The organism is Streptomyces sp. NPDC053750 (assembly GCF_044544295.1).
Lineage (GTDB): Bacteria > Actinomycetota > Actinomycetes > Streptomycetales > Streptomycetaceae > Streptomyces.
This window is the reverse complement of sequence record NZ_JBITXB010000028.1, coordinates 1-57,671: the sequence shown is the minus strand read 5'-3', so window position 1 is coordinate 57,671 and position 57,671 is coordinate 1. Positions and strand designations below refer to the sequence as shown.

The window sequence follows — 57,671 nt, the reverse complement described above, 5'->3', positions numbered from 1 at the left end:
CGAGCCGTGCATCGTGATGCAGGACGTCGAGGGCAACGAGTTCTGCCTCGACTGAGCGTTCCTCGGGGCGGCGAGGTGGGCGAGCGCCTCCGCTGAGCCTCGCGCGGCTCGCCGTCCGGTGCCCCTTCAGTCCCGCAGCAGGGCGAGCTGGTGCCCGACCGCCGCGGTGAGCCGCTGCTCGTCGTCCGTGGCGAGGAGGTCCAGCAGGGCGCCCCGCAGCACGGCCAGGGCCAGTGACCGGCGGGCGGCACCCTCCTCGCCGTGCCGTTCGGCCGGCGGCTGGCAGTCGGCCAGGACGCCGAGCCAGTCCTCCACCGTCGCACGGGCGAACCCGGCCCAGGCCCCGTCGGGCTGGACGAGGCTTCGTGTGTAAGCCTCGGCCCACAGGCGCAGCAGCGGACGGTGCTCCTTCGCGGCGAGCCACTCCCAGACGCGTTCCACGGCCGGCACGAGCCCGGCGGGCTGATCCGGCTGCCTGACCCGGCCCAGAAGTGCCAGTTCGTCGGTGCGGGCGCGCGACAGCAGCTCCCGCACGAGGCCGTCCTTGCTGCCGAAGAGGAAGAGCAGGACCCGTGGACTGGACCCGACGGCCTCGGCCAGCGGTCGCAGCGAGAGATCCGTCAGGCCGTGGGCTAGCGCGTACCGGTACGCGGCCTCGAGCAATTCGTTCCGCCGGGCGGACGGGGGTGGCGTTCCCTGGGGCATACCGCTAGTCTACTGAAACGAGTGTTTCAGTGAAAGAGCGATCAGGGTCAGGAGAACAGCGCATGTCGCGGCAGGATCACGAGCGCGTCGTCGTGCGCCGCGCCGACCGTCCCGGGGACCTGGGATGGGTGGTGATGGCCCACGGCGAGAACTACCACCGGCAGTTCGGCTGGGACACCGACTTCGAGGCCCTGGTCGCCAAGATCGTCGCCGATTACGGCGTCAAGCACGACCCGGCCCGCGAGGCGGCCTGGATCGCCGAACTCGACGGCCGGCGCGTGGGCTGCGTCTTCCTCGTCGGGGGCGACCAGCCGCGGGTGGCCAAGCTGCGGATCCTCCTCGTCACCCCGGAAGGCCGAGGTCTCCGGCTCGGGACGCGCCTGGTCGCGGAGTGCCTGGCCTTCGCCCGCGAGGCGGGGTACGGCCAGGTGACACTGTGGACCAACGACGTGCTGGAGTCGGCGCGCAGGATCTACCAGAGCTTCGGCTTCGTGCTCGTCGACGAGGAACGCCACCACAGTTTCGGCCACGATCTCGTCGGCCAGAACTGGACTCTCGACATGCACGTCGACAGCGAGCGGGCCTGACGTCACGTCATCGAGCCGGAGGGCTCGAGCCCCGGTTCAGGGACTCTGCCCCGATCAACGTCCGGAGTCTCCCGACCGTTTCCGCGGCACCGCGGCACGTCCGGCGACCGGTCGCCGGACGTGCGGCCGTGCATGGCTCAGATGAGGTCCTTCTTGTAGAAGATGCTGGAGCGTCGGTCGCCCTCCACTCCGGTGGCGAAGCCGATGAAGAGGCGGGACTCGCCGGCGTCGGTACGGTAGATCGCCAGGCCCTCGGGCTCGCGGTGGTGGAGGGTGGAGCCGGCCTTGGTGAGGACGGGGCCCTGTTTCACGGCACCCGTGTTGATGTCGACGCTGGTGACGTAGGAGTTGCCGTCACCGGTGGGGGAGCCGTCGCCGGGGTAGGCGTCGCCCGTCAGGTAGTACATGTAGGAGCCGTACAGGGTGTATCCCTGCGGAGTGCCGGGGATCGACGGCTGCTTGAAGTCGACCAGCGGCGTGCCGAAGCTGCGCGACTCGAAGGCGGACAGGGGGTACACGGCGATCCGCTTGCCGGCGCTGGTGTGGTAGCGCACGATCATGCGCCGGTAGACCGGGTCGACCGAGCAGGTGTACTCGGTGGCCCCGGAGATCGGACGGTAGGCGGCCGAGGCGGCCGGGGAGTTCCAACTGGCGTTGGCGGTGTAGCGGATGGGGGCGAGCGCGGTGCCGTACCCGTTCGTGTTCGCGGCGCACTCGATCCACAGCTCGGTCCCGGAACCGCTCGGCAGTGCGGCGAAGGCGACGCCGTGGCCGAAGCCGTTGAGGTGCATGTACGAGATGTAGTTCCCGTCGAAGTCCATCTTGTTGATGCACAGGTCACCGGCGGACTCGGGGCTTCCGCTGCGCTTGGTGGCCACGAACAGGAACTTGTTCACCCAGTCGAAGGCGAAGCTCTGCTGCACCCGCGGACCGTGCGTGTTCTTGGACCGGAACAGGTCGTACGACGGCTGCGTCAGATCGAACCGCTTGGTGGCGGTCACCGCGGCGGACGCGGTCTGCGCACCGGCACCGAGCCCGAGCGCGGCGAGCGAGGCGCCGGCGCCGACGCGTATGAGGTTGCGCCGGGACACGCGGGAGGCAGGGGTGTGTTGCATGGGGGGAACTCCAGTGCCATGGGCGGAAATCAGGAACACGTGATGCTACCCGTCCGCAGCGGCGCACGCCGTCCCGGAGGCGCGCGCCGTGGGCCGACGTCACGTCAGGTGGGGCACCGCACGGTGGGCCGCGTCGAATGCGTTCGGCCTCGCGGACAGGGAGACGGGGGTGGGCAGTTCGGGACGGCGCGGCATCCTGTAGTCACCGGAGACGCCCGAGTGCTTCCCGCAGGCGCCGTGCGTCGCGCAGTCGCTGTTCGTAGGTGGCGCCCAGGGCGAGCAGTACAAGACCGGCGAGTGCGGGAGGTGCCCAGCGGGGGAGGACGCCGACGACCTGGGCGATGTACGGGGCGAGTTCGTGCAGTGCCACCAGTGCGAGGACGCTCCCGCCCAGGACCAGCGGCGCCTGGAGCCGGAACCGCGCGCCCACCAACGTCACGGTGAGCGCGGCGGTGCCGAGCAGCAGGGGCCGCAGCCAGTGCGGTTCGCCCCACACCGCCAGCAGACTCGGCACCAGGGTGACGGACAGCCCCGCGGCGTACGCCGTCCAGGAGGAGGCCGACGGGTCGCGGCGCCGGTGCAGGTACCCGACGGCCAGCGCGGCGACGGTCACCGGCAGCGTGTAGGCCTCCGGCGTGGTGACGTCCCACGCCGCCAGACGCACCCAGGTGGCCGACAGGAACAGGGCGGCCGCCACATGGCCGGCCCAGCGTCGCTCCGGCCGGAGCGCGGTCCCGGCCGCGACGACCCCGCAGAGCGAGAGCACCGAGGCCAGTACCGGCAGATCCGTCACCGCGAGAGCGAGCGAGAGCAGCGCCGCGGCCGTACCCGCCCCCTCGACCGGGACGGTCGCGGCCGCGCCGCCCATGCGTGCTGCGACCAGGGCCGCGACGGCGGGCACCGCGAGGACCAGCAGCGCGGTGTGCTCCGGCTGCCAGTCGGCGGAGGCCCCGGTCGCGCAGGCCAGAGCCGTGGCGTAGCCGAGGGCGGCGGGCGCGGCGAACACGACGAGCCCCGAACGGGTGCCTGCAGCGCCGAACAGCACCGTCAGCGCCAGGAGTACAGCGATCGTCCCGGGCTCGGTGGCCAGCGAGAGGAAGGCGAGGACGGCGGACGTGACGAGGGCCAGCAGAACGGCCGTGAGGGCCGGCGCGGACGGCCCGCCCGCCACCCGACGGGCCCGCTCGGCGAAGGCCAGTGAGGCCGGGACCACGACACCCAGCACCACCAGCCCTGCCACGTGAGGCAGTTCGAGCACCACCGGGATCACGATGATGGCCGCCCACCTCAGGACGACCGCGCCCGTCCCGGCCGTCGGGCGCCACACCGCGCGGCGCTCGGCCACGGCCAGCACACCGGCCACGACAGCGAGGACGAGCGGCGCGGCAGCGGCGTAGGAAGGCCAGGCGGCGTTCGCGAACACGGCGTCCCGGGTGTCGAGCGGCATCCCCGACCAGGGTCGCTCGATCCACGCCACCGGACCGAGGAGCGTCCCGGCGACCAAGGGGAGCGCCCACAGCACCGCGAGGCCCTGGACGACCAGCGAAGCCCCGACCAAGCCCTGCCGCAGCGGCCGGGGGAGCGGCGTCTTCACAGCCGTCAGCAGGGTGATTCCGAGGGCCAGGCACCCGGGCACCGTCCACTCGCCGGGCAACGACGCGCGCAGCACCCCGCCGGCGCCCGCGACCAGGCACAGCCCTGCGGACAGGGCCGCGCACAGGGCGGCCTCCGGCTTCGGGGAGAACCGGGCGGCGGTCAGGGCGATCGCCGCGGCGAGGACCAGGAGCGCGGCAGCCCGTGCGGCCGCGCCCGGGCCGGGGGCGCTCCAGCAGAGCCACCCGGCCGACAGCACACCGACGGCCCCCGTGCCGCACGCACCGACGACGCCGATGACCCGCACCGGCGGGTGGGCCGACCGGAGCGACACGGCGGTGTCGGCCGCCGCGGTCACCAGAAGCACGGCAGTGAGCGCGTGCGGGCCCGCGTCGACGGCGAGCGCCCACAGCAGCAGCGGCAGGTGCGCGGTCACCACCGCGAGGGGGAGGGGGAGCCGGAGGACGACGCGCGCACCCGCACGTGCCCGGCTCCGCTCCGCCGCGAGACCGGTGGCCGACGGCGGCACCAGCAGGCCCGTCCCCGCACCGTAGGCGGCCCACGCGGCGGACAGGACGGCCGACGCGGCAGCCGCGTACCCGAGACCGCCGATGCCGCTGAACGCCACCTCGTGCAGGGCGTAGGCATCGAGCACGGTCAGGGCCATTCCCAGCGCCGCCACCGACTCGGCGGTCGAGCTCAAGCCTCGCCGCAGCAGCCCCACGGGCGCGGCCAGCGCACCCAGGGTCACCGCGCCCAGCACCAGCGCCCGTCCGGTGATGCCGAGGTGACCCCAGCCGACCAGGGTGAAGGCGATGGCGGCGATCGTCAGCAGCATGCCGCCGAGGAGCAGCAGCACGTTCTGCACGCCGGGCGCCGTGGCCTCCGGCCGGTCGGCCACCGTACCGGGAGCCCCGGGCCACACCGGGCGCGCCGGACCGGCGCCCGGCGCCGGCTGCGGTGCGGAAGCCGTACGAAGCGTATGGATCAGCCACTCGCGGCGCCGCAGCAGGACGGCACGGCGGGCGTCGAGCTGCCGCAACTCGGCGTCCAGGAAGCGCAGCTCCTCGGCCGGAGGCGGAATGTTCGTCATGACGGCGAGTGTGGCCCCCGCCACTTCGCGGCACATGGGCGCTCGTACTCAGTTCCTACTCATGTCCCGTGCCGTCCGGTCGTCGGGATGCGAACTCGCTCGCCCCGGGGCCGTCCGATGAGCGAGACTGACGCGCGATGAGTGAGCAATCATGCGGTGCTGAGGCCGACTTCCGGACGACGAGCGGCCGTGTGCGGGGCACCGGAGCCGGTGACGGTGTCACCGCGGTCCTGGGCATTCCGTACGCGGCGGCGCCTTTCGGCGCCCGCCGGTTCCGGGAACCGCAAGCGGCGCCGGCCTGGAGCGGAGTCCGCACCTGCACAGCCTTCGGCCCCATCGCGCCGCAGTCGGCCGAGCTGCCCGGAGCACCGGTCTGGCGCGCGGGCGACGAGGACATCCTCACGGTCAACGTATGGGTCCCCGACGGGGCGGAGGAGAGCGGGCTGCCGGTGTTCTTCTGGATCCACGGTGGGGCCTACACCTTCGGCTCGTCCGCCCAGCCCGACTTCGACGGGGCGGCCCTGGCCCGCGCCGGTCTGGTCGTGGTCAGCTGCAACTACCGGGTGGGCTTCGAGGGCTTCGGCCATGTGCCCGGGTTTCCCGACAACCGCGGACTGCTCGACCAGGCCGCGGCGCTGGGCTGGGTCCGGGAGAACATCGCGGCCTTCGGGGGCGACCCCGAGAACGTCACCGTCGCCGGGCACTCCTCGGGAGGAGGTTCGGTCGCCTGCCTGATGGCCATGGAGCAGACGCGGGGCCTGTTCCGGCGGGCCGTCGCCCACAGCGTGCCCAGCGACTTCTTCACGGTCGAGCTCGCCGCGGCGGTCACCGAGCGGATCGCGGCTCGGGCAGGGGTCGACCCGACGGCGGAGGGACTGCTCTCCGTGCCGCCGGCCGATCTGGTGGCTGCCGCCGACAAGGCTGCCGCGGACTGCGGAGCCGACCCCGCCGCGGCGGCCCACGCCTTCGATCCGGTGGTCTTCCAACCCGTCGTCGACGGTGAGGTGCTGCCCGTGGACCCGCTGCGCGCGGTCGCCACCGGAGTGGCGCGGGACGTGGACCTGCTGGTGTGCCACACGCTGGAGGAGTACTGGTTCCTGCACACGGTGGGAGCCGTGCGGGACGTCACCACCGAAGCCGAGCTGGCGGACTTCGCCGAGGCCATGGGCCTTCCGGCCCATCTGATCGACGGCTACCGCGCGCTGATGCCGGACGCCCCGGTGCTAGACCGCTACCTGGCGATCTCCGGCGACGCGCAGTTCGGTGAGTACACCACCCGCCTTGCCGAGCGGCACGCGCGGGCCGGAGGCCGGGCGTACCTGGCCCGCTTCGCCCGCAGGCGCGGAGAGGCCAGGCCCTGGCACACCGCGGACGTCCCCTTCGCCTTCGGCAACTTGGACGCCGTCGGCGCCGACTTCCTCATCGGCGGCTCCCCCGACGAACACGACCGCGCCCTGTCGCGCCGCATGCTCGCCTCCTGGGCCGACTTCGCGACCACCGGTGACCCGGGTTGGCCGGCGGTCACCTCGGACACCACACCGGTCAGGGTCTGGGCCGTCCCCGACGACCACCTGGACGCCGACGACACGTACGAGGCCCGCGTCCTGTGGAGCGACGTCCCGTTCGAGCCGATGCGGCCCGGGCCGGCGGCCGGTCCCCGTTCGCGTGGCCCTTCCGGCCGGTGAGGACGTCGACGCGGTCGTGTCCCGGCTCGGGGACGGGGGTGGCGTCGAACTGGGCCTGGCCGCCGTCGCGGTGAGGTGGGACGACCAGGCGGCGGGCGATTCTGTGGGCATCGGCCGAGCCGTGGTCGAGGCGGACCAGGTGCGGGCAGGCCGCCGGTAGGCTGCGGCGGTGCGCACGGTCGAGCTTCTTCTGGACGAGGCGGCGGAGCCGGCGGTCCTGGATGCCTGGCGGCGGCTGGCGGACGCGGGGCTGCCCAGTCAGGCGCGCCACCGCTCACCGACCAACAGACCGCACCTCACCCTGGCCGCCTGCCCGGAGCTGACTGCACCGATCCGCTGGGAGCTGACAGAGGTGGCCGCCGATCTGCCGCTGCCGGTGCGGTTCACCGGCGTGATCCGCTTCGAGAGGCCCACCTCGGTGCTGGCGTGGTCGCTGGAACTCGACTCCGCGCTGGCGGACTTGCACCGCCGGGTGTGGGAGGCGGTGGCCTCGGACAGCCCGCCGGAGACGCTCAGCCCGTTCCACAGCCCTGAGAGCTGGAACGCGCACATCACCCTCGGCCGTACCCGGCGCGCAGGCCGCCCGCGGAGTGTGCCCGTGCGCTCGCCGACGAGCCGAGGCGACACCTCGACGACACCCTGCGCTCCTGGGCCTTCCCGTACGTGTCCAGCCGGCAGCAGCCGATGACACGGCACACCGAAGCGGTCCGACTCAGGAGTCGGACCGCTTCGGTGCCGGCTGTTCGGATCAGCAGGTCCGGCCGGTGTACCACGCGCCGGAGACGTCGGAACTGGACCCCAGCCAGGTCACGCCCGGTCCCACGCACCGCTCGCTGTTCGGCCCCCAGTCATCGATCTCGATGACAATGCGTGAGCCGTCCGAGGTGCAGTGGTTGTAGTAGGCGTCGGAGGCGGTCGCGAAGTAGCCGCAGGGATCTGCTGCGGCCGTACCGGCACTCATGGTGACGGCGCCGACGGAGGCGAGACAGAGAGCGAGGGAACCAAGGGTCCCAGTCACGATACGACGAACACGCAAGACGAGCTCCAACCAGTAGAGGGACCGGTCGCCCGGACCGCTGGGCACCTGCCGATCCCTTGTCGAGACCCCTAGGTTCACAGCTGGGGACAGCCGTTCTGGGCCCCGGTGGCAGCGTTCACCCGGCGAATCGATTCACTGCTGCCCCGATCAGTTGATTCTCGCCAATTCGACGCGCATCGGGCTTGCGAAGCCCGAACGACCGGGAGACGCCCACCTCTTCGTCGCTCATCACGAGCGCGCCCGAGTCCTCGAAGATGTCGAGGACGGCGGTGTATTCGCGGGTGTGGAAGTAGCGGGACGCGGTGACTGGAGGTCCGACGTGAGGAAGTCGGGGGCCGGTGGCCACGAAGGTGTACGCGTCCTTCGGCCCGCGCGGGACGCTCCGGAGCCGGTCGAGGGCCAGGAGGCAACTCGATTTTGACCGCAAGGTCAAAAATGGTGTTACAGTGGCACCATGGGCAGGCCGAAGCAGTTCGATCCGGACGTGGCGGTGGAGCGCGCGATGGGAGTGTTCTGGCGCAAGGGGTATGCGGCGACGACGCCGCAGGACCTCGTGGACGAGATCGGCATCGGCAAGGGCAGTCTGTACAACACCTTCGGCAGCAAGCATGCCTTGTTCGAGCGGGCGCTCATGCGCTACCGCGATGCACAGGCCGCGTGGCTGGAGGCGCTTCTCGATCACCCCGGTTCGGCGAAGGATCGACTGCGGGGTGCGCTGGAGGCGCTGGTCGAGCTCGACCTGGGTGACCCGGATCGGCGCGGCTGCATGGCGGTCAACACCGCGGCCGAGTTGGCCACCTCGGACGCCGAGACGACGGACACGGTGCGCAAGATGTTCGCGCGTACGGAGAGTGCGTTCCGGGCGACCGTTGAGGAAGGCCAGCGGGCCGGCGAGATCGCCGGTGACCGCGACGCGGCGGCGACGGCCGCCTGGCTGCTCGCGACAGTGATCGGCATGCGGGTGCTGGCGAAGACCGCCGAGGATGCCACGCAGTTGAGGCGGGTCGTGGACGCGGCGATGGAGTCGCTCTAGTCCGACATCACCGGTCGGTGCCGTCCTTTTGTGCGGCCTGATTTTGTACCTATAAGTCAAATATTCTTGAGGAGTCTGACATGGAGCTCGATCTCGCAGGGAAGACCGCGGTCGTCACCGGGGCCAGTCGCGGCGTGGGACTCGCGATCACGCGGCAGCTCGTCGCCGAGGGGGTCCGCGTGGTGGGTGCGGCCCGCACGATCACGGCCGAGCTGAAGGAGGTCTGCGCCCATCCGGTCGCGGTCGACCTGAGCACGCCGGAAGGCGCCGAGGAGTTGGGGGCGCAGGCGCTCGTGGAACTCGGCGGCGTGGACATCCTGGTCAACAATCTGGGCGGTGGTGACACGTTCACCCTGAACGGATTCCTTGCGGCCGACGACGCCGTGTGGGCGCAGAGCTTCGAGGTCAACCTGTTCGGCACCGTCCGGGTCACCCGTCGGCTCCTGCCGAGCATCCTGGAGCGCCGCGGTTCGGTGGTGAACATCTCGTCGATGAGTGCACGCCTGCCGGGCACGGGCCCGATCGAGTACGGCGTCGCGAAGGCGGGTCTCAACGCGTTCGGCAAGGCACTGTCCGAGGAGTTCGGCCCCCAGGGTGTACGTGTGAACACCGTCTCTCCCGGTCCGACGCGTACCGGTATGTGGGAGGACGCCGACGGCTTCGGTGCCCGCCTCGCAGAAGCAAACGGTGTCGGGCACCGCGACTTCGTGGCGGGGGTGCCCGCGGCGATGGGTATGACCACTGGCCGCATGGTCGAGGCCGACGAGGTCGCGGCCGTCGTCGCGTTCCTCGTCTCGGACCGCGCGGCGAGCATTACCGGTGCTGATTACGTCGTCGACGGGGGCGGCATCAAGACCGTATGAGACGGCCGGCGCGCTGGGGCCCGCTGACCGCTGTCCGCCTGGGCTGGGCGGGCCGTGCCGTGTACTCCGGTCAGCAGGTGGCCCGGTAGGACAGCCGGGGCGGGAGATCCCGCCATCGGACGGGGATGAGGTCGCCCCCGGTGCGGTCGCAGACCTGGCGGAGCGCCCGGTCCGTGTCCAGATCCTCGCCGTGAGGTCGTTGCCCGCCGAGGCCAGCGTGTCGCCACCGGGCGCGAAGACGACCGAGGTGACCGTGTCCGGGTGGGCGGCGAGAGCTGCCCCGGCATCCTCCGGTACTTCGACGCGCTGCCGTCGCGGATGGCCGTCACGCCCTCGAACGCGGACGTGCGCGAGGCCTTCGGGCCGGTGGTCGGGTGCTGACCGGACGTCGTGGGTCGCCGCGGTGCGGCGACCGGGGCGATGTCACCCGTGTCACCCGCAGCGCTCCGGTGCTTCGTTCGCCTCGGGCACACGGCCCAGGGCCGGCCCCAGGACCGGTGCATGGCCGGCCAGGAAGTCCCACAGCTGGTCGGCGACCGGTCCGTGCGGCCGGTCGCGCCGGCGAGCTGCCGCGAGTTCCTCGACCACACCGGGGAAGTGCCGTCCGGCGATGGAAAGCAGGGTTCCGTCACGCAACTCGGTCTCGATCATGAAGCGCGGCAGGTGTCCCCACGCCATGCCGTGCACGATCAGTTCCTTCTTCATGAGGTGGTCCGGAACGGAGCTCCGGGGCGCGCCCTCGACGAGGAAGTGGCCTTGCTCGGACGGGTGCTGCGCCGAGTCCCGCACTATGCACTGGGTGAAGGCCTGCATCCGCTGCGGTGTGATGTCGGTGTCCGGAGCGAAGGGCAGGAAACCGGGCGCCACGACGGGCACCAGCGCGACGCGGCCGAGGTCGATCCACTCCATCCGCACGTCGCTCTTGGGGACGCGGTGCACGATGAGGTCGGCATCGTCCTCCAGCAGCCGCTCCCAGGGGCCGGTGACCGTCTCGAACTGCAGGTGCAGTCGTGTCTGCGGGCACTGCGCGAAGAAGCGGCTGAGCAACTCCAACACCGGTGGAAGCGGGCACAGGTCCCCGAGTACCACGCGCAGTTCGGCCTCCTCACCCATCGCCAACTGTGCGGCGTAGGTCTGCAGTTCCTCGGCCTCGTGCAGCAGGAGGCGCACCTTGCGGTGGAAGGCGTGCCCCGCCTCGGTGAGCCGAACCCGGTAGCCCGAGCGATCCAGCAGTTCCAGGCCCAGCTGCCGCTCCAGTTTGGCGACTGCCGCGAACACAGAAGGGTGCGAGCGGTGCAGCCGCCCGGCGGCCGCCTGGAAGCCGCCGTGGAGCACAACGGCGTTGAAGCACTGCAACTCGTGGAGCGTGAAGTTCGACATTGTCCGCACAACCTACAAGGCTGTTCCGGTCTTTGTAATAGAACTCTGCAGGAGGCGTCCATAGGCTGAGCACACACCGCTGGATCACTGGAGTTGACATGACTTCTCAGACCCCTACCGCCACCGTCACCACCGGCGACGGCGTCCGCATCGCCTACCGCTTCGACGGTGACGAGAACAAGCCGGTGCTGTTGCTCTCCAACTCCATCGGTACCGACCTCCACATGTGGGACGGCCAGGTGCCGGCTCTGACCGAGCACTTCCGGCTGCTGCGCTACGACGCTCGCGGCCACGGCGCATCCGATGTCCCGAGCGGTCCGTATTCCCTGGAACGGCTGGGGCGCGACGTGGTGGAACTGCTGGACGCCCTGGGCCTGCAGCGGGTGCACGTGCTCGGTTTGTCCCTGGGGGGAATCGTCGCGCAGTGGTTGGGGATCCACGTTCCGGAGCGCGTCGACCGCCTGGTGCTCTCCAACACCGCCGCGTACCTCGGCCCGGCGAAACAGTGGGACGGACCGATCGCCGAACTGCTGGAAGCCCCCGACATGCAGGTCACCGCGGAGAGGTTCCTGCGCAACTGGTTCCCGGACCGCATGCTGCGCGGCGACGACCAGGTGGTCGAGGGCTTCCGCCGCACCCTGCTCGCCACGCGGCGCGAGGGCGTGGCGGGGAGTTGGGCCGCGGTGCGCGACTACGACCTGCGCCGCACGGCCACACTCATCCCCAACCCGACGCTGGTCATCGCGGGCGAGCACGACACCGTCACGTCCGCCGAGCACGGGAAGGAGCTCGCCGCGACCGTCCCCGGTGCGCGGTTCACCGTTCTGCCCACGGTGCACATGGCGAACGTCGAAGGGCAGGCGGAGTTCCTGGACACCGTGGTGGCCTTCCTCACCGAGCAGCCCTGACGGCTACTGCGTCATGGCCGGCCCGCGTGCTCACGTCACCGCCCGCTCTGCAGTGCCGTCCAGGTTGCCGTGCCCACAATGCCGTCGGCTGTCAGCGCCCGGCTGCTCTGGTAGTCCCGGACCGCCTGGGCGGTGCCGGAGCCGAACATGCCGTCGATGCCCACGGTCCGGCTCAGCGCGGCCGTCAGCGAGCGCTGGAGCCGTCTCACGTCGGCGCCGGAGGAGCCCTCCCGCAGGACGGGTTTCGTGCCGGCCGAGAGCAGCGCCGTCCAGGTCTGTCGGCCGACGACCCCGTCGGCCGACAGACCACGGGCGCTCTGGAAGGCCTTCACGGCGGTCACCGTCCTGGTACCGAACACTCCGTCCGCGGTACCCGCCGAGAATCCCTGCGCGTTGAGCAGCGTCTGGGCCGCGGTGACCTGAGGGCCGGTCGATCCGCTGCGGAGCGTGTCGTAGGACGGGAAGTCGAGGTTGGCGGTCCCGCCGCCACTGCCACCGACGAGCTGCATGTAGTAGGACCAGTTCCAGTTCGGTCCCGGGTCGGTGTGGTCGTTGTTCGGGACCTCGGAGTGCCCGACGATGTGGGCGCGGTCCTTGGGGATGCCGTACTTGTCGGCCAGGTGACGGGTGAGGGCGGCGGACGACCGGTACATCGCGTCGGTGAACCAGGCGGGGTTGTCGACGTACCCTTCGTGCTCGATGCCGACGCTGTAGGGATTGCCCGAGCGCGCGTGGTAGGCGGTGTCCTTGTCGCGCACGGTCTGGGTGACCTGCCCGTCGGACGAGCGGATCACGTAGTGCGCGCTGACGTTCGAGTCCGGGTTCTGGAACCAGCTGATGGACCCGGCGTACGAACCCTGGGTGACATGGACGACGATGGCGGAGATCGCCGAGGTGCGGCCCACGGTGTAGTTTCCGCTGTTCGCCGGTGCCCACAACGCGGGCGGGTAGTCGGTGCTCAGCGTGCCTGCGGCGGCGGAGCCCCCCTCGTCCAGGGCGGGCACGTCCGCGTAACGGCCGCGGTCGGGGCGCACGGCGCGTGGACGCAGGGTGACGGCCTCGCCCGCGGTCGTGGTGGCGCGGACGCCGTGCGCGAGGAAGTCGTAGACGGAGTCCGCGTAGAGGCGGGCCGTGCTCTCGTTCCTGCTGCCGCTGTACTCGGCCACCACCGGATACCAGGCACCGGCGTCGTCGCGGTCGTCCGCGTCGAGCCCGAGCCGGTCGGCGTACGATCGCAGGACGGCGGCCGCGCCGCGGATGTTGGCTGCGGTGTCGTGCCGCAGCGCGGTCGGTGTCTCGCCCGTCAGCTCCGCGGCTCGCTCCAGAGTGTGCGAGCGGGGGTTGCTGACCAGGTGCATCATCCCGTACCCGTTCGCGTGACTGGGCCGGCCCCCGTGGGGGTCGAGCCGGCTCTCGCCGTACCCGATCGCCACGAGCAGGTCGCGGGGGACGTCGAACTCAGCCCCGGCCCGCGCGAAGGAGTGGCTGACGGTGTCGTGTGCCGCGGTTGCCGCGGTTGCGGATGGTCCGGCCGTGCCCGTGGACAGGACAGCGAAGGCAGTACCGAGTACGAGTGCTGTCGTGCGTGTCCGTGATCGCGGGTGTCGGTGCATTCGGTTGTCGTCTCCTCGGGTGCAGTCGTGTCGGACGGGCGTCGCTCGGCGGTACGGCAGGTCTCCGACGGGACGTTCGAGTGCGCTGGTGGAGTACTTCGACCAATCTTTCATGGGCATGCCAATACGGGTAGAGCGCCGCGTGACGGACGTGCGGCGAGCGGCGAACTGTGCGGCCGAGCGCAGCGCTCCCACTCGACCGAGCCTCGGTCAACACAGGCTCGTAGTCTGCAAGTTGTTTCTGAATTTTCTGACAGACCTTGCAGGCCTGTGATCGGGACTGGTTAAGTCTGGTTCGACCCGAGTGAGTCCGACGACGGGAGTGCCGTCCCATGCGTCCCTTGCCCCAACCGTCATCCGACCCCGCAGCCCAGCCTCTCGGCGGCGTCGGTCTGCTGTTGCTGCGCAGGCTCGCCGAGGCCCAGGTCATGGGACGGGTGCCGTCCGTGGTGGGCTGTGCCCTCATCGACGGACGGACGGCGTGGACCGGGGCACGAGGTCGCGTGGGGGACGCACCGCCGACCCTGGACACGCGCTACCGCATCGGTTCCCTGACGAAGTCCTTCACCGCGGTTCTCGTGATGCGGCTGCGGGACCTGGGTGAGCTGCGGACCGACGAGCCGCTCGACCGGTACCTTCCGGGCACGGCCGCCGGGGACCGCACTTTGGAGCAACTGCTCGGCCACACCTCCGGGCTGGCCGCCATGACGCCCGGTTGCGAGTGGCCGTACAGCGGAGTGGGGCCGGCCGACCCACTGCCCTCCGCGGCGGGGGTGCTGTGTGCCGCGGGGGAGCGGTTCCAGTACTCGAACATCGGCTACGCCCTGCTGGGCGCCGCGATCGAGCGGGTGCGTCAGCAGCCCTGGGAGGACGTGCTGGCGAGGGAGGTACTCGCTCCGCTGGGGCTGCGGTGCACCGGCACGGCTGCCGGCGTCGACGCGGCCACGGGCTGGAGTGTGCACCCGTGGGCGCCGACACTCGTCGCCGAGGAGGTCGGGGACGCTCGCGCCATGGCGGCGGCCGGCGCGCTGTGGTCCACCCCCGCGGACCTGGCCCGATGGGCGGAGTTCCTGCTGGGGGACGGTGCCGATGTGCTCCACCCGGACACGCTGGCCGAGATGGCCGAGCCGAGTCGGCTGTCCGGTCGCGACGGCGAACCAGGATCGGGTTTCGGGCTCGGGCTGCAGGCGGTGCGACACCAGGGGCGCACCCTCGTAGGACACCCCGGGGGCATACCGGGATACCTGGCGACGATCTGGGTGGACCGTGGGCGGGGCACGGGAGCCGTGGTCGTCGGCAACGCCAGCACCGGGCTCAGCCCGAGCCGTGCCCTGGATATCCTGGACATCGTGGGGGAGCAGACGGCCCCGCTGCCCGAGGAGTGGACACCGCAGGACCTGCCGGGCGACCTGCTCGGACTGGCCGGCTACTGGTACCAGGGACCACGTCCGCACGCCGTCCAACTGGAGCCGGACGGTGAACTGCTGCTGCAGCCGATGAGCACCCGCACCAAGCCGTCCCGGTTCCGGGCACCGGCCAGCCGGTTCGGCCGGACCCCGCAGGGCGGCCTCACCGGCCTGGACGGCGCCTATGCCGGCGAAGAGCTCAGAGTGCGGCGCGATCCCGAGGGCCGGCCGGTCGCCCTGGAGCTCGCCGGTGCCCGCTTCACCCGTGACCCCGGGCCCGTCCCGGACCCGGCCCCGGAGCTCCGCCGGGATGCGGCTGCGCACACGGCCTCGCGGACGACATCCGGGGCGGCCGGCCGGCCCGGACGGATTCGGTGAACTCGTCCACGAGCTTTCGCGCACCGGCCACGACCCCGTCGGCGGGGGCGATGTCGAGCAGGCCCGGCAGTGACGCACTGGTCAGACAGGCGTTGGCCGGCCGGGAGGCATAGCGGGTCCGTGCCTTGGGCACCGGGACCACCAACCGCCGGGGTGCGCCGAGCACCTCGGCGATCGTCGTCGCCCACTCGGCGCGCGTGACACGGTCGGGCCCCCCGAGGTGGAGGACCGCGGGGAGCGGCGCGTGCGCGGCGAGGACGGCGGCAGTGACCCGAGCGACGTCGTCGACGGCGACCGGAGTCGTCCAGTGGTCGGAGGGCGCCTGCACCGGCTCGCCGCGCCGCAGACGGTGGGCGCACACCGCGAAGAAGTTGAGCCACTTTCCCGCGTCCTCCGGCTCATGGCCGTAGACGAGGCTCACCCGCAGCGCCACCGCGTCCGTCGCCCTGTCCAGCAGGACCTGCTCGGCGCGGAGCTTGGCGCGGCCGTAGGCGTTCGCCGGACGGACCGGTGAGGACTCGGAGTTGAGCGGCGCCGTGCCGTCGAAGACGTTGTCCGTGGAGATGAGCACGATGCGCGCGTCCGGCGCCAGCGACGCGATGTTGTCCGCGACCGCCGTATGAGCTCGCACCGCCTCCGCCGGATGCGCCTCGCACCAGGTCACGTCGGACGGGCCGTGCACCAGGACGATCCGGTCGGGACGCAGCCGGTGCAGAAGCCGCCCGCACGCCCCCCGGTCGGTGGCGTCCAGGGGCGACCAGCCGGCTCCGTACGTCGCGGGCGAGGTGGCCGGCCGGCCGCGTGAGGCCAGCGTGACCCGGCTCCCGGCACGGGCGAGATGCCGGGCGATGCCGGTGCCGACGAAACCGCTGCCGATCACGAGTGCGCCGCTCATCGGACCACCTGCTCGGCAGGGGCGGGCAGGCGGGCGCCGAGCAGACGGCCCACGCCGATCAGGCCGTGGTCGTCGTCCGAGGCACCGAGTGAGACCATCGCGTCGACGGCGTCCGCGTCGAGACCGAAGCAGCCCAGGCGCGTCAACTCGGACACCAGGAGCTGCCGGTAGCGTTCCCCGACGGCCAGTGCGAAGCCGCCCATCAGGATGTAGCGGCAGATGCCGATCGACGTGAAGACCGATGTGATCGCCTGGGCGAGCGGGGTCACCGTCGTGCGCAGCACGGCCGTCGTGAACGGGTCGCCCGCCCGGACGGCCGAGGCGACCGCGTGGTTGTCGACCCGCTCGGGTCGGCCCTGGCCGGCCGCGGCCAGGAGCGAGGCGGCGAATCCGGCCCCGTCGGCCACCGCGGCCCGACGGACGGCGGCCAGGACCCCGCGGCCCGAGGCGATCGCCCCGAGGTGGCCGCGCCCCCCGCAGTCGCACAACGGGGCGCCGGGAGAGGTGTCGTACGTCCAGTGCCCCAGTTCACCGCCGTGACCGTCGGCGTCGAGAAGGACTTCGCCGCCCCGGAAGACCTTGTTGCCGATGCCGGAGCTGATGGTGATGAGGCAGAACGGCTGCTCCTCGGTGTCCGCGTAGCGCCAGGCCGCGGCCGTCAGGTCGTTGACCACCGTCACCGGGACGCCCAGGCGTTCGGTGAGCAGCCCGCCGAGCGGCAGTGGTTCACCCCGGCCGCCCCACACCGTGGGTGCCGCCAGGACCAGGCCCCCCGCGGTGATCGGTCCGGCGAAGGCGACCCCGACGGCCCGCGGCGCGCCCCCGTGCGCCTCCACCTCACGCGCGAGCTGCTCGACGACGCGCTGCTGCAGCACGGGCACGGGGGCGTCGGGGTCGCGGGCCATGCCGTCGACCGGCATGCGCAGTGTCCGGGACAGGGTGCCCGTGGTCGGATCGTAGTCGGCGATCCGCAAGGTGGTGCCCCCTACGTCCAGGACCGTGAACGGGGGGTGCGGTACGGAGGGACTCACGAGCAGGCCTCCTCTGCCTCGTGTTCCTGCGGCTCCTCGAAGACGAGGAGCCGCAGGTCCTCCGAGCCGTCGTTGACGAGCCCGTGCTCACCGAACGGGCGGTTGACGATCACATCGCCCGCAGCGACCCGGAACTCCTGGCCGTCCCGGAACATCACCCCGGCGCCGTCGAGGACGATGTACGTCTCCTGGTCCGCTCCGTGCCGGTGCCGGCCGATCGACGTGCCGGGCGGCAGCACGGCCACATCGACGAACTCGGCCCCCCGGCCGCCGGACCGGCGGGCGAAGACCCGGTGGGCGAGGATCGTGCCGACGCCGCCGTGGTCGTGCTCCTTGGGCGTGAACAGTGCGCTCAGATTGCGCACCGCCTCCCGCTTCGTCGTCTCGGACACCTTCGTCGTCTCGGACCTCTTCGTCGTCTCAGACATCCAGGCGCTCGCCGTCCCGCGCGAGCGCGTCCAGGGCTGTACGCAGCAGCGACTCGGGTACGTCCGCCAGCTCGTCGACGAACGTCGCCTTGCCCGGCGCCGTCGGCACGACCAGGTGCAGCCTGCGCCCGCGTCGCTCCCACGAGGCCCGCAAGGCGTGGCTCATCAGTTCCGGTGTGCAGGTGCGGGCGTCGTGTACGGGCAGGCCGATGCGCCGCAGCAGTCGCACGATCCGCTCACAGGTGTCCGCGTCCGTCAGGCCCAGCAGCCGCGCGATGTGCGCTGACAGGGCCATGTCCACGGCAACGGCCTCACCGTGTTCCAAACGGTGGTCGCCGGCCGTCTCGATGACCGGGCTGAAGGTGTGCCCGAAGTCCACGAGACGGGCCAGCTGGTGCTCACGCAGGTTGGGGCAGAGCTCGTCCATCATCAGACGCATCGAGGTGCGCAGTACGTACCTCTCCAACCGGCCGTCGGCACCGGACGGAGTGAGGAAGACGTCCGGGTGTTCCTCCAGCGTGTGCAGCAGCTGCTCGTCGAGTATCACGGCCATCTTCACGATCTCCGCGAGCCCGCAGCGGATCTCGCGCGGTGGCAGCGTGGCAAGGAGCGCGGGGTCGTTGAGGGAAGCGTGGGCGGGGTGGTAAGCGCCGAACATGTTCTTCGTGCGCAGGGCGTTGACGCCCGTCTTCACCCCGACGCCGACGTCGACCTGCCCCACCAGCGTGGTGTTGACCTTGACATAGCGGATGCCGCGCGCGTACATCGACGCGGCGAAGCCGACGACGTCCGCGACGATCCCGCCGCCGACCGCCAGCATCACACCGTGCCGGTCGATCCCGTCGGCCTTGGCCGTGGCGCAGACCTGTTCGGCGGCCGCGAGCGTCTTGTGGTGCTCGCCGGTGCGCATCGTGTGGAGGCTCCAACTGCCGGACTCCAGACGGCCGGTGAGATAGGCACGCAGCCGGTCGCCGTAGAGCCGGTCGACGGTCGGGCTGACGAAGGCGACGACCCTGCGGCCCGCGAGAGCGCGCGCGAGGAGCGGATTCTCCTGGTCGAACACGCCGTGGGTGAGGTCCACCCGGTAGGCGGTGCCGTCGGGCGCCAGCAGGTCGAAGCCGGCGGCGTCCTCTCGCACACCCGGCTCCACCGGGGCAAGAACCTGGCCTGACATCTTTCTCCTCGCTCAGTGAACTCGTGAAGTACGGGGATTTCGGAAAGGACCGGAAAGGGGTGGAGCGGTGGGGGAGCCCGCGAACAGCCGGGTGACCCTTCGTAGGAGCGGATGGTCCGGCAGGTCCTCGAGTGCCACCGGACGTCCTGCGGCGTCGGCCACCGGGAGCCGCCAGTTGGGGTGCACCGTGGTCGTCCCCGGCAGGTTCTGCGGTCTGCGGTCCCCCGTGGCGTCCGGCAGCCACACGCCCAGCAGTCGTGCCGGGGTGCGGACCAGGAACGCGTGGAGGGCGAGGAGGGCGGCGTCCGGATCGGCTTCGGCGTCATCGCCCTGCAGCAGGCCGAGTCGGACCAGCTCGGCGAGCCACCCGTCGCGCTCGTCCGCGGCCTCGGCCTTCTCCTGCGACTCCGGCCGTGTCAACAGACCGAGCTCTGCTCGCAGTTCGACGTGCTCGCCGCTCAGCCACGCCGCTGTGGTGGGCAGGTCGTGCGTGGTGAGGGTGGCCAGGCAGTCCGTACGCCACTGCTCGGGCGGCAGCGGTCCGTGGCGCCCCTCGGACCCGCCGAGGTACTCGAAGCGCTGGACGGACGTGCCGAGCACGCCGCGCTCCGCCAGGTACTCGCGGACGCCGGACTCCACGGTGCCGAGGTCCTCGCCGATGACGGCGGCCCCGGCGCGGTGCGCCTCCAGCATCAGGGTGCCCACCAGGGCGTCGGCGTCGTAGCGGACGTACGTGCCCTCGCTCGGCGGGCGGCCCTCCGGGACCCACCACAGCCGGAACAGCCCCATGACGTGGTCGACGCGGAGCGCCCCCGCATGCCGCAGCCCCGCGCGCAGCAGCCCCGCGACAGGGCGGTACCCGTCGGCCGCGAGGGCGTCGGGCCGCCACGGCGGCTGCTGCCAGTCCTGACCGTGCGGGTTGAAGTCGTCCGGGGGCGCGCCGACGCTCATGCCGGCCGCCAGGAAGGGCTGGTACGCCCATGCGTCCGCCCCGTGCGGGGAGACGCCGACGGCGAGATCGTGCACGAGCCCGATCGGCATGCCGGCCGTCACCGCCCTGTGCTGCGCGGCGGCGAGCTGCTCGTCCGTCAGCCAGGCGAGCCACCGGTGGAAGGTGACGGCGTCGGCTAGTTCGGCGCGGGCCCGGGACACCGCTCCCGAGCGCGGGTCGCGAAGGTCGGCCGGCCACTGGTGCCACGCGCTGCCGTGCACGTCGGCCAGCGCGCACCAGGTGGCGAAGTCGGTCAGGTCGTCGCCCTCACGGCGGACGAAGGCGGCGAAGGACGCCGCCCGGCCGGGGGCGAGGGGCACCGCCTCGTGGATGCGGCGCAGTGCGGTGAGCTTCAGGGCGCGAACGGTCTCCCGGTCGATCAGGGAGCCCCCCTCGAGCACCATGTCGTTGAGCGCACGGGCTCGCGTCGCACAGACGTCGACCTCGTCCCGCGCCGCGCCGTCCAGATACGCGTACTCGGGGACCGCCTCCACGCGCAGATGCAGCGGATCGGGGAACCGTCGCGAGCTGGGCCGGTACGGCGACGGGTCGATCAGCGGCCCCGGCTCTACGGCGTGCAGCGGTCCCAACTGGACGAATCCCGCATTCAGTTGACGCCCCGACCACTCGGCGAGCTCCGCCAGGTCGGCCAGGTCGCCCATGCCCCACGAGCGGCGCGACAGCGCGGAGTACAGCTGGACGAGAAAGCCCCAGTGCCGGCCCTCGGGCGTGTGCAGCCGTCGGGGCGTGACGAGCAGCGGGGCGTCGGCGTCCTGGCCGCCGGGGGTCCGGACACGGAGGGTGTGCAGCCCCACCGGGAGCGCATCGCCGAGCGCGATCGTGCCGCCACCGTGCTCCAGGTCCACGACGGCGCTGGTGCCGCGCGGCAGTCCGAGCGCGTCGAGCCGTACCCTCTCGGACTGCCGCACCACGACGTACGGGGGTAGCGGCCGAGCCGTGCGCCCGAGGTGGTGCGCGTCTAGGGACGCGCGCACCGCGGCGGGAGTGGAGGCATCCACTCCGCATGCCGCGAGGACGGCCACCAGGGTGTCGGGTGCCACCTCGACGCGGGCGCCGCGGTCCGTCGTGTACGCGCTGGCCACCCCGTGGGCGTGGGCGAGCCGGGCAAGGGCGTCGGGCGCGGACGCCGGCACGGTCGTGGCGGCCGTGGTCTCTCCGCCGCAGGTCATGCCGGCTCCTCTCGGTAGGTGAAGATGCGCTCGAGGACCGCCGCCACTCCGTCCTCCTCGTTGCCGGGGGCGACCTCGTCGGCGACCGCGCGCAGGGCGGGGTGGGCGTTGGCGACGGCCACGCCGTGGGCGGCCCAGTCGAGCAGGGGGATGTCGTTGGGCATGTCACCGAAGGCGACGGTGTCCGCGCCGGTGCACCCGAGCAGGCGTGCGGCACGTTCGATCCCGGCACCCTTGGTGATGCCCGGAGGGAGGACTTCCACCATGCCCTTCACGGAGTGCACGACGGTGGCCTGGTCACCGCACAAGTCCTGCGTGAGGGCGGCCAGCTGGTCCTCCGGCACGTCGGGGTGGTGCAGGATCAGCTTGTCGACGGGGGAGTCCCACAGCAGGGCCCGGTCCGCGGTCACGTCCCAGCCGTGCCGAACCCGTTCTCCGAACCCCTCGGTCACTTTGAACCGGCTCTCCGGCGGCGCCGTCACCACGCCCAGCTCGACGGGGCCCAGCGCCTCCTCCACCCGTGCGACCACCTGGCGCGCGACGGTCCGGCCGAGCGAGGCCGAGGACAGCAGTCGCCTTGACGCGGCGTCGTAGAGCTGAGCGCCCTGCCCGCACACGGCGAGTCCGCGGTAGCCGAGAGCCTCGAGGACGTGCGCGCAGGCGGCGGCGGGGCGGCCGGTGACCACCAGGTGATGGGCCCCGGCGTCGGCGACGGCCGCGAGCGCGGCGCGGGTACGCGGAGAGACGGTCAGATCGTCGCGCAGCAGCGTGCCGTCGAGGTCGGTGGCGACCAGTCGGAACGGTGGCCGGTGCAGCGGCAGCGCGTCCCAGGCGACGCGGTCCGAGTCCAGCGTGAGCATGGCGATCAGCTCCTTCCCCACCGGGCGGGCGTCGAGAACGCCCCGGAACGCCCCTGGAGACTTCCCCTGGTCGCGGCCGAGCGGGTGGAGCACGACGCCGGTGTCACCGGGGACGGGTTCGTCCGACGCGAGGGCTTCTGCGGCGCTCTCACCGGCGACCGACGGCGAGGCGTGACCCCCGCCTCCCTTCACCACGACCTCCACCCGTTCGACCAGGTCGTGCCGGTATGTCACGTCCCACCGGCCGTCCGGCGTCCGCTGCGCCCGCCCCCGGCCGTGCACCCGGTCGGCCAGGTCCGGACGGCAGGCAAGGACCGCGGTGCGCAGAGCGGTGGCGAAGTCCGCTCGCTGCCACGCCGCATCGAAGAGACGCTCGAACGTGGCCTGATCCGCCGGGCGGCCGGCCGCGCGTTCGTACGCGTCGAGGTTTCCCAGGGTGAGGGCGGCCGCCCGGATCTCGTCGGCGTGGTGCTGCCAGGCGGCAGCGGGCAGCGTGTCGAACCAGCCGTTCGTGAGGGCCTCACCTGTCGGGTACGCCGGGGCCCGGTCCCGTATGAGGTCCTCGAAGGCGTCGAGGCGGGTGCGAGCAGCGCGGTCCCATGTGAACTGCCGGGCGGTGCTGCTCGCGGTGGCGGACAGACGCGCATACGTGTCGTCGGTGCCGGCGGTGTACCCGTCGAAGACGTGCGCCGCCGTGCGGAGGGACGTGGCGAGCTGCCGGGCCATGGCGGGGTCGTCGTCGCGGAACGAGCTGCGCACCGCGAACCCCGTCGCCTCGGGGTGACCGGTCGGCAGGCTGTGCCGGAAGTGCCGGGTGACCTCCTGATCGGTGGCGATCGGCACTGCTCCGCACGCCATCGCCTCGGCCTGCGCGATGAGGAAGCCGTCCAGCTCGTACTTCGACGGGTAGACGCAGAAGTCGGCGCAGGCCGCCTCCTCGAACAGGGTGTCCTCGTCGACCAGGTCCCAGGCGAGCCGCAATCGGCCGGGGTGGCGGTCGGCGACCGACTGGAAGTACGCGTTCGCCGGGGCGCCGTCCGTGGTGGCGCACCGGATCAGGAAGCCGGCGTCCAGCCCGCCGTCCAGCACCTCCTCCACTGCTCGCATCAGCTCCAACTGGCCCTTGTGGTGCACCGCGTAGCGCGCCGCGTGGTAGAAGACGGGCCGCGCCGGGTCGAGGCCGAGGGCGCCCAGCACCCGCTCCCGGTCCACGGCGGCGGCGTCCCGGGCCAGCCAGGAATCGGTGACCCCGCAGCCGCCGGCGAGCAGTCGCCCGGCACGGCGCCGCAGCAGCGCGGCCACCGGCAGCGTCTCGAAGAGCGCCTCCAAGGGCGTGTCCCGGAACGTGCTGTAGTACGTCCGCTGCCCCGACGACACGAAATCGACCAGGTCGGCATGGGCGGCGATCAAGGGGAACAGGCCGACATGATCCGGTCCGTACTCGAGGTGCATCCGTGTGCCGGCGAGGGCACGCCCCCACACCGCACGCGCCGAGTCCTCGGCAGGTGGCGGAGCGTCAAGGGCATCCAGGTCCACACCGGCGACATCGACGTCGAACAGCCTCAGCAGGCGCTCCACCTGCGGCCGGTACACCTTCTGCCCGATCGGAGCGTTGGCGGCGACCGTGCTCACCGTGCGCAGCGACGGGTCGTGCGCGAGGACCGGCGGCAGGAGGTAGTGGTAGGCGGGCTCGAAGGCGTGCACCACGGCCGGCTCGCTCCCGGAGCGCAGATGTTCCTGAACGAAGCGCAGCCCCTCGACCTGGAACACCAGCGGCTTGAAGTGGACGGCCAGGTCGCGGCCCTCCGCGCCCGGCGGCGGATACAGCCGGTCGGGCAGCAGATCCAGCGACGCGTTGGACAGGAAGTACACGTCCACGCCGTCAAGCCGCAGCCGGTGCGCCGAGGTCGTCACCTCCACGGATATCTCGGACGGATGGTCCGCCCAGACCTTCGGGTCGAGTACGAGGGGCACGGTGCGCGTGCGGGTGAGGGCGGGCAGGTCCTCCAGGGCATGGGTCGCCCGCAGCCGATCCAGATGTCCGTGGGCGGGCGTGACCACCGAGACCCGGTGGCCCTGCGCGGCGTACCGCCTCGAGAGCTGCCACACCAGCGGGGACAGCCCGCCGCGCATCAGCAGCTGATCGAAGCCACCGCACTCGAAGGAGAAGGAGATGATGTGCACGTCGGTGATGTCCCGTTTCTCGTTCAGTCGCCGACCGTCAGGTGCCGGCCGGCGTGGTGCGCACAGCCCGCCTGCAGCCCGGCCCGGTCGATGAACTCGGTGTGCGTCCCCGGGCTCGTGCACGCGAACGCACCGGACACTGCCCCCGCGAGGACGCACTCGTCGACCGGTCGCCCCCGCCCGAGCGCGTACAGAAAGGCGCTGACGAACGCGTCTCCGGCGCCGTTGCTGTCGACGACGGGACGCTCGGGCCGTACGGCGGGGAAATGCCGCGGCTTCGCGTCGCCGCGTTCCAGGACATGGCACCCGGCCGCTCCGTCGGTGGCGACGACCACGCGCGCGCGGCCCTGCTCGACGATGGAGCGCAGTACGTCCTCGAGGCGGTCGTGGATCGCGGCGGCGCTCAGGAACACGTAGTCGGAGGCGAGCGCGTAGTGCCGGTGGTGCGGATTCAGGCCGTCCCAGTCGTGCAGGTCGGTGGAGCTGGGAATGCCGAGGCGGTGGATGTCGGTGTACATGTCCGCGGTGACACCGGTGATGGACACGTGGACGTGCCGTGACCGTTCGAGAAGCGGCAGGTAGAAGTCGCGCGGCAGTCGCAGGTCGGCCGGGTGCCGGCCGTCGTAGAAGGAGAAGCGGCGGCCCTGCTCGTCGACCAGGTTGACGCCGCGCGGTGTGCCGTGCGGGGAGACGACGTGACTGAAGTCGAGGCCGACGTCGGCGTAGGTGGCCAGGATCTGCTGCCCCTGGATGTCGGCGCCGAGGAAGTCGATGAACTTGGTCGCGAGGCCCAGGGCGTGGGCGCCGCGCGCGACGCCGTTGCCGGTGTGGGCGACATAGTCGTGCACCGGCGGCACGAACACCGAGTCGCCGGCCGGCACCCGGAGCTCCGGCACCCGCACGATCGTGTCCATGCCGGCGCCGCCCGCCACCAGAAGGTCGTACCCGTCGCCGCGCGCGCCGGTGTTCGTGTCGTTCATGTCCTTGCTCATGTCAGTGCTCCTTCGGTCTGTGCCAGTGGCACGTGCTGGACGGCCCCGTTCTCCAGGACCACCGACGAGTCGATGTCGGCGCCAGGGGGAACGACGGCGCCGGGGAGTACGACACTGCGGTTCACCCGCGCCCCCGCCCCGACCCGGACGCCGGGGAAGAGCACGCTGCGCTCCACCCGCCCCTCGTTCACCAGATCCCGCGGCACCCACGAGGAGCGCACACCGAGCGAGTCGGCCACCCAGCCGCGCCGCACCCCGGGCCGCACCGTCCACGGCATCCGGTCCACCGGAAGGCCGCCGCCCGGATCGTCCGCCAGCGCCAGATGCGCCCGGTGATAGCGCTCGACGGTGCCGATGTCGGCCCAGTGGTCGCGCACCTCGTAGCCCCGGACGTCCTCCCCCGCGGCGAGCATCGCCGGGATGACGTCACGGCTGATGTCGTGCTGCCAGTCGGTGCCGTCGAGGCGTTCCAGACAGCGGTGCAGCGCAGCGGCGTCGAAGACGCAGAACGCCGCGAACACCAGGTCGGAGGTGGGCGTGTCGGGCTTCTCCACGAACCGGGTCAGACGTCCGTGCGCATCGAAGTCGACCATCCCGAAGAGGTGCACCCAGCGACGCTCGATGCGCTGGTAGGCGACAGTGAGCGCGGCGCCGGACGCCCGGTGCTTGGCGATCAGCTCCCCGTAGTCGAAGCGGTAGACGTGGTCGGCGTGCAGGACGAGTACCTGCTCGGTCCCCGAGCCGAAGATGTACGGCGCCTTGCGGATGAGCGCGTCGGCCGTGCCCCGCTCCGGCTCACCGGAGCGGGCCGGAAGGCGGACCGGCAGGCGACCGGGGCCCGCGTTGCGGTAGGCGTCGTCGTAGGGACCGAAGTGCACCCGCAGCCCCGGCTGCGCGTGCCACACCCGGTGCAGGTCGTCCATGAGCTGCCGCTCCTCGTACTGGGACAGCAGCAGTACCTCGCCCAGGCCCGACGTCCGCGCGTTGGCGAGGCTGAAGTCGATGAGCCGGCAAGCGCCCCCGTAAGGGATCAGTGGCTTGAGGCGGCCGGTGCCCAGCGGGCCCATGCGCCTGCCCTCGCCGCCCGCGAGCAGGACGGCGCGTACCGTCGTCCGCTCAGCCATGCCGCACCTCGTCCCAGGTCACGCGTCCCGACTCGAGGGTGAGCAGCAGCAGGTCGCCGGGGGCGGGCAGCGGGCCGGAGAAGACGCCGGGCGCGGTTCGTTCCAGCGTGCGCACGTGGGGCAGGGCCCGGACACCGCCGGCTCCGTCGGCCGGCGACACGACCTCGACGCGGGCGGCGTGCGGCAGCCGGTACACCAGGTGGCGGTTGCCGGGGTCGAGCTGGGCGCGTTCACGCAGCCGTGCCAGGTCGTCGGTCGCGACCGCGCCCGGTCTGCGTGCGACGGTGCGCTCGCAGGCGGCGAAGTCGGCGCGGGCCCATGCAGCGGCGAACAGTCGCCGGGCCGCCGCGTCGTCCAGCGGCGCGCAGCGCTCGTACGCGTCCACGTCGCCGAGGGCCACAGCCGCCTCCGCGGTGTGTCCGTCGTCGTCCAGCAGGTCGAACCAGCCCTGCCGCACAGCCAGGTCGGCATCGAGGCGGGCGGGCTCCCCCCGCCACAGTCGGGTGAACGCCGCCAGGTGCAGGTCTGCGCAGTGCCCCCAGGTGAAGCCCCGGGCCACGGCGGACGCCCGCCCGGCCAGCTCCCGGTACCCCTCGGGGTCGTCGCGCCACAGGTCGACTGCCTGCCGGATGCGTTCGGTGAGTGCCGTGACGAGCAGCTCGTCGTCCTCGGCGAAGGAGCGGTTCACGGCGAACCCGGTCGTCGTGTCCGGCCTGTCCGCGTGGCGGAAGTGCTCCATGCCGCGTTGGTCGGTGGCGATCGGCACCGAGCCCACGGCCATGGCCTCGCCCTGCGCGATCAGGAACGTGTCCATCTCGAACTTCGAGGGGAACAGGCAGAAGTCGGACGCCGCCGCGTACCCGAACACCTGCCGCTCGGGAACCCGCTCCCACTCCAGGTGCAGTCGCCCGGCACGGCGTGCGGCGACTTCGTGGAAGAGCGGGTCGTCGATGCCGCTGCCGGAGATGCAGCGCACGATGAAGTTGGCCTCGAGCCCCTGGCCCAGTACCCGGTCGACGGCGCGGATCAGCTCCAACTGGCCCTTGTGGTGGACCGCGTAGCGTGCGTTGTGGAAGAACGTGGGCAGGGAGGGGTCCAGGCCGAGTTCTTTGAGCACCGCTGCCCGGTCGACCTCGGCCGGATCCCAGGCCAGCCACTGGTCGGAGATCGCACAGCCGCCGACGAACATCTTGTGCGCGTTGCGGCGTACCACGTCGGCCATCGGCAGCCGTCGGAACAGTTCCTCGAACGGGGTGTCCCGGAATCCCGCGTAGAAGTCGAGCTGGCCGGGGGAGAGGAAGTCGATCAGGTCGGCGTGCTCGGCGGTCAGTTCGTAGACGGCGATGTTGTCCGGGCCGTACTCGTAGTGCAGATGGGTGCGTTGCTGGTACTGGACCATGGCCGGCGGGGCGTCCGCGACCGACTTCTCGACGGGCCGGGGAGCGGAGCCACCGAGGAGCCCGAGCAGCCGGCGCACCTCGGGCCCGTACACCTTCTTCGCGATGGGCATGTTGCTCTGCACATTGCTGACGACGAGCTTGGTCGGGTCGTCGCGCAGGGCCGCGGGCAGCAGGTAGTGGTAGTACGGTTCGTGCGCGTGCACCAGCGCCTTCTCGTCACCGAACCAGGCGCGCAGGAACCGCACCGCGTCGACCTGGAACACCAAGGGCTTGAAGAAGACGAGGTCACGGCCCTTGCTGTGGTACGGCGGATAGAACGTGTCCGGCAGCCGGTTCAGCCACTCGTTGGCGAGGAAGTACAGGTCCACGCCCTCGAGCCGGATGCGGTGCGCGGTCGTGGTGAGCGCCAGCTCGGCCTCGGCGGGAAACTCCTGCCACACGGTCGGGTCGAGGGGGACGGGCAGCGTGTACGTGTCCTCGTACGGCAGGTCCTCCACGTCGTACCGGGTGCGCAGGTCGTCGAGCCGGCCGTGCGCCGGGGTCACGATGGACACCCGGTGGCCGCGTGCGGCGAACGTCTTCGACAGGTTCCACAGATAGACGGAGGTGCCGCCCTGGATGAAGGTGTGGTCGAAGCCGCAGCATTCGAAGTACGTCTCGATGATGTGCATACGCGGTTCCAAGGTCGGTCACTTCCTCGCGAAGGGGGCGGACGGCACAAGGGCGCGGGCGTGACGCAGGTCGATCGCCGCGTGGTAGGGGCGTGCATGGGCCTGGTTGTAGGCCAGTTCGTGGAGCAGCCTGCGCAGGTAGAGCAGACGCCGCAGAGGGTCGCCCGGCGGGTGATCGGAAGCGGCGCCCAGCAGCAGCCGTAGCACGCGACTGCGCCAGGCGTCGGCGGCTTCGAAGACCCGCCGAACCACCACCCGCCGCTCCTCGGACCAGTGCGGGGCACCGTGCAGGGCGGCGAGCATGGTCTCCAGCGAGTCGACGCCGAGACGTCGCGCGCTTTCGAACGCCGCCTCGTCGGCCGCGAAGTACTGCAGTGCGCGTTCGAGGGCCACGAGGTCCTGCAGCGGGGACTGTTCCGCCCAGCGCGGGTCGTCGGGGGAGAGCGCGGGCGTGGACAGGTCGAGCACCGTCATGCGCCACCCGGCGCCGGGGTGTTCGCCGGTCGCGCAGAGCAGATGGGACAGATGGAGATCGCCGTGACAGGGTCGGGCCTCGGGGGGTGGTGCACCGTCGAACACCTTTTCCAGGTCGTCGAGTTCGGCGCGCAGCACGGCGAAGGCCGCCTCGTGGTCCGTCCTCGGCAGGGCCAGTGCGTCTGCGCGCCCGTCGAGCTCGTCGACTCGCCCCGCCGCGTCGGCCAGCGCTTCCCGCACCGGGTAGCGGGATGCCCCGCCCAGCTGCTGCGCCAGGTCCCGGTGGAAGCCGCGCAGAAACTCCCCGGCCGTGTGCAGCGCTCCTTCCAGCGGCAGCAGGTGTGCGTGAACGACCCCGTCGGGTGACCCGGTGCCTGTCACCCGCGACCACATCGAGCGCAGGTTGGCCCGCAGCGGCACGTCGATGCCCTCGCCCTCCACGTACCTGTAGACGACGCCGAGGGGGTGACGGGCGGTGCCGGACGGGTCGACGTACGCGTAGTCGCCCATCCACTGCGGGGTGCGTCCGGTTCCACTCATCCGGCGCAGCAGTTCCGGCTCGTGGATCGGCTCGTCCAGCCGGCGGTACGTCTTGTGGATGCACGCGGTGTCCGCGACGTCCACCAGCGAGAGAGCGTTGGAGGACCAGCCCTGCTCGAAGGGAAGGCGCCGCACCTCGGCAGGGCCCCGGCCGGGGCCGCGGAACTCGATGGTGCCGCCGCGCGCGGTGGGAAGCCGGCCGCCGGTCAGGGCACGGGTGACGAGGGCGACGTCGAACGTGTCACTTCCGTGCGCTTCCTCGAACCGGCCGGCGTCACCCGGACCGTCCGCGTCGTCCGCGCGAACCGGAACGAAGAACCGCCTGCCGGCCGCGGGGCCGCCGACCGCCGCCACGATCAGCAGCAGTGTCGTCCCGTCCAGCACGGCGTGGTCGACGCGTTCGTAGCGCTCGGCGGCACGTGCGTCCTCCGGCATCCAGGGGGCGGTGCGGAGCAGCACGTCCAGGCGCGCGTCCGCTGTGGCGGGGATCATCTGCTCTCAACTCCCGGTCGGTTCATGGATGTGCAGGCCGCGCCGCCAGACCGCGAGCGCGAGGGCGAGCGCCCCGGCCGTCACCACCGGCAGCCACACCACCAGCCCCGTCTCACCGGTGAGGAGATAGGCGCACGGCACGTACGAGGTGAAGGCGAACGGCAGCACCCAGGTCAGCAGGGCGCGCAGGCTCGGGTGGTAGATGTCGAGGGGGTAGGCCGCGAACTCGGAGACCTGACTGGCCGCGTACATCGCCGGCAGGCTGGTGACCGTCCAGAACGACAGCGAGGCGAACAGCAGCTTCACCGCGGTGTGGATCAGAGCCCCGCACACCACGAGCAGCGGGGACAGCGCCCACTGGAGGGCGGTCAGCTCCAGGTCGAGGTGCGATCCGGACCAGCACACCAGGACGACGCCGACGATCAGCTCGCCGAAACCGTCGGGATGGAAGAAGCGCTCGGACAACAGCGAGAACAGCGGGCTGACCGGCCGCACCAGATGCCGGTAGAACTCACCGCGCTGCACCAGCTTGCGTCCCAGTTCCCACAGCTGGTCGGTGAAGAGGTGGTCGAGGCCGCGCGGCAGCAGGGAGAAACCGAGCAGGAACACCACCTCGTGGTACGACCAGCCGCCCACCACCGGCACGTGCCGGAACACCAGACCGACCACGGCCGTCTGCACTCCGACCCTCACCAGGAACGCCCCCGCGCCCAGCAGGAAGTCCATCCGGTACGCGGTGAGCCGATGCAGGCCGACCCCGCCCAGGAACCAGGACAGACGCGCGTACCGGGCCACGGTGCGCAGGGCACTCATCCGCCCAGCACCTCCAGCCGGCCCAGGGCCGCCCGCCACAGCACGGCCGACGCCGCCCCGAGCCCCACGACCCACCCCGCCTGCTGAGCCAGTACGGTGAGGGCTCCGGCCGCGCCGTCGTACCGTCCGAGCAGCAGCGTCAGCGGGCCGTCGACCATGCCCCGGAACGGCAGCGCGTGGGCGAGCGTGGCCAGTGGCCCGGGCATCAGCGCGATCGGCACCAGCTGTCCGGCGAAGAAGGCGACCACGCTCTGCTTGACCATGCGCACGCCCCAGGTGTTGGTGGTGACGAACCCGGTCATGCCGGTGAGCAGGTTGACGCAGAACGCGATGAGGACGGACAGCACGGTGGACACCGCGAACAGGGCGATGTCGCCGGGGCGCGGCACCGTGAGGGGCACCAGAAACGCGAAGAGGACCAGGACGGGCACCCCCACGAGCACGGCGTTGGCCCCGACCACCGGCAGACAGGCGAAGAAGCGCACCAGGGGATAGCTGACCGGCCGTACGAGCATGACCGCGACGTCACCGCGGTACACCTCGGCGGCGACCTCGTCGTCCACCCGGTTGGTGTGCAGCACCTGAAGCACCTGGGCGACCAGGAGGTACGTGGTGATGCCCGTGAGAGTGAACCCGCCCGGGCCTCCGCTCGCCGGTGCGTCCGCGTACACGGCACGCCACAGGAACACGGTGACGGCGGCGCCGGCCGCCGCGGTCACGCCCGTGATCACGAACATCGAGCGGTACTGCAGCAGCGACTGCAGCCCACCGGTCGCGAACGGGACATAGGCGCGCACGGGCGCCCCTGACGACCGCTTCATACGGCGCCCACCTCGGCGGAGGAAGCCGCGGTCTGCCGCCCGCCGTAGATCTGGCGCAGGACGTCCTCCAGATCCGGCTCGGGCGCGTAACAGTCGGCCAGGTCGAACCGCTCGAGGAGGAACGCCAGCACCTGTTTCGAAGTGAACTCGCCCGTCGGATAGTCCACGTGGATGCGTCCGCCGTCGGCAGGCACGGCCCGCACACCCGGCAGACCACGCTCGACGATCGCGCAGACGGCGTCGACCGCGAGGTGGTCACGGTGGTCGAAGAGGACCGAACGACGGTCGGCCGAGCGCAACAGGTCCTGGATGCTGCCCTGGTGCACCACGCGGCCCCGGTCCACGACCAGGGCCGCGTCGCAGATCGCGGCGATGTCGGCGATGTCATGGCTGGTCAGCACGACGGTGGTGCCCAGTTCACGGTGCGCGCGGTTGACGAGCTCGCGGACTGCCTCCTTGAGCACCATGTCGAGGCCGATGGTGGGCTCGTCCCAGAACACGACGGCCGGATCGTGCAGCAGGCTCGCTGCGATCTCCGCGCGCATCCGCTGCCCGAGGCTGAGCTGTCGGACCGGGGTCGAGCCGAGCGCGTCGATGTCGAGGAGCTCGCGGTACAGGGCGAGGTTGCGCCGGTAGACGTGGTCGGGGACATCGTAGATCCGCCGCAGGATGCGGAACGAGTCCGGCACCGACAGGTCCCACCACAGCTGGCTGCGCTGGCCGAAGACCACCCCGATGTTGCGTGCGTTGCGCTGCCGGTGCCGGTACGGCTCGATGCCCCGCACCCGGCAGTAGCCCGAGGTGGGCGTCATGATCCCGGTCAGCATCTTGATGGTCGTGGACTTCCCGGCGCCGTTGGCGCCGATGTACGCCGTGCGCGAGGCCGCGGGGATCTCGAAGGACACGCCGTCCACGGCGCGCACCAGCCGGTGCTTGCGCGTGAAGAGGGTGGCGAGGGACCCGGCGAGACCGGGTCGCCGCTCGGGGATCTTGAACTCCTTGACCATCTCGTGTGCGACGATCACCCGGCCACCGCCGACTCGATGGCCTTCGCCAGCAGCTCGACGCCCTCGTCGAGCAACGCTTCGTCGATGGTGAAGGGCGGTGCGATCCGCAGCACGTGACCGCCGAGCGCGACCCGGAGGCCCAGATCGAGCGCGGTCGTGTACACGGCGCGGGCGAGGCCGGGCGAGGGGGCCCGGGTGGCACGGTCGGTCACGAACTCCAGGCCCCACAGCAGCCCCAGGCCACGGACCTGTCCGACCTGCTCGAACCGGTCGTGCAGCGCGCCGAGCCGTTCGGCGAGCATCTCCCCGAGTCTGCCCACCTGCTCGACGAGCCGGTCCCGCTCGATGACCTCGAGCGTGGCGCGCGCCGCCGCGATCCCGAGCGGATTGCTCGCGTACGTGGAGGCGTACGCGCCCGGTGTTGCCGCCGCCGGATCGTGCAGCAGGTCGTGGCGTCCGGCGAGCACGGCGAAGGGGAAGCCGTTGGCCATGCCCTTCGACATGGCCACCAGATCGGGTTCCACACCGATGAGCTCACTCGCCAGGAAGGCGCCGGTGCGCCCGCCGCCGGTGAGCACCTCGTCGGCGACGAGCAGCACGCCCTTCGCGCGACAGGCGTCGGCGATCTGCTCCCAGTAACCCGGTGGCGGCACGATGACGCCGGCCGCGCCCAGCACGGGCTCGAAGACGAGGGCCGAGGTGTTCGGCTTGTCGACTATGTGCCGCCGCACCAGTGCGGCGCATCGCACCCCGCACGACGGGTACTCCAGGCCGAGGGGGCAGCGGTAGCAGTAGGGCGCGTAGCCGAGGACGCTGTTGCCCGCGAACGACTGGTGCCCGATGTCCCAGTGGACGAGCATCCGTGCGCCCATGGTCTTGCCGTGGAAGCCGTGTCGCAGGGCGCCGATGCGGTTGCGCCCCGGGGGTGCGGTCGCCTGGACGACGCGCAGCGCGGCCTCGACGACCTCCGCGCCGGTGGAGAACAGGGCGTAGGTGTCGAGGTGTTCAGGCAACAGCCGGGCCAGGGTGTCCAGAAGGCGGGCACGTTCCGGGGTTGCCGTGTCATGCACGTTCCACAGGCGCCCGGCCTGCGCCGTGAGCGCGTCGACGACCTCGGGATGCGAGTGCCCCAGCGACTGCGTGAGGGTGCCGGCGGCGAAGTCCAGGTACTGGTTGCCGTCGAGGTCGGTCAGCACGGGGCCGCGGCCCTCGGCGAAGACGCGCCGACCCGCGGTGGCCTCCTCCGATGCCCCCGGCGCCAGACGCGATTCCTCCCGCTCCAGCTGGTCCAGCTGGTGGTGCTGGTGCCTCACTACTGCTCCTTCCGGCGCGGACTCCGGTAATTGGCAAGGGTGTTGGGCGGTGCGGGAGTCGAGTCAAACACTGCGGCGACAAGCGAAGCAAGCATTTGCTGAAAGTTTCAGACTGAGCTTGCGAAAGGAGTTCGGCCTCTGCTTGAGTCGAGACGGTCCGCTCACCGAGCAGGACCATGGAGGAGACCATGGAGGAGTCCGTGCGACCGCATCCACCACACCCCCCGTTCCGCCGGAGGCCCGCGTGAAGGCCCTGCTCCTGGCGGGCGGGACCGGCAGCAGATTGCGTCCCTTCACCCATACCGGCGCCAAGCAGCTCCTGCCGATCGCCAACCGGCCCGTGCTCTTCTACGCGCTGGAGGCGCTGGCCGCCGCCGGCATCACCGAGACGGGGATCGTCGTCGGCGCGCACGAGCAGGAGATCCGACGCGCGGCGGGCGACGGGTCGGCCTTCGGCCTGCGCCTCACCTACCTCTACCAGGACCGCCCGCTCGGGCTCGCCCACGCGGTGCACATCGCCCGCGACTTCCTGGGCGACGACGACTTCGTGCTCTACCTCGGGGACAACTACCTGTCCGAGGGCGTCACCGCGTTCGTCGACCGCGCGCGACAGCAGACGGCCTCTGCCCGGCTGCTGTTGACCCGGGTGGCCGATCCCTCGGCCTTCGGCGTGGCCGAACTCGACGACGCGGACGGCACGGTGCTGAACCTGGAGGAGAAGCCCGAGCATCCGCGCAGCGACCTTGCCCTCGTCGGCGTCTACGCCTTCACGCCCGACATCCACGAAGCGGTGCGCGCGATCACTCCGTCCGCGAGGGGAGAGCTGGAGATCACCCACGCCGTCCAGTGGATGATCGACCGTGGTCTCACCGTCCGCGCCGAGACCACGACGGCACCCTGGCGTGACACGGGCAGTGTCGACGACATGCTGGAGGCCAATCGGCACGTCCTGGACCGCCTGGCCGGCGGCATCGAGGGCAAGGTCGACGCGGACAGTGTCGTGCGTGGCCGCGTCCTCGTCGCCGAGGGAGCGGTGGTGCGCGGTTCCCGCATCACCGGCCCGGTCATCATCGGCGCGGGCACCGTCGTCACCGATTCGAGCATCGGCCCCTACACGGCGGTCGCCGAGGACTGCAGCATCGAGGACAGCGCCATCGCGCATTCGGTGCTGCTGCCGGGCGCCCGGATCGCTGGTGCCCCCCGCATCGAGGACTCCCTCATCGGCCGCGGCGCGACGGTCGTCTCCGGCCCCCGGCTCTCGCGCTCCCACCGCCTGGTCGTCGGCGACCACAGCAAGGTCCATCTGACCTCGTAGTTTCCCCTTCCCGCAGGACAAGGTGCCACGCGCTCATGACCCGCCACATCCTCGTCACCGGCGGAGCCGGATTCATCGGCTCCGCGTACGTCCGTGCACTGCTGGGTCCGACCGGACCTCCCGGGGTCGCGGTGACCGTGCTCGACGCCCTCACCTACGCCGGGAGCCTCGCCCGGCTGGACTCCGTCACCGGCGACGCCCGGCTGACGTTCGTGCACGGCGACGTGTGCGACGCGCGACTGGTGGAGCGGCTCGCCGCCCACCACGACGACATCGTGCACTTCGCCGCGGAGTCGCACGTCGATCGCTCGATCGAGTCCGGCACCGCCTTCGCCCGCACCAACGTCCTCGGCACGCAGACCCTTCTGGACGCGGCGCTCCGGCACGGCATCCGCACGTTCGTCCAGGTCTCCACCGACGAGGTCTACGGGGACCTGCCGACCGGCGCCGCCACGGAGGAGTCGCCACTGAACCCCAACTCGCCCTATGCGGCGTCGAAAGCGGCCGCCGACCACCTGGCGCTGGCCCATCACCGCACCCACGGTCTCGACGTCCGTGTGACGCGCTGCTCCAACAACTTCGGTCCCTACCAGCACCCCGAGAAGCTGATCCCGCGCTTTCTCGCCACACTGCTCAGCGGCGGCGCCGTACCGGTGTACGGGGACGGTCTGCAGATCCGGGACTGGCTCCACGTCGACGACCACGTGCGCGGTATCGAACTGGTCCGCACGGCAGGGCACCCCGGTCGCGTCTACAACATCGGCGGCGGCACGTCCCTGACCAACCTCGACCTGACCCACAAGCTGCTCGAGCTGTGCGGTGCGGACCGCAGCCGCATCGAGCACGTCGAGGACCGCAAGGGCCACGACCGCCGTTACGCGGTGGACCACACCCGCATCACGCGGGAGCTGGGCTACCGGCCCTCCTACGACTTCGAACAGGCACTCCTCGGCACAGCCGACTGGTACCGAGAGCACACCCGCTGGTGGCAACCGCTCCACCGGGTGGCCCTCTGAAGGCCTGATGCTGCAGGCCCGCCCCGGGCTCTGGCTCTGGCTCCGGCCCGGGGCCGGGCGCGTGGGGCCCGGCGCTGCCAGGCCCCCGGCCCCGGGCCGGAAGCGTGGTTGAACGTAACACTGACGGAACACTTGCGTAAGTACTTGCAACGAGAAAACTCCTGCTTCGCCGGCAAGTTGAGAGGAACGTGACTCAAGGGTTGACCGCGGACGGCGTGCCTCGTACGGTCGGCCCGCAACAACTTGCAGCAAGATTCACCCGGGATTCATCGAGTCAGTCCCCCTCACCAGCCTCACGGGCATGGCGCGTTGCCCTTCGACCCAGGAGGAACCCATGGCCAGAAAGTCCGTGCCTGCTGCGCTCGCCGTCCTGGCGGGAGTTGCCGCCGCCGTCACCGTCCCGGCCCCGGCGCAGGCGGCGCCGCCCGGTACGAAGGACGTCACCGCGGTGATGTTCGAATGGAACTTCGCGTCGGTGGCCAGGGAGTGCACCGACACGCTCGGCCCGGCCGGCTACGGCTACGTTCAGGTGTCCCCGCCCAACGAGCGTGTGCAGGGGAGCCAGTGGTGGACCGCCTACCAGCCCGTCAGCTACAAGATCGCCACCAGGCTCGGCGACCGTGCCGCGTTCAAGAGCATGATCGAGACCTGTCACGCAGCCGGCGTGAAGGTGGTCGTCGACACCGTCATCAACCACATGGCCAACTCCTCCGGCACGGGCTCCGGCGGCTCCCAGTACAGCAAGTACGACTACCCGGGCCTCTACTCGGGCGCGGACATGGACGACTGCCGCACCGACATCACCGACTACCGGGACCGCTCGAACGTCCAGCGCTGTGAGATGGGCGGCCTGCCCGACCTCGACACCGGCGAGGAGTACGTACGCGGGCGGATCGCCGCCTACCTGAACGACCTGCTCTCCCTGGGCGTCGACGGCTTCCGCGTGGACGCGGCCAAGCACATCGCCGTCGAGGACATCCAGAACATCAGGTCACGGCTGACCAACCCGAACGCCTACATGAAGCTGGAGACGATCGGTGCCCCCGGCGAGGCCGTCCAGCCCGGTGAGTACACCGGCGTCGGCGACCCTCAGGAGTTCACCTACGCCTACGACCTCAAGCGGACCTTCAGCGGTGGGAAGCTCACCCATCTGAAGAACTTCGGTGAGCCGTGGGGCTACCTGTCCGGCGACAAGGCGGCCGTCTTCGTCACCAACCACGACACCGAACGCAACGGTGGCTCCCTCACCTACAAGGACGGGTCCACCTACACGCTGGCCCAGGTCTTCTCCCTGGCCTGGCCCTACGGCGCACCGGACGTGCATTCCGGATACGAGTTCGGCGACACAGCGGCCGGCGGCCCGAACGGCGGCCAGGTGAACGCCTGCTACACCGACGGCTGGAAGTGCCAGCACGCCTGGCGCGAGGTCGCGAGCATGGTCGCCTGGCGCAACACCGCGCGCGGCCAGGGCGTCACCGACTGGTGGGACAACGGCAACAACCAGATCGCTTTCGGTCGCGGAGCCAAGGCGTACGTCGCGATCAACCACGAGGGCTCGACGCTGACCCGCACTTTCCAGACGTCGCTCCCCGCAGGGGACTACTGTGACGTGCAGAGCGGAAGTGCCGTCACGGTCGATTCCGAAGGCCGGTTCACCGCCACCTTGGGCGCCAACACCGCGCTCGCCCTGCATGTCGGAGCCAAGACCTGCGGCAGTGGGGGAGGCGGTCCGACCGACCCCGCCACCGGCGCCTCCTTCAGCGTCAGCGCCACGACCAACTGGGGCGAGAACATCTACGTCACCGGCAACAAGGCCCCCTTGGGCAACTGGAACCCGGACAACGCCCTGAAGCTCGACCCGGCCGCCTACCCCGTCTGGAAGCTGGACGTCGCGCTGCCCGCCGGGACCTCCTTCGCGTACAAGTACCTGCGCAAGGACGCGAACGGCAACGTCACCTGGGAGAGCGGCGCCAACCGCACCGCGACCGTCTCCTCCTCGGGGGCCGTCCTGCTGAGCGACACCTGGCGCAACTGACCCGCACGCCGCACCGATGAAGACCGCCCGGTGCCCGGCCCGCCTCCGGGCGCCGGGCGGTCGCCACCGCATCAGGATCCGAACCGATCGCTCACAGACGAGGAGCACCCCCGCGTGACCGGCCCCCTGAGCTCTCTGCGGAGACCCGCCCTCACCACGACCCTCGCGGCCCTCGTGGCGACGGCACTGCCCGTCACCGGCCACGCGGCACCATCCACCGGGGCGGCCCCACGGCCACCGTCCGACGCCTGGCTCGCGGCACAGCCCGCCCGGCCCTCCGTGAGCCGCGAGCAGTTCTACCTCCTCATGCCGGATCGCTTCGCGAACGGCGATGCCTCCAACGACAGGGGCGGCCTGAGCGGAGACCGCTCCACCACCGGCTTCGATCCGACCGACAAGGACTACTACCAGGGCGGCGACCTCAAGGGCCTGTTACACAGGCTCGACTACATCAAAGGCCTGGGCACCACCGCCATCTGGCTCACGCCCATCTTCCGCAACAAGACGGTCCAGGTCCTCGGCGGCAGGCAGACCGCCTCCTACCACGGCTACGCAGTCACCGACTTCACCGGCGTCGACCCGCACTTCGGCACGGACCAGGACCTCAAGAACCTGATCGCCAAGGCCCATGACAAGGGCATGAAGGTCTACTTCGACGTCATCACCAACCACACCGCCGACACGGTCGACTACGCGGAGGAGAAGTACGGCTACCGCAGCAAGGGCGCCTACCCCTACCTCGACACCGAGGGCCGCCCCTTCGACGACAGCCGCGGCATGGCGAAGGTCGACACGGACTCCCCGCCGTACACGCCGCGGAACACCGGCGAGATGACGCCGGCCTGGCTGAACGACCCGACGATGTACCACAACCGCGGTGACTCCACGTTCGCCGGCGAGAGCGCCCTCTACGGCGACTTCTACGGCATGGACGACCTGTGGACCGAGCGGCCCGAGGTCGTCGAGGGCATGGAGAAGATCTACGAGAAGTGGGTCGAGGACTACGACGTCGACGGCTTCCGGGTCGACACCGCGAAGAACGTGAACATGGAGTTCTGGACCCAGTGGGCCACCGCCCTCGACGAGTACGCGGCGAAGCAGGGCCGCGAGGACTTCTTCCTGTTCGCGGAGGCCTTCTCCGCCGATCCGGCCATCACCGCCCCGTACGTCACGCAGGGGCGCCTGGACGGCACCCTCGACTTCCCCCTGCAGTCCGCGGTGCGCAACTTCGCCTCACGCGGCGCACCTGCGAGTGACCTGGCCAACGTGTTCGCACAGGACCATCGCTACACCACGGACAAGACGAACGCCTACAGTCAGGTCACCTTCCTCGGCAGCCATGACATGGGCCGGATCGGTTCGTTCATCGCGTCCGACCATCCGAGGGCCGGTGACGCGGAACTGCTGCGTCGGGACCGTCTGGCTCACGAGGTGATGTTCCTCTCCCGCGGCAATCCGGTGATCTACTCCGGCGACGAGCAGGGCTTCACCGGCTCCGGCGACGATGTCTTCGGACGGCAGACGATGTTCGCGTCGAGGGTTCCGGAGTATCTGGACGACGACGAGATCGGTACGGGTCGTACGCACGCGAGTGATGCGTATGACGCCGGGCATCCGCTGTACGAGTCGATCGCGGAGCTGTCCAAGCTGCGCAGGGAGCACCCGGCGCTGTCGGACGGTGTGCAGAAGGAGTTGTACGCGAAGGGGTCGGTGTACGCGTTCTCCCGTGTCGGTGACGGCCGTGAGTACGTGGTCGCGGTGAACAACGCGAGTGAGCCGAAGACGGTCGAGCTGGCGGTCGAGTCCAGGAAGTCCGACAAGTTCAGGGTTATTTACGGTGGATCGGGCAAGGAGCGGGCGGTGAACGGCCGCCTCGAGGTGACCGTTCCCGCGATGTCCTCACTGGTGTTGCGGGCGCAGGACAAGTTGCCGGCCCCGGCGGTCGAGCCGAGCGTCTCGCTGGAGGTTCCGGAGGCGGGCGCGACGGGGACGGTCACGCTCACGGCGGACCCGGGTGGCACGTCGGGTGCCCGCGTGGTCTTCGCCGCCCAGATCGGTAACGGCACGTGGCGCACGCTGGGTACCGCCGACCACGCTCCGTACAAGGTCACCCAGAACATCCCCGACACCGTGGCCGCCGGGACCGCACTGCGCTACAAGGCAGTCGTCGTGGACCGTGCCGGCCACACCGCCGGCACCACGGCCTCGACGACTGCTGGTGCGACCCCCGCCCCGCACAAACCCCGAGCCGAACGCCGTCACGCAGTCGTGCACCACCGACGGGCCGACGGTGACTACACCGGGCTGGCCCTGCGCACGGCAGACGGAACCACCGCCGAGTTCTCCGGCCGCGACGCGTACGGCGCCTTTGCCTGGCTGACACCGGACCAGGGAGCCGGTGACGTCCGCTTCACCGTCGAACGCGACGGGGTACCCGAAGGCCCCTCCCGAGTACTGGACTTCACCGCTGCGAGCGAGGTGTGGACGAGTGAGGGCTCCGAAGCGGTGGACACCAGCCGACCCGCCGGCGCCTACCCGCCACAGGACACGACCAAGGCCGTCATCCACTACCACCGCCCCGACGGCGACTACGACGGATGGGGACTGCACACCTGGACCGGCGCAGCGGACCCCTCCGACTGGAACGTGCCGGTCCAACCGGTGCGCCGTGACGCCTACGGACTTGTCTTCGAAGTGCCCGTCAAGGAGGGCGCCGGCTCCCTCAGCTACGTCCTCCACAAGAACGAGGAGAAGGACGTTCCGGGCGACGAGGCACTCGACTTCTCCCTGTACGGCCACGAGGTGTGGCGCCTCGCGGGCGATGCGGCCTATCTGACACCGTCGCTCAGCGGCTCCTTCCCCCTCGATCTCGACCCTGCGGCCGCCTCGGCCACCTGGATCGACGAGAACACCGTCGCCTGGCACGGCACCGGCGCGGGCGTGGCCAGCCAGCAGCTCGTGTATGCCACCGGCGGGGGTGTCCGCATCCGGGACGGCGCCCTGTCCGACGAGGGACAGTGGCTGCGTCTGGTGCCCACCGAACTGACAGCGGCGCAACGGGCGGCGAACCCCGGGCTCGCCGACGCCACCGCGTACGCGATCGATCCACGCGACCGCGACCGCATCCCCGAGGCACGCCGAGCCGAGCAACTCCTGGCCACCCAACGTGCGGACAACGGCGCCCTGCTGGGGGCGACGGCCGTAAGGACACAGAGCAGCCGGCAGCCCCAGTAATGCGATCACGTCCAGAAGGGCAGAACAAGGTGAACCGAAGAAGGGGCGCGCACAGCGCGTCACGGAAGACAACCGTTGCGGCGGCCGTCGGCGCGCTGCTCGCAACGGTGCTGCACACGGCCACGTCCGCCTCGGCGGCTCCGGCCCCGCCCAAGCCACCCTCCGACGCGAAACTCGCCGCGGAGCCCGCACGCCACGACGTGACCCGGGAGCAGTTCTACTTCGTCCTGCCCGACCGGTTCGCCAACGGGGACGCCCGCAACGACAGGGGCGGCCTCAGCGGCGGCCGCACGTCCACCGGCTACGACCCGACGGACAAGGGTTTCTACCAGGGAGGCGACCTCAAGGGCATATCCAAGCGGCTCGACTACATCAAGGGCCTCGGCACCACCGCGATTTGGATGGCGCCGATCTTCAAGAACAAGCCAGTGCAGGGCAATGGCGAAAGCGCCGGCTACCACGGCTACTGGATCACCGACTTCACCCAGGTCGACCCACATTTCGGCACCAACCAGGACCTCAAGAACCTGATCGCCAAGGCGCATGACAAGGGGATGAAGGTCTACTTCGACGTCATCACCAACCACACCGCGGACGTCGTCGGCAACACCGAGAACAAGCACGAGTACCGCAGCAAGGGTGCCTACCCCTACCTCGACACCGAGGGCCGTCCCTTCGACGACACCCGGAATCCCGACCGCAGGGTCGACGCCGACTCCTTCCCGTACACGCCCGACATACCGGTCGACGAGAAGAACGCCAAGACCCCGGCCTGGCTGAACGACCCGACGATGTACCACAACCGCGGCGACTCCACCTTCGTCGGCGAGAGCGGGCTCCACGGCGACCACACCGGTCTCGACGACCTGTGGACCGAGCGGCCCGAGGTCGTCGAGGGCATGGAGAAGATCTACCAGCGGTGGGTCAAGGACTTCGACATCGACGGCTTCCGCGTGGACACCGTCCGCAACGTCGACATGGCCTTCTGGACCCAGTGGGCCACCGCCCTCGACGCCTACGCCGCCAAGCGCGGCCGCGACGACTTCTTCATCTTCGGCGAGACGCTCTCCGCCGACCCGTCCGTCATCGCCCCCTACATCACCGAGGGCCGTCTCGACGCCACCCTCGACTTCCCGCTGCAGAACGCCATCCGTGGCTACGCCTCACAGGGAGGCGACGCGTCCGGCCTGGCGAACGTCCTGGCGCAGGACTACCGCTACAGCACCGACAAGGCCAACGCCTACAACGAGGTCACCTTCCTCGGCAACCACGACATGGGCCGGATCGGTTCGTTCATCGCGTCCGACAATCCGAACGCAGGTGACGCGGAACTGCTGCGTCGGGACCGACTGGCTCACGAGGTGATGTTCCTCTCCCGCGGCAATCCGGTGATCTACTCCGGCGACGAGCAGGGCTTCACCGGTGCCGGCGGCGACAAGGACGCCCGGCAGACGATGTTCGCGTCGAGGGTTCCGGAGTATCTGGACGACGACGAGATCGGTACGGGTCGTACGCATGCGAGTGATGCGTATGACGCGGGACATCCGCTGTACGAGTCGATCGCGGAGCTGTCCAAGCTGCGCAGGGAGCACCCGGCGCTGTCGGACGGTGTGCAGAAGGAGTTGTACGCGAAGGGGTCGGTGTACGCGTTCTCCCGTGTCGGTGACGGCCGTGAGTACGTGGTCGCGGTGAACAACGCGAGTGAGCCGAAGACGGTCGAGCTGGCGGTCGAGTCCGGGAAGCCGGGAAGGAAGTCCGGTAAGTTCCGAACCATTTACGGTGGATCGGGCAAGGAGCGGGCGGTGAACGGCCGCCTCGAGGTGACCGTTCCCGCGATGTCCTCACTGGTGTTGCGGGCCCAGGACAAGTTGCCGGCCCCGGCGGTCGAGCCGAGCGTCTCGCTGGAGGTTCCGGAGGCGGGCGCGACGGGGACGGTCACGCTCACGGCGGACCCGGGTGACACGTCGGGTGCCCGCGTGGTCTTCGCCGCCCAGATAGGCAACGGCACGTGGCGCACGCTCGGTACCGCCGACCACGCTCCGTACAAGATCACACAGAACATCCCCGACACCGTGGCCGCCGGGACCGCACTGCGCTACAAGGCAGTCGTCGTGGACCGTGCCGGACACACCGCCGGCACCCTCGCCGGCACCACGGCGGGGCAGTCCCCGGCACCGGAGAAGCCCAGCGTGATGGACCGTCCCTACGCGGTCGTCCACTACAAGCGGGCAGACGGTGACTACGACGATGTCACGCTCAAGTCCGACATCGGGTCGGGCGCGTTCGTCGGCCGGGACTCCTACGGTGCGTTCGCCTGGGTCGAAGTCCCCGACGGCGCGGACTCGGTGACGTACACGATCGAGAAGTCCGGTACGGCCGACGGCGGTGAGCGCACCGTCGACCTGGCGAAGACCGGTGAGGTCTGGGTCGAGCAGGGCAAGGCCGGCCAGCAGACCACGAAACCCGACGGCGTGTACCCGATCCCGGACAGGACCCGGGCGATCATCCACGTCCACCGCGCCGACGGCGACTACGACGGATGGGGACTGCACACCTGGACCGGCGCCGCGAACGAGACCGAGTGGAGCAAGCCGCTGCAGCCCACCGGCAAGGACGCCTACGGCGTCACCTTCGAGGTGCCCCTCAAGAGCGGCGCGACCACGCTGAGCTACATCCTGCACAAGGGAGACGAGAAGGACATCCCCAGCGACCGCTCCCTGGACCTGTCCATGTACGGGAACGAGGTCTGGCTGAACGCCGGGGAGAAGGACTACCTGGTGCCGTCGGTGGGTTCGGCCCCCGACCTGGACGTCACCCAGGCCAAGGCGCAGTGGCTCGACGCCGACACCGTGGCCCTTCCTGCCTCCGTGAGCGCCAGGACAGCCGCGTCGACGCAGCTGGTGTACGCAAAGGACGGCGGCATCACCGTCGAGGACGGCGCGCTGAGCAGCGAGGGCCGTTGGCTGCGGCTGCTGCCGTCGACGTTGTCGGACGCGCTGAAGGCGAAGTACCCGCACCTGACGGAGTACGCCGTGTTCACCGTCGACCCGCGTGACCGGGACCGGGTACGGGAGGCGTTGACCGGGCAGATCGTGCTCACCCAGCGCCTCACCAACGGCGCACTCGCCACCGCCACGGGCGTCCGGGTCCAGGGCGTCCTGGACGCCCTGCACGCCACCGGCGTCCGGTCAGCCACCGGCCCGGAGTCGGGCTGATGGCGAGGGGCGATCGCCTCGCGAGTGCCGGGGCATGGCGGACGAGCTCGTCTCCGCAGAGGTCGTCCTCCGGCTCGGCAGTGCCGTCCTCGTGGACGATCGCCCTCACGTGCTCCGTTGCGCCGCGGCAGTCGGGGCAGGGTCGGTGTGCCCTCGCTGGAGACGGGTGAGGAGGTCGGAGGTCTTCGCTGGGGCGACGGACTCGTTCAGTGCGGTCATGAGGCCGACCAGCGGGCCGGCCTCGGCGGACTCGGGTGGGGCGGACGGTGCCCGGTGCTCCCGCTTCGGCGCCGGCGAACTGTCGCTCTCTTCGTCGGAGAGTATCGCCCCGCGCCGGACCCGGAGCAGGCCCAGGCGTCCCCGGCCCGACCAGGCGTCGCGTTCACGTTCAGCGGGTAGCCCTGCCCGCGTCGTACGGCACTTCCGGCATCGACCCACCGCTGGACTTGGAAGCAGACGGAACGTCCCTCGGCACGCACGCTGTACCTCCACCCGGCGACCGACTGACCGGCCTTGATGCGGAGGGTCGTGGGGAACTCCGCCGCGTTCCGGTGCTGAGGCTGGTCACGGGCTCGACGGCCTGTCCGGCGTGTACCGCGCGATGAGCGCTGCCACCCCGTCCAGCACGACCCCGAGTCCGAATTCGAAGTCGGCGTCCGGCTCGTCCGCCTGGTTCAAAACGCCGGATTCGAGGACGCGTGTGACGGCCGGGTGGCACTCGGGGTCGGTGAGGGCAGCGAGGGTGCGCTGGTAGCGGCGCATGGCCTCGTCCGGGGTGCGTCCGCTTGCTGTGTGCGCGGCGTCCAGGTCGGACATCAGCATGGCCTCGTTGCGCACGTAGCCGCTGACCAGCATGATCACGCCGAGTTTGCTGCCCTCGTCGAGCCCGGTGCCGTCGAGGGTTGTGAGGCCGTACTCCATCCACGCCACCGACTGCGGGCTCGCGGGCGGCCCGGAGACCGGGACTCGCAGGAGCCACAGGTTCTCGTGGAAGAACGCGCGTTGCGCCCGCGCCCAGCGGGTCAGTCCCGGGCGCCACCCGGCCCCGTCGGGCAGCGGTTCGGGGGGTGCGGGTGTGACCGCCTCTTGCATCAGGATGTACAGCTCGTCCTTGGCGCCGACGTACCGGTAGAGCGACATCGGGGAGACGCCGAGCTCCTTGGCGACGCGCCCCATCGACACCGCCCCGATTCCCTCGGCGGCCGCGACGCCCACCGCTGCGGCCACGATGCGCTCGAGGCTGAGGGTCGGCCTCGGTCCCTTCGAGGGGCGGGGCTTGAAGCCCCAGGCCGTCGCGAGGCTCGCGGGCAGGCCGGTGTCCTCGTTCGATGCCATCCGCGTCGCCTCCCTCTGCGTGTCCGCGGCCGTTCTCCGGGCCGCGGCTTGACGCACATCGTAGTTCTGCGTAACCCTTACACGGTAATGCGTATGGTTTACGCAGTAACCCTTCATGGAGGTGAGGCCATGCCCGACGCATCCGCCATCGAGGCCGTCGGCCTACGCAAGACCTACGGAAACGTCGAAGTCCTGCGTGGCCTCGACCTGACGGTGCCACGCGGTACCGTGCACGCCCTGCTCGGTCCGAACGGCGCCGGCAAGACCACCACCGTGCGCATCCTGGCCACGCTCACCGAAGCCGACGCGGGCACGGCCAGGGTTGCCGGGCACGACCTGCGCACGGAGCGGGCCCGAGCCCGCCGCGCAATCAGCCTCACCGGCCAGTTCGCGGCGGTGGACGAGATGCAGACCGGCGCGGAGAACCTGCGGATGGTGGCCCGACTCACCCGCACTCACGGCGGCGCCCGCACCTCCCGCGCCGCCGCACGCGCCCGGGCCACCGAACTCCTCGAGCGATTCGACCTCACCGGTGCCGCCGACCGCCTGGTCAAGACGTACTCAGGAGGCATGCGGCGGCGCCTCGACCTCGCAGCGTCCCTGGTCGGCAACCCCGAAGTGATCTTCCTGGACGAGCCGACAACGGGCCTCGACCCGCGGAGCCGCCAGGAGCTGTGGAACGTGGTGCGCGAGCTGTCGGCACGGGGCACCACGGTCTTCCTCACCACCCAGTACTTGGAGGAGGCCGACCGGTTGGCGGACCGTATCGCCGTACTGCACGGCGGTGAGCTGGTCGCCGAGGGTACCTCCGAGGGACTGAAACGGCGCGTCGCGGGCCACCGCCTCGATGTCGTCCTGACCGACCCGGCCGCCTATCTGCGCCTGGCGTCACAAGCGGTGTACAGCGAGCCCGAGACCCGTACCCTGGGCTTCCCCACCGACGGCGGCGCCCCTCATGTGCGGGCGCTGCTCGACGCACTGGACCCCGAGGGCACCTCCATCGAACGGTTCTCGCTGCACACGGCCACCCTCGACGATGTCTTCCTGACCCTCACGAAACCCGCGCGCCAGGAGCCCAGCCATGTCTGACGCACTCATCATGACCGGCCGCTCCGTCCGGCTCAGCCGCCGCAACGTCGACGCACTGATGATGGCCATGGCGCTCCCGGTGATGCTGCTCCTGATCTTCGTCTACTTCTTCGGTGGAGCGATCAACACCGGTACGGAGTACGTCACTTACGTCGTCCCCGGCGTCCTGTTGCTGTGCGCCGGCTTCGGCTCCGCCAGCACCGCGGTGGCTGTCACCGAGGACCTCAAGGGCGGCATCATCGACCGCTTCCGGTCCCTCGACATCGGAGGAACGCCCATCCTGACGGGCCACGTCCTCGCCTCCACGGCGCGGAACCTGATCGCCACCGCCCTGGTCTTCGCGCTCGCCTTCGCGATCGGCTTCCGCCCCTCGGCGGGCCCGGGCGGCTGGCTCGCCGCGATCGGCCTCCTCGTCGCCTACATCGCGGCGCTCTCCTGGTTGTCCGCCGCGGTGGGCCTGCTCGTCAAGTCTCCCGAGGCGGCTGGGGGTTTCACCTTCTTCGTGAGCTTCCTGCCGTACCCGAGCAGCGCTTTCGTTCCGACCGACACCATGCCGTCGTGGCTCCAGGGCTTCGCCGCCAACCAGCCCGTCACCCATGTCATCGAAGCGGCGCGCGGACTGCTGCTCGGGCAGCCGGTGGGCTCGACGGGGTGGGTGGCACTCGCCTGGTGCACGGGCATCCTCGCAGCCTCGGTGGCTGCCTCGGGAGCGCTGTTCAAGCGACGTACTGCTCACTGAGCCCTTTCGGGGTGCTCTGGGCGGACAGTGTCGCGGTGCCGAAGGGGAGTCGTTGCAGGATGCGGGTCAGAAGATCGGGGTCGCGAGGCTCTCCCACGAGGTCCCCAAGGACCTCATCCCCTTCGACAGGCTCGGCGAATTCTTCACCAAGCACCTGGGTGCGCCATCGCAGTGTGAGTGGCGTGGTTCACTCAGCATCACAGACGTCGTGCGAGGAAGACGAACTCCTTTCCCGGCCGGTCTGGTGCATCGCGGACTTCCTCCACCACGAAGGCGTGCGCTCCCAGGTCCTGCTCGACCTCTTCCTGTTCGCGGAAGCGCAACGTCGAATCGGACGTCAGCACCTTTCCGTCCGCGGCGAACACGTACGTCCAGCGGAACGTCACCAGCGGCAGGCGGACATCGGTCAGTTGGATCCAGCTCTCGACGAAGCCGACGCCTGGGATCTCCGTCACGCCGTATGAGTCTTCACGGGTCCACTTCTCCCAGGCGCGGCCGGTGGGGTCGCGGGTCTCGAAGACGAGATGCCCGCCGGGCCGCAGCGCATCGTGGGCCTGCTGCAGCGTCTTCTGCCATGTTCGCGGATCGGCAATGGCCTGGGCGACGTTCGCTGTCATCGTCGCGAGGTCGACCTGAAGGGGCGGGAGGACTGTGGCATCGCCGCAGATCCAGCGCACTCGCTCGCTGCCGGGCTTGGCCCGGGCCACATCGATGGACGCCCGGGCGGGATCGACTCCGGTGACCTCGATCCCGCGATCGGCCAGCAGGAGCGCGAAGACTCCCGTTCCGCAGCCGATGTCCAGCACGCTGCGCGCCTCGAGCTCTTGTGCCATCCCGAGGTAGGCGTCGAGGTCGCCGCGGTCGGGGTCGAGCGGGTCATAGATCGCGGCGAGCCGTGGATGTCCGAAGCACTCGTCAGCCATGCGGCCGACCGTAGGCGGAGCCGGGCCCAGGAGCTACTGGGTTTCGCGACGAGATGCACGAGGCCTTCCTGGCCTTCGCTGCCGGCCTCATCACACACCTCCACATCCAACGCCTTTGTCAGGATGTCTGCGTCTCGACGGTACGTGTGGTGAGGTCCTCGTCCGTGATGGAGCGGACCACCCGACAAGGCGTTCCCACTGCAACGGTCATGGGGGGAATGCTGCGGCTGACGACGCTACCGGCGCCGATGACCGACCCGTATCCGATACGGACACCGGGCAGAACCACCGCGTTGCTGCCGATCCACACCTTGTCCTCGATCACGATCGGTTCCGAGAACCGTCCGAAATCAGCGCGGCGTGAGGGATGAACGGGGTGTCCCGTCGTAGTCAGCGTCACGCTGGGCGCGATCATGACACCGTCGCCTATGCGAATCCCGACGTCGTCAACGAAGGTGAGGTTGACGTTTCCGAAGAAGTCGTCACCGATGTGGACGTTGCTGCCGAACCCGGCGTGGAACGGTGGCAGGAGCACCGTTCGTTCACCGACGGACCCGAAGATCATGGCGAGCAGTGATCGCCGCTTCTCCAATTCGCTCGGGGGAGTGTGGTTGTACTCGAAGATCTGCTCGGTGCGGCGCCCAGGCGCCTGGAAGGCCGCTTCCGACTCTGTATAGACAAGTCCCTTGGCAATCCGGGCCAGAACCTCTTCCTTGCGCACATGCGTCATGGCGCAACGCTCCCATGGCACACCGCCGGGACGCCATGATCTTTTTGGACTGTGTCAGTCAGTGTGAATCTGGCTGCCATGGCGGACAGTTCCAGCCCTTGAGCTGGACGGCATGGGTGCAAGCAAGGCGTCCAGGCGGGCGCGGCCGGCCCTTCGCCGGCTCCGCGCCGGCTGGGCGAAGTGCTTCTCGCTCAGCCTCGGCAATGACGCCGGTCCCTGTGACCGTAGAATCGCCGACCGCCCTCGCCGCGAGTTCGACCTCAGTAGCCACGCAACTCCTTGAGATGTTCGAGGTCGTCGTGCACCGACTCGCGCTCCTGGTCGGTCAGGTGGACAGCGGCGGCCTTGGCTTGCGCGGACGCCGCGGTCTCCTCGTCACCGAGGCGCCCGGCGACATCCGCACGCAGCACGAGAAGGCGAAGCAACTGCACCGACGTGGGTCGCTCGTCCTCGATGCGCAACACCCGGTCGATGACCTTCGCTGCGCCTGCCGGGTCATCCCTCGAGTCCGCGAGAAGGGCGGCGTGATGCAGAGCGCGGAGGAAGGTCTCCTTGGGCGCAGGCCGGTGGTGGTGGTTCTGGCTTGTCCGCTGCCCGATCCGCAGGCAGTTGCCACCCGGATCGGTCACAAGGAACTGCCGTACACCGTGTGACGTGTCCTTGAGCGCCCCTATGCGCGGCAGCCCGCGGGTCGGGACTCTGCCGTACGCCGCCTTGAGCCTGGTCCGGAAGGCCTCGTGGAGCCCATCGACGTCATCGGTTTCGATGTAGCACGTGCTGTAGGACTCGGTTGGTTCATACCCCTTCATTCCGAAGAAGTGAAGATGGATGCCGCCGCGTGCCACGACCGCGTACGGATTGGGGCTCTTCTGCTGGAAGGTCACCTCGAACCCGAGGGTGCCGTAGAAGTCGAGAACAGGCTGGATGGCGGGGCACGGCAGGATCGGAACGGTCTTTTCACCCATGACTTCAGTCTAATCAAATTTGAATAGCGGGGGGCACGGTTTTGGGCCCGAACCACCCGGAAGATCAAGTCACTGACGTGGCGGAGGCGCAGCCCGTGTGCGTCGGCCCAGGCCTGCAGCCTGCGCCTGGCACGTCATGCCCGCGCCGAAGCCCAGTGCCTACTTCCCGAGCTCACCCAGGGTGGGCCGGCCGGTGGTCTCCTGAGCGGTGCCGTGCGGTTCGGCGAAGGGAGTGAAGCGGGCGGGCGGGTGGTCGATGGGCAGGCTGGGGCGCCAGGCGGTGAGGATCTGGGCGCTGCACTCGAACAGGTCCGATGGCAGCGAGTCCAGCGGCCACCACCGCCAGTCGCCGACCCGCTCGCCCGGCTGGTCGGCGGGCTCGCCGTGCCACCGCGTGACGAGTGCGCCGAACGTGATGCGGACGACGTCGCCGACCTGGTCCAGGAGCATGCCCAGCAGGCACACGTCGTCCGGGTCCGCGTGCAGGCCTGTTTCCTCGGCCAGTTCGCGCACGACCGTCTCCTTCAGCGACTCGCCCGGCTCCACCGTGCCGCCGGGCAGTTCGACGGTCCCCCGCTGGTGGCGGCCGAGCAGCAGACCCTGCGGTCCGACCAGTACCGCGCCGACCCCGGCCGCCGCCTGTGCGACGGGCGGCCGGGTCGTACGCGGACGAGAGGTGATCCGGGCCGGCCTGCGGATCTGGAAGAGCCGGTAGGAGGCCTGGTTGCCGGCCTCGGGCGCGTCCAGCACGGTGATCTCCTCGGTGTGCAGCCCGTACCGCGTGAGCAGGTCCGTCCACAGTTCGGTGGTGAGCACCCACATGTGCCCGGTCAGCTCGCCGCCGCCGGCCAGGCGAAGGACCTCCGGGCGGGGCCTCACCTCCGAAAAAGGCCCGTCTCCGGACGAGTTGGTGTGCAGCACGGTGAAGTACAGCCGTCCGCCGGGCCTGAGGGCCGCCGCCAGGGCCGGCAGCAGTCGGTGCGGGTCGATGAAGTGGACGGCGGACAGGGAGTAGATCACGTCGTACGGCGTCGAAGTACGCAGATGCCCGACGGCGTCGGCCTGGACCAATCGCAGACCCGGCAGGTCGCCGTAGCGCGCCCGTGCGCGCTCGATCTGAGTCGGGGAGAGGTCGACGGCGTCCACGGTGGCGTGTTGGGTGCGCGCGAGGTGGGCGGCGTGCCGGGCCGGGCCGCAGCCCAGGTCGAGCACGCGCAGGCCCTTCAGGTCACCGAGGAGCGCGTCCCCCGGCCCGGTTCCCGCCGGACCCCAGGCGATCTCGTCCACCTCGGGCAGGGGAGTGGCCCGGTCGAGGTGGTGTGCTCCGTAGGCGTGCCACGTCGCGGCGTTGACCTGTTCGGCATCGGCCGTACCGGGTGTGTCGGGTGCCGTCATCGCGTCCCCTCCTTGGGCTCGTCGTCGAGCCGCCTCGTCACATTGTCCCGCTCGCCGGACCCGCATTCGACCAGGGGACGCCCGCAGGCCGACCTGGGCAGAGCCACGCCACCGGGTAGCGTTCTCGGGTGCCTCCGCACGCCCTTGTGGGCCGTTCGGCAGCGGCCGATCATGTGCCCATGCCGCTTCGCCCACAGCAGTCGAGTCGCCTCCGTGGTCCGGGAGGTGAGGACGGTTCGGCTGGAGAGGTTGGTCCGCATGCGAGATCTCCACCTTCCGCCTCTTCGGCGGGCCGCCGATCTGGCCGTCGGCCCGATGATCCGCCCCTCCTCATCGCGCTGGACATCCGCCTTGCACGCTGTCGACGGATGGCGCAACGGTTCCGCGAAACGCCGTGAGGCTACTCAACTTACGGCTTCCGCCCCACAGATACGCTGACGTCTGCTGCCCTGCCCCGCCCGCGGCGGGTTGGCTGCTGAGTATGCCGACCGTACGGCACGCTTACGCGTGTGCGCAGATGTCGGTGGAGCGGGGTCAGCCAGGGAGGGGCGTTGTTCACGCTGTACGCCATCATCGGCGCATGACCGCTGCTTCCTCAGGCCGCCGCGTCGTCCCGCTGGCGTTCGAGGGTGGGCCGGAGCGCGATCGTGGTGACGAAGAACGTGCAGGACTGGCAGATCGACTCGAAGTGGCAGCCCATCTCGACGGGGGCGACCGCAGTATCCGTCGCCGAGAATCCGGCGGTGCACCTCCCGGCGGAGCTTGGCCATCGCCGTCCCCGCGGCGTCGGCCGGCAGCCGGGAACAGGCGGTCCGGCCGGCATGGTTGCATCGACTGAGGGACCGGCGCCGCACGGGCGGGGAACACGGAGACCAGAGGGTCGTCCGCCCCACCGGGATCCGGGCCCAGGAGCGGCACGCCCGCCGCTCAGTCGGACCAAGACGATTTTTGCAGGAGGACTGTTTCATGACCGACCGGCCCTTGACGCTCATGGCAGTACACGCCCACCCCGACGACGAGGCCACCGGAACCGGAGGGGTTCTCGCGCGGTACGCGGCGGAAGGCATCCGCACGGTTCTGGTGACGTGTACCGACGGCGGTTGCGGTGACGGACCGGGGGGTGTCAAGCCGGGCGATCCCGGGCACGATCCGGCGGCGGTCGCCCTGATGCGCCGTCAGGAACTCGAGGCGAGCTGTGACGTCCTCAAGGTCAGCGATCTGGAGATGCTGGACTATGCCGACTCCGGGATGATGGGCTGGCCGAGCAACGACGCCCCCGGATCCTTCTGGCAGACCCCCGTGGAGGAAGGCGCGTCCCGACTCGCGGAACTCATGCGGCACTACCGACCTGATGTGGTCGTCACTTACGACGAGAACGGCTTCTATGGCCATCCCGACCACATCCAGGCCCACCGCATCACGATGGCGGCGCTGGAGATGACCGCGCTGACACCGAAGGTGTACTGGACCACGATGCCCCGCTCGGGGATGCAGCGGTTCGGGGAGATCATGCGCGAGTTTCATCCGGACATGCCGGAGCCGGATCCTGCCGAGGCCGCCGTGATGGCCGAGATCGGACTCCCCGACGATGAGATCACCACGTGGGTGGACACCACCGCGTTCAGCGGCCAGAAGTTCGACGCGCTGGCCGCGCACGCCAGTCAGGGGGAGAACATCTTCTTCCTCAGGATGGGCAAGGAGAGGTTCGGCGAGTTGATGGGCATGGAGACCTTCGTACGTGTCCAGGACGCCACCGGCGCGGCCGTACCCGAGAACGATCTCTTCGCCGGACTGCGCTGATCCACCCGGAGGGGAGGTCAGGAAAGCCCATCGGCCGCACGGCGCCCTCGAGCGCGTCAAGCCGATTGGGCCCTGTCCGGTGGATCATGAGGCGGCCATGAGGTCCGACCGTCTCAGTCGGCGTTTCCACCGCCGGGACACCTGGTGGAGGAGGTACCGCGGCTGCCTGCTGGCGCGCTGACTCGTCACGGGCGGCACTGTTTCCGGGAGGGCCGGTGCCGGTGGGCCGTGTGTGACGGCGGGTGCCGGCCCTGTCGTCGTTCGGTCTCCTGTCGGCTTGGTGGAATGCACGTGCCGGATGGCCGTGCGGGGCGAAAGCCCCTGGCGGGCCCCGGGTCACGGCGGTCGCCGGGGGAGCGATGCTCTGGGGGCCGGGAGAGTCCTGCGTGGTGTGTGAGGGGGGAAGGGCCTGCGGAGAGCCTCGAATGTCATGGAATGTCCCAATGGTGTGACAGGTTCTTCGTGGTCGTTGACCGGTCGTGACCGGCCTTCCACGCTGGTGGGTAAGGAGCTCATCCACTTCTGGAAGGAGATCGTCATGACGGCAGGCATCCGCAGGTGTGTCCGGCATCTCGCCGGTGCGTCGTGTGCTGCTGCGCTGCTCGCCGCGGCGGTGGGCGTGGCCGGCGCCGAGGCGGCGCCTCAGACCACGAAGGCTGCGGCGCAGTCGTTGAGCGCGGCACCGCAGGAGCCCTGTACGGGCAATCACATCGAGGGCGGCTCGCTCGTGTGGGATCCGCCGGGCTGTACCCCGCCCTGACGTGAGGCACCCGCTCCTGGCCTCGTGTGCGCTGACCCGTCCGCTGTGCTCCTGTGCCGGCAGGGGAGTCCGGCCGCATGGCTGCTGAGCCGGTGGGGCGTGCCGACCGGGAGCGCCGGGTCCCGGTTGCTGCCCGCGGGCAGCCGGTGGCTGGGTCGTCACTGGCGTGGCCTGCGCCCGGCACCGGGGTGTGGGCCGTGCGGGTGCCGCGTGTCCGGGCCGGTCAGTCGTGCGGGAGGGGGAGGTTTCCGTTCCCGGCGGGTGGCGGTGCTGCGGGGCCCGGTGCCTGGGGTGGGCGCAGTGCTGCCGCGTCGGAGGTTTTCGGGAAGGGGATGACCGATACGGAGTCCGAGACGAAGTTGGAGACCTGGAGCTGGCGCCGGTCCGGGGAGACCGCCACTTCCAGGGGGCCGCGGCCGACGCGGATGGTGCGGTCCACCTTGTCCGTGCGGGTGTCGATCACCGATACCGTGCCTTCGTAGTTGTTGGCGACGTAGGCCTGGCGCCCGTCGGGGGAGACTGCCACACCTCGCGGGCCGCGGCCGACGCGGATGGTGTGGTCCGTCTTGTCCGTGCGGGTGTCGATCACCGATACGGAGTCGGAGTAGTTGTTGGTCACGTACGCCCGGTTCCCGTCGGGGGAGACCGCGACTCCGAGGGGGGCCTTGCCGACGCGGATGGTGTGGTCCGCTTTGCCCGCCGCGGTGTCGATCACGGATACGGAGTCGGAGCCGTAGTTGGCGACGTAGGCCCGGCGTCCGTCCGGGGAGACCGCCACTCCTTCCGGGTCCTTGCCGACGCGGATGGTGCGGTCGGCCTTGTTCGTCTGGGTGTCGATCACCGCCACCGAACCCGGTACCGAGCCGGTGCGGCTCAGGGTCACGTACACCCAGCGTCCGTCCCGGGAGACCGTCACCCCCACCGGGGTGGAGCCGACGGTGATGGTGCGGTCCACGCGGTTGGTGAGGGTGTCGATCACCGACACGGAGTCCGAGCCGTAGTTGGTCACGTACACCCGGCGCCGGTCCGGGGAGACCGCCACGTCCCGCGGGTTCTTCCCGACGCGGATGGACTGGTCCTCGGTGCGGTTGGTGTGGGTGTCGATGACCGACACCGAACCCGAGCCGTAGTTGGTCACGTAGCTGCGGCGCCCGTCCTGGGACATCGCCATGCCCTGCGGGGAGTCGCCGACCGGGATCGAGGACACGGGGGCGGGGCCCGGGGAGCCGGACTGGGTCAGGTAGACGCCGGCGCCTCCCGCGGCCAGCACTGCTGCCGCCGCCGCTCCCGCAAGGAGCCGGGCCCGCCGGCCCCTGGGCACCGGCAGCCGCCGCCGCGGGCGGGCCTCGTCACCGGTGCGCGGCAGCGGTCCCCGGGACGGGCCGGCCGGCGCCCCGGCCGCCTCCTCCGCTCCGGCGGCCTCCTCCGGTCCGGTTGGTTCGGCTGCTTCCTCCCGTTCGGCTGCTTCGGCTGGTTCGGCCGGTGGCAGGTACTCGGTCGGCGGGGACGGCTCCGGGTGCCGGGGCCGCGGTGGTTTCGTGCCGGCTGCTTCCTCGGGCCCGGCCGGCTGTGCGCCCGCGGGGACGGCCGGTGTCGGTGCAGCGGCGGGAGCGGGCCGGGCGGCGATGGCGGCGAGCCGCCGGGAGGCCTCGGCGGCGTCCATCCGCTGTGCGGGGTCCTTGGCCAGCAGCCCGAACAGGACCGGTGTCAGTTCCCCGGCCCGGCGCGGCGGGGCGGGGAACTCCGACAGCACCGCGCTCAGGGTGGTGACGGGGCAGTCGCGGTCGAAGGGACCGGTCCCCTCGAGCGCGAAGTACAAGGTGGCGCCGAGCGAGAACAGGTCGCAGGCCGGGGTGGGCTCGCCGTGGGCCCGTTCCGGGGCCATGTAGCCCGGCGTCCCCAGGAAGTCCGCGGGGGCGGTCAGGCGGGTCGCCCCGGAACTCGGCTCCAGCGCGATGCCGTAGTCGATCAGCAGCACCTGACAGCCCTCCGCCGGGTGGGAGAGCTGCGGGCCGGGCCGGGTCACCAGGATGTTGGCCGGTTTCACGTCCCGGTGCAGGATGCCGAGCCGGTGGCCCTCCTGCAGGGCGTCCAGGACCGCCAGCCCGATCCGGGCGACCTCGGCGGGCGGCAGCGGCCCCCACTCCCGCACCACCGCATCCAGATCCATCGCGCCGGGAACGAACTCCATGACGATCCACGGCAGACCGCCCGACTCCACCACGTCGTACACCGTCACCACATGCGGATGGTTGCGCAGCCGGGCCGTGTGCTGCGCCTCGCCCTGCGCCCTCGTGATCCGGGCACCCACCTCGTCGTCGGGCACGCCTGGCGGCAGGACGATCTCCTTGAGCGCGACCTCGCACCGCAGATTGGGGTCGTACGCCTGCCACACCCGACCCCTGCCGCCCGTGCCGAGCCGGCGCATCAGCCGGTAACGCCCGGCGATCACACGCCCGGCGGCCTCGTACTCTTCCGTCATGGCGCTCCCTCTGCCAGGACGGCCCGGTAGCGGTCCCGGCGAGCGTAGGAAGGCCCCCCTCCAGGATATTTCATACCGGCTCCGAAGAACGGCCGGCCGCCCGGGCGGCCACAGCCCGCGGACGTTGCGTCCCCCGCCCGGGCCCCAGCACAGCGCACCCCGGATACCCCGCGCCGCCGATGCCTCGGTCGGCCTCGGACACGGCCTGGGCAGCACGGCCGTCCGCCGCCCGCCCGGGCCGGCCCTCGCGCGGGCCGAGCGCGCGAAGTCCCCCGGTCGCCGGGCCGGCGACCGGGGCGCAGGCGGGTGAGCCGGGCACCTCGCCGAGCCACGGACGGAAGAACCGTGAACCGGTGCAGCTGGGCGAGGACATGCCGGGGATCTCCGGCTCCCGTCACCCGGCGTGACCGGATGCCTCCGACACGCTCCCGGCTGTACTGCCCTCGACGCCCCCTCCCGCCAAAGCGGGTCCCCCCGGCCGGCGGAGCCCTGCGCCCGGCGGCCTGGTGAAGGGATAGGACCACCGCGGGGTGGGGGCCGGTGCCCGGGGGGACGCCGCGGGGCAGGGGGGCCGCCCGGGGCGAACACCGCCCGGGCGGCCCGCAGGGGCCGGCGCGTGAGCACCGAGGGCCCCGCCGCTGAACGTGTGCCGTCCCCGGGCCCGGTCTTCAGCCTCGCGGTCTGCGGGCGCCGGCGCCGGTCAGGGGCAGAACGGGAAGGCGCCTTCCCCCTTGTCGTGGCCGTCGTGGGCGAACAGTGCGAGCCAGTCGCCGTCGAGGAACTGCCGTTTCCAGGTGTCGATCTCCTCGTGCGGGACCTCGTACTTCTCGGCGGCTCCGG

At 70.8% G+C, this 57,671-nt stretch carries 42 protein-coding genes and 3 pseudogenes (1 of these 45 running past the window's edge); 17 read left to right on the top strand and 28 right to left on the bottom strand.

The genetic code is table 11. The features are described from left to right. A pseudogene (locus ACIGO6_RS38560) lies at positions 1-55 on the top strand (VOC family protein); its annotated part reaches 140 nt to the left of the window's first position; the annotation flags it as partial. A gap of 71 nt (positions 56-126) precedes the next feature. On the opposite strand, the gene ACIGO6_RS38555 reads toward ACIGO6_RS38560, so the two are convergent. After that, complete coding sequence (locus ACIGO6_RS38555) at positions 127-705, bottom strand: TetR/AcrR family transcriptional regulator (protein WP_399884934.1); 579 nt, start codon at positions 703-705, stop codon at positions 127-129. A gap of 62 nt (positions 706-767) precedes the next feature. Between ACIGO6_RS38555 and ACIGO6_RS38550 the strand changes: the two genes are divergently transcribed. Next, positions 768-1,292 carry a GNAT family N-acetyltransferase gene (locus tag ACIGO6_RS38550; RefSeq protein ID WP_399884932.1) on the top strand — a complete coding sequence of 175 codons (525 nt, stop codon included), beginning with the start codon at positions 768-770 and terminating at the stop codon, positions 1,290-1,292. A gap of 137 nt (positions 1,293-1,429) precedes the next feature. Here ACIGO6_RS38550 and ACIGO6_RS38545 read toward each other — a convergent pair whose 3' ends face one another. Both ACIGO6_RS38545 and ACIGO6_RS38540 read right to left on the bottom strand, forming a co-directional pair. After that, positions 1,430-2,407 carry a teichoic acid biosynthesis protein C gene (locus ACIGO6_RS38545; RefSeq protein WP_399884930.1) on the bottom strand — a complete coding sequence of 326 codons (978 nt, stop codon included), beginning with the start codon at positions 2,405-2,407 and terminating at the stop codon, positions 1,430-1,432. 202 nt (positions 2,408-2,609) lie between these two features. Next, on the bottom strand, positions 2,610-5,093 hold the full coding sequence (locus ACIGO6_RS38540; protein WP_399884928.1) for an SCO7613 C-terminal domain-containing membrane protein: 2,484 nt from the start codon (positions 5,091-5,093) through the stop codon (positions 2,610-2,612). A 137-nt stretch (positions 5,094-5,230) separates the two neighbouring features. On the opposite strand from ACIGO6_RS38540, the gene ACIGO6_RS38535 reads away from it, so the two are divergent. Further along, positions 5,231-6,778 (top strand): carboxylesterase/lipase family protein, encoded by a 1,548-nt coding sequence (locus tag ACIGO6_RS38535; protein WP_399884927.1) that lies wholly within the window; start codon positions 5,231-5,233, stop codon positions 6,776-6,778. Between the two features lie 16 nt (positions 6,779-6,794). On the opposite strand, the pseudogene ACIGO6_RS38530 reads toward ACIGO6_RS38535, so the two are convergent. After that, positions 6,795-6,926 (bottom strand): annotated as a pseudogene (locus ACIGO6_RS38530) (AraC family transcriptional regulator); the annotation flags it as partial. Positions 6,927-6,947: 21 nt separating this feature from the next. Between ACIGO6_RS38530 and ACIGO6_RS38525 the strand changes: the two are divergent. Further along, a complete protein-coding gene (locus ACIGO6_RS38525; protein WP_399884925.1) occupies positions 6,948-7,466 on the top strand; it encodes a 2'-5' RNA ligase family protein in 519 nt (172 codons plus the stop codon). A gap of 60 nt (positions 7,467-7,526) precedes the next feature. On the opposite strand, the gene ACIGO6_RS38520 is transcribed toward ACIGO6_RS38525, so the two are convergent. Together ACIGO6_RS38520 and ACIGO6_RS38515 are read right to left on the bottom strand one after the other, a co-directional pair. Beyond that, positions 7,527-7,814 carry a DUF6355 family natural product biosynthesis protein gene (locus ACIGO6_RS38520; RefSeq protein WP_399884923.1) on the bottom strand — a complete coding sequence of 96 codons (288 nt, stop codon included), beginning with the start codon at positions 7,812-7,814 and terminating at the stop codon, positions 7,527-7,529. A gap of 118 nt (positions 7,815-7,932) precedes the next feature. Further along, positions 7,933-8,163: a hypothetical protein gene (locus tag ACIGO6_RS38515; protein WP_399884921.1), complete on the bottom strand. Its 231-nt coding sequence runs from the start codon at positions 8,161-8,163 to the stop codon at positions 7,933-7,935. 108 nt (positions 8,164-8,271) lie between these two features. On the opposite strand from ACIGO6_RS38515, the gene ACIGO6_RS38510 reads away from it, so the two are divergent. Together ACIGO6_RS38510 and ACIGO6_RS38505 are read left to right on the top strand one after the other, a co-directional pair. Next, positions 8,272-8,850, top strand: coding sequence for a TetR/AcrR family transcriptional regulator (locus tag ACIGO6_RS38510; protein ID WP_399884919.1), 579 nt, complete (start codon positions 8,272-8,274; stop codon positions 8,848-8,850). An 80-nt stretch (positions 8,851-8,930) separates the two neighbouring features. After that, a complete protein-coding gene (locus ACIGO6_RS38505; RefSeq protein WP_399884917.1) occupies positions 8,931-9,713 on the top strand; it encodes an oxidoreductase in 783 nt (260 codons plus the stop codon). Between the two features lie 432 nt (positions 9,714-10,145). Here the strand turns inward: ACIGO6_RS38505 and ACIGO6_RS38500 are convergent, their stop codons facing one another. Then, entirely contained in the window at positions 10,146-11,093 is a 948-nt protein-coding gene (locus tag ACIGO6_RS38500; protein ID WP_399884915.1) for a LysR family transcriptional regulator, read from the bottom strand. A 98-nt stretch (positions 11,094-11,191) separates the two neighbouring features. Here ACIGO6_RS38500 and pcaD point away from each other — a divergent pair, with 98 nt between their 5' ends. Continuing rightward, on the top strand, positions 11,192-12,001 hold the full coding sequence (gene pcaD / locus ACIGO6_RS38495; RefSeq protein WP_399884913.1) for a 3-oxoadipate enol-lactonase: 810 nt from the start codon (positions 11,192-11,194) through the stop codon (positions 11,999-12,001). Between the two features lie 35 nt (positions 12,002-12,036). Here pcaD and ACIGO6_RS38490 read toward each other — a convergent pair whose 3' ends face one another. Next, the gene (locus ACIGO6_RS38490) at positions 12,037-13,614 is read right to left on the bottom strand and encodes a peptidoglycan-binding protein (RefSeq protein ID WP_399884911.1); all 1,578 of its coding nucleotides are present in this window, start codon (positions 13,612-13,614) and stop codon (positions 12,037-12,039) included. A 341-nt stretch (positions 13,615-13,955) separates the two neighbouring features. Here ACIGO6_RS38490 and ACIGO6_RS38485 point away from each other — a divergent pair, with 341 nt between their 5' ends. Further along, complete coding sequence (locus ACIGO6_RS38485; RefSeq protein WP_399884909.1) at positions 13,956-15,398, top strand: serine hydrolase domain-containing protein; 1,443 nt, start codon at positions 13,956-13,958, stop codon at positions 15,396-15,398. Here the strand turns inward: ACIGO6_RS38485 and ACIGO6_RS38480 are convergent. The 14 genes from ACIGO6_RS38480 to ACIGO6_RS38415 are packed head-to-tail and all read right to left on the bottom strand — an operon-like array spanning position 15,280 to position 33,798. Further along, a complete protein-coding gene (locus ACIGO6_RS38480) occupies positions 15,280-16,293 on the bottom strand; it encodes an SDR family oxidoreductase (RefSeq protein ID WP_399884907.1) in 1,014 nt (337 codons plus the stop codon). The genes ACIGO6_RS38485 and ACIGO6_RS38480 overlap by 119 nt on opposite strands. Further along, a complete protein-coding gene (locus tag ACIGO6_RS38475; protein WP_399884905.1) occupies positions 16,290-17,324 on the bottom strand; it encodes an ROK family protein in 1,035 nt (344 codons plus the stop codon). Before ACIGO6_RS38475 ends, ACIGO6_RS38480 begins: the two co-directional genes overlap by 4 nt. Next, entirely contained in the window at positions 17,321-17,752 is a 432-nt protein-coding gene (locus tag ACIGO6_RS38470; RefSeq protein WP_399884903.1) for a cupin domain-containing protein, read from the bottom strand. Before ACIGO6_RS38470 ends, ACIGO6_RS38475 begins: the two co-directional genes overlap by 4 nt. Continuing rightward, positions 17,745-18,926 (bottom strand): sedoheptulose 7-phosphate cyclase, encoded by a 1,182-nt coding sequence (locus tag ACIGO6_RS38465; RefSeq protein WP_399884901.1) that lies wholly within the window; start codon positions 18,924-18,926, stop codon positions 17,745-17,747. The genes ACIGO6_RS38470 and ACIGO6_RS38465 overlap by 8 nt, the downstream gene beginning before the upstream one ends. Positions 18,927-18,938: 12 nt before the next feature. Continuing rightward, on the bottom strand, positions 18,939-21,107 hold the full coding sequence (malQ, locus tag ACIGO6_RS38460; protein ID WP_399884899.1) for a 4-alpha-glucanotransferase: 2,169 nt from the start codon (positions 21,105-21,107) through the stop codon (positions 18,939-18,941). Next, the gene (locus ACIGO6_RS38455) at positions 21,104-24,151 is read right to left on the bottom strand and encodes an HAD hydrolase family protein (RefSeq protein ID WP_399884897.1); all 3,048 of its coding nucleotides are present in this window, start codon (positions 24,149-24,151) and stop codon (positions 21,104-21,106) included. Before ACIGO6_RS38455 ends, malQ begins: the two co-directional genes overlap by 4 nt. Positions 24,152-24,174: 23 nt before the next feature. After that, positions 24,175-25,143 (bottom strand): carbohydrate kinase family protein, encoded by a 969-nt coding sequence (locus tag ACIGO6_RS38450; RefSeq protein WP_399884895.1) that lies wholly within the window; start codon positions 25,141-25,143, stop codon positions 24,175-24,177. Next, complete coding sequence (locus tag ACIGO6_RS38445; RefSeq protein WP_399884893.1) at positions 25,140-26,267, bottom strand: sugar phosphate nucleotidyltransferase; 1,128 nt, start codon at positions 26,265-26,267, stop codon at positions 25,140-25,142. The genes ACIGO6_RS38450 and ACIGO6_RS38445 overlap by 4 nt, the downstream gene beginning before the upstream one ends. Beyond that, positions 26,260-28,350 carry a glycosyltransferase gene (locus ACIGO6_RS38440; protein ID WP_399884891.1) on the bottom strand — a complete coding sequence of 697 codons (2,091 nt, stop codon included), beginning with the start codon at positions 28,348-28,350 and terminating at the stop codon, positions 26,260-26,262. The genes ACIGO6_RS38445 and ACIGO6_RS38440 overlap by 8 nt, the downstream gene beginning before the upstream one ends. Before the next feature lie 6 nt (positions 28,351-28,356). Continuing rightward, entirely contained in the window at positions 28,357-29,844 is a 1,488-nt protein-coding gene (locus ACIGO6_RS38435; RefSeq protein ID WP_399884888.1) for a hypothetical protein, read from the bottom strand. A gap of 6 nt (positions 29,845-29,850) precedes the next feature. Next, positions 29,851-30,657: an ABC transporter permease gene (locus ACIGO6_RS38430; protein ID WP_399884886.1), complete on the bottom strand. Its 807-nt coding sequence runs from the start codon at positions 30,655-30,657 to the stop codon at positions 29,851-29,853. Further along, entirely contained in the window at positions 30,654-31,478 is an 825-nt protein-coding gene (locus tag ACIGO6_RS38425) for an ABC transporter permease (RefSeq protein ID WP_399884884.1), read from the bottom strand. The genes ACIGO6_RS38430 and ACIGO6_RS38425 overlap by 4 nt, the downstream gene beginning before the upstream one ends. After that, a complete protein-coding gene (locus tag ACIGO6_RS38420) occupies positions 31,475-32,503 on the bottom strand; it encodes an ATP-binding cassette domain-containing protein (protein ID WP_399884882.1) in 1,029 nt (342 codons plus the stop codon). The genes ACIGO6_RS38425 and ACIGO6_RS38420 overlap by 4 nt, the downstream gene beginning before the upstream one ends. Then, entirely contained in the window at positions 32,500-33,798 is a 1,299-nt protein-coding gene (locus ACIGO6_RS38415) for an aspartate aminotransferase family protein (RefSeq protein WP_399884880.1), read from the bottom strand. Before ACIGO6_RS38415 ends, ACIGO6_RS38420 begins: the two co-directional genes overlap by 4 nt. 244 nt (positions 33,799-34,042) lie before the next feature. On the opposite strand from ACIGO6_RS38415, the gene ACIGO6_RS38410 reads away from it, so the two are divergent. From ACIGO6_RS38410 to ACIGO6_RS38390, 5 genes and pseudogenes are all read left to right on the top strand, one after another. Beyond that, entirely contained in the window at positions 34,043-35,113 is a 1,071-nt protein-coding gene (locus ACIGO6_RS38410; protein WP_399884878.1) for a glucose-1-phosphate thymidylyltransferase, read from the top strand. Between the two features lie 35 nt (positions 35,114-35,148). Then, the gene (rfbB, locus tag ACIGO6_RS38405; protein WP_399884876.1) at positions 35,149-36,129 is read left to right on the top strand and encodes a dTDP-glucose 4,6-dehydratase; all 981 of its coding nucleotides are present in this window, start codon (positions 35,149-35,151) and stop codon (positions 36,127-36,129) included. Between the two features lie 334 nt (positions 36,130-36,463). After that, positions 36,464-38,164: a carbohydrate-binding module family 20 domain-containing protein gene (locus ACIGO6_RS38400; RefSeq protein ID WP_399884874.1), complete on the top strand. Its 1,701-nt coding sequence runs from the start codon at positions 36,464-36,466 to the stop codon at positions 38,162-38,164. 114 nt (positions 38,165-38,278) lie between these two features. Then, positions 38,279-41,374, top strand: a pseudogene (locus tag ACIGO6_RS38395) (alpha-amylase family glycosyl hydrolase); the annotation flags it as partial. A gap of 53 nt (positions 41,375-41,427) precedes the next feature. Then, positions 41,428-44,613: an alpha-amylase family glycosyl hydrolase gene (locus ACIGO6_RS38390; RefSeq protein ID WP_399884872.1), complete on the top strand. Its 3,186-nt coding sequence runs from the start codon at positions 41,428-41,430 to the stop codon at positions 44,611-44,613. Positions 44,614-45,177: 564 nt separating this feature from the next. On the opposite strand, the gene ACIGO6_RS38385 is transcribed toward ACIGO6_RS38390, so the two are convergent. After that, positions 45,178-45,948: a TetR/AcrR family transcriptional regulator gene (locus tag ACIGO6_RS38385; protein WP_399884870.1), complete on the bottom strand. Its 771-nt coding sequence runs from the start codon at positions 45,946-45,948 to the stop codon at positions 45,178-45,180. A 129-nt stretch (positions 45,949-46,077) separates the two neighbouring features. Here ACIGO6_RS38385 and ACIGO6_RS38380 point away from each other — a divergent pair, with 129 nt between their 5' ends. Next, positions 46,078-47,037, top strand: coding sequence for an ATP-binding cassette domain-containing protein (locus tag ACIGO6_RS38380; protein ID WP_399884868.1), 960 nt, complete (start codon positions 46,078-46,080; stop codon positions 47,035-47,037). Continuing rightward, positions 47,030-47,776, top strand: coding sequence for an ABC transporter permease (locus tag ACIGO6_RS38375; RefSeq protein WP_399884866.1), 747 nt, complete (start codon positions 47,030-47,032; stop codon positions 47,774-47,776). Before ACIGO6_RS38380 ends, ACIGO6_RS38375 begins: the two co-directional genes overlap by 8 nt. 197 nt (positions 47,777-47,973) lie before the next feature. Here ACIGO6_RS38375 and ACIGO6_RS38370 read toward each other — a convergent pair whose 3' ends face one another. From ACIGO6_RS38370 to ACIGO6_RS38355, 4 genes are all read right to left on the bottom strand, one after another. Then, the gene (locus tag ACIGO6_RS38370) at positions 47,974-48,699 is read right to left on the bottom strand and encodes a class I SAM-dependent methyltransferase (protein WP_399884864.1); all 726 of its coding nucleotides are present in this window, start codon (positions 48,697-48,699) and stop codon (positions 47,974-47,976) included. A gap of 118 nt (positions 48,700-48,817) precedes the next feature. After that, positions 48,818-49,429 (bottom strand): sugar O-acetyltransferase, encoded by a 612-nt coding sequence (locus tag ACIGO6_RS38365; RefSeq protein ID WP_399884862.1) that lies wholly within the window; start codon positions 49,427-49,429, stop codon positions 48,818-48,820. Positions 49,430-49,689: 260 nt separating this feature from the next. Next, positions 49,690-50,394, bottom strand: a complete 705-nt coding sequence (locus ACIGO6_RS38360; RefSeq protein WP_399884860.1) for a bleomycin resistance protein — start codon at positions 50,392-50,394, stop codon at positions 49,690-49,692. A gap of 159 nt (positions 50,395-50,553) precedes the next feature. Then, complete coding sequence (locus tag ACIGO6_RS38355) at positions 50,554-51,789, bottom strand: bifunctional class I SAM-dependent methyltransferase/NUDIX hydrolase (RefSeq protein WP_399884858.1); 1,236 nt, start codon at positions 51,787-51,789, stop codon at positions 50,554-50,556. Between the two features lie 966 nt (positions 51,790-52,755). Between ACIGO6_RS38355 and ACIGO6_RS38350 the strand changes: the two genes are divergently transcribed. Together ACIGO6_RS38350 and ACIGO6_RS38345 are read left to right on the top strand one after the other, a co-directional pair. After that, positions 52,756-53,589 carry a PIG-L family deacetylase gene (locus tag ACIGO6_RS38350; RefSeq protein WP_399884856.1) on the top strand — a complete coding sequence of 278 codons (834 nt, stop codon included), beginning with the start codon at positions 52,756-52,758 and terminating at the stop codon, positions 53,587-53,589. Between the two features lie 538 nt (positions 53,590-54,127). Then, entirely contained in the window at positions 54,128-54,349 is a 222-nt protein-coding gene (locus ACIGO6_RS38345; RefSeq protein ID WP_399884854.1) for a hypothetical protein, read from the top strand. A gap of 223 nt (positions 54,350-54,572) precedes the next feature. On the opposite strand, the gene ACIGO6_RS38340 is transcribed toward ACIGO6_RS38345, so the two are convergent. Continuing rightward, the gene (locus tag ACIGO6_RS38340) at positions 54,573-56,831 is read right to left on the bottom strand and encodes a beta-propeller fold lactonase family protein (RefSeq protein WP_399884852.1); all 2,259 of its coding nucleotides are present in this window, start codon (positions 56,829-56,831) and stop codon (positions 54,573-54,575) included. Positions 56,832-57,671 lie beyond the last annotated feature (840 nt).

Excerpts from the sequence above, each read along its gene's own strand:
- ACIGO6_RS38555 (WP_399884934.1), bottom strand. The coding sequence starts at position 705 with ATGCCCCAGGGAACGCCACCCCCGTCCGCCCGGCGGAACGAATTGCTC.
- ACIGO6_RS38550 (WP_399884932.1), top strand. The coding sequence starts at position 768 with ATGTCGCGGCAGGATCACGAGCGCGTCGTCGTGCGCCGCGCCGACCGT.
- ACIGO6_RS38545 (WP_399884930.1), bottom strand. The coding sequence starts at position 2,407 with ATGCAACACACCCCTGCCTCCCGCGTGTCCCGGCGCAACCTCATACGC.
- ACIGO6_RS38540 (WP_399884928.1), bottom strand. The coding sequence starts at position 5,093 with ATGACGAACATTCCGCCTCCGGCCGAGGAGCTGCGCTTCCTGGACGCC.
- ACIGO6_RS38535 (WP_399884927.1), top strand. The coding sequence starts at position 5,231 with ATGAGTGAGCAATCATGCGGTGCTGAGGCCGACTTCCGGACGACGAGC.
- ACIGO6_RS38510 (WP_399884919.1), top strand. The coding sequence starts at position 8,272 with ATGGGCAGGCCGAAGCAGTTCGATCCGGACGTGGCGGTGGAGCGCGCG.
- ACIGO6_RS38505 (WP_399884917.1), top strand. The coding sequence starts at position 8,931 with ATGGAGCTCGATCTCGCAGGGAAGACCGCGGTCGTCACCGGGGCCAGT.
- ACIGO6_RS38500 (WP_399884915.1), bottom strand. The coding sequence starts at position 11,093 with ATGTCGAACTTCACGCTCCACGAGTTGCAGTGCTTCAACGCCGTTGTG.
- pcaD (WP_399884913.1), top strand. The coding sequence starts at position 11,192 with ATGACTTCTCAGACCCCTACCGCCACCGTCACCACCGGCGACGGCGTC.
- ACIGO6_RS38490 (WP_399884911.1), bottom strand. The coding sequence starts at position 13,614 with ATGCACCGACACCCGCGATCACGGACACGCACGACAGCACTCGTACTC.
- ACIGO6_RS38480 (WP_399884907.1), bottom strand. The coding sequence starts at position 16,293 with ATGAGCGGCGCACTCGTGATCGGCAGCGGTTTCGTCGGCACCGGCATC.
- ACIGO6_RS38470 (WP_399884903.1), bottom strand. The coding sequence starts at position 17,752 with ATGTCTGAGACGACGAAGAGGTCCGAGACGACGAAGGTGTCCGAGACG.
- ACIGO6_RS38465 (WP_399884901.1), bottom strand. The coding sequence starts at position 18,926 with ATGTCAGGCCAGGTTCTTGCCCCGGTGGAGCCGGGTGTGCGAGAGGAC.
- malQ (WP_399884899.1), bottom strand. The coding sequence starts at position 21,107 with ATGACCTGCGGCGGAGAGACCACGGCCGCCACGACCGTGCCGGCGTCC.
- ACIGO6_RS38450 (WP_399884895.1), bottom strand. The coding sequence starts at position 25,143 with ATGAGCAAGGACATGAACGACACGAACACCGGCGCGCGCGGCGACGGG.
- ACIGO6_RS38445 (WP_399884893.1), bottom strand. The coding sequence starts at position 26,267 with ATGGCTGAGCGGACGACGGTACGCGCCGTCCTGCTCGCGGGCGGCGAG.
- ACIGO6_RS38435 (WP_399884888.1), bottom strand. The coding sequence starts at position 29,844 with ATGATCCCCGCCACAGCGGACGCGCGCCTGGACGTGCTGCTCCGCACC.
- ACIGO6_RS38430 (WP_399884886.1), bottom strand. The coding sequence starts at position 30,657 with ATGAGTGCCCTGCGCACCGTGGCCCGGTACGCGCGTCTGTCCTGGTTC.
- ACIGO6_RS38425 (WP_399884884.1), bottom strand. The coding sequence starts at position 31,478 with ATGAAGCGGTCGTCAGGGGCGCCCGTGCGCGCCTATGTCCCGTTCGCG.
- rfbB (WP_399884876.1), top strand. The coding sequence starts at position 35,149 with ATGACCCGCCACATCCTCGTCACCGGCGGAGCCGGATTCATCGGCTCC.
- ACIGO6_RS38400 (WP_399884874.1), top strand. The coding sequence starts at position 36,464 with ATGGCCAGAAAGTCCGTGCCTGCTGCGCTCGCCGTCCTGGCGGGAGTT.
- ACIGO6_RS38385 (WP_399884870.1), bottom strand. The coding sequence starts at position 45,948 with ATGGCATCGAACGAGGACACCGGCCTGCCCGCGAGCCTCGCGACGGCC.
- ACIGO6_RS38380 (WP_399884868.1), top strand. The coding sequence starts at position 46,078 with ATGCCCGACGCATCCGCCATCGAGGCCGTCGGCCTACGCAAGACCTAC.
- ACIGO6_RS38375 (WP_399884866.1), top strand. The coding sequence starts at position 47,030 with ATGTCTGACGCACTCATCATGACCGGCCGCTCCGTCCGGCTCAGCCGC.
- ACIGO6_RS38370 (WP_399884864.1), bottom strand. The coding sequence starts at position 48,699 with ATGGCTGACGAGTGCTTCGGACATCCACGGCTCGCCGCGATCTATGAC.
- ACIGO6_RS38365 (WP_399884862.1), bottom strand. The coding sequence starts at position 49,429 with ATGACGCATGTGCGCAAGGAAGAGGTTCTGGCCCGGATTGCCAAGGGA.
- ACIGO6_RS38360 (WP_399884860.1), bottom strand. The coding sequence starts at position 50,394 with ATGGGTGAAAAGACCGTTCCGATCCTGCCGTGCCCCGCCATCCAGCCT.
- ACIGO6_RS38355 (WP_399884858.1), bottom strand. The coding sequence starts at position 51,789 with ATGACGGCACCCGACACACCCGGTACGGCCGATGCCGAACAGGTCAAC.
- ACIGO6_RS38350 (WP_399884856.1), top strand. The coding sequence starts at position 52,756 with ATGACCGACCGGCCCTTGACGCTCATGGCAGTACACGCCCACCCCGAC.
- ACIGO6_RS38345 (WP_399884854.1), top strand. The coding sequence starts at position 54,128 with ATGACGGCAGGCATCCGCAGGTGTGTCCGGCATCTCGCCGGTGCGTCG.
- ACIGO6_RS38340 (WP_399884852.1), bottom strand. The coding sequence starts at position 56,831 with ATGACGGAAGAGTACGAGGCCGCCGGGCGTGTGATCGCCGGGCGTTAC.